This is a genomic window from Allokutzneria sp. NRRL B-24872 (assembly GCF_002155965.1).
GTDB lineage: Bacteria > Actinomycetota > Actinomycetes > Mycobacteriales > Pseudonocardiaceae > Allokutzneria.
On record NZ_MUMH01000018.1, the window covers coordinates 1 to 55823 of the forward strand.

At 70.1% G+C, this 55823-nt stretch carries 58 protein-coding genes, 1 tRNA gene and 1 pseudogene (1 of these 60 running past the window's edge); 33 read left to right on the forward strand and 27 right to left on the reverse strand.

Features of this window, described 5'->3' with window-relative positions:
* Nucleotides 1-66: 66 nt before the first annotated feature.
* Both CCN37_RS04825 and CCN37_RS41995 read left to right on the forward strand, forming a co-directional pair.
* A complete protein-coding gene (locus tag CCN37_RS04825; RefSeq protein WP_246842830.1) occupies nt 67-1155 on the forward strand; it encodes a VanZ family protein in 1089 nt (362 codons plus the stop codon).
* Nucleotides 1152-2531: a YbhB/YbcL family Raf kinase inhibitor-like protein gene (locus tag CCN37_RS41995; RefSeq protein WP_086819430.1), complete on the forward strand. Its 1380-nt coding sequence runs from the start codon at nt 1152-1154 to the stop codon at nt 2529-2531. The genes CCN37_RS04825 and CCN37_RS41995 overlap by 4 nt, the downstream gene beginning before the upstream one ends.
* 40 nt (nt 2532-2571) lie before the next feature.
* On the opposite strand, the gene CCN37_RS04835 is transcribed toward CCN37_RS41995, so the two are convergent.
* From CCN37_RS04835 to CCN37_RS04845, 3 genes are all read right to left on the reverse strand, one after another.
* On the reverse strand, nt 2572-2958 hold the full coding sequence (locus CCN37_RS04835) for a hypothetical protein (RefSeq protein ID WP_086819431.1): 387 nt from the start codon (nt 2956-2958) through the stop codon (nt 2572-2574).
* 109 nt (nt 2959-3067) lie between these two features.
* Entirely contained in the window at nt 3068-3463 is a 396-nt protein-coding gene (locus CCN37_RS04840; RefSeq protein ID WP_086819432.1) for a hypothetical protein, read from the reverse strand.
* A gap of 81 nt (nt 3464-3544) precedes the next feature.
* Nucleotides 3545-4390 (reverse strand): inositol monophosphatase, encoded by an 846-nt coding sequence (locus tag CCN37_RS04845; protein ID WP_086819433.1) that lies wholly within the window; start codon nt 4388-4390, stop codon nt 3545-3547.
* A 223-nt stretch (nt 4391-4613) separates the two neighbouring features.
* On the opposite strand from CCN37_RS04845, the gene CCN37_RS04850 reads away from it, so the two are divergent.
* Nucleotides 4614-5744 carry a glycosyltransferase family 1 protein gene (locus CCN37_RS04850; protein ID WP_210407872.1) on the forward strand — a complete coding sequence of 377 codons (1131 nt, stop codon included), beginning with the start codon at nt 4614-4616 and terminating at the stop codon, nt 5742-5744.
* Nucleotides 5745-6036: 292 nt separating this feature from the next.
* Here CCN37_RS04850 and CCN37_RS04855 read toward each other — a convergent pair whose 3' ends face one another.
* Nucleotides 6037-6414, reverse strand: coding sequence for a tetratricopeptide repeat protein (locus CCN37_RS04855; protein ID WP_086819435.1), 378 nt, complete (start codon nt 6412-6414; stop codon nt 6037-6039).
* An 85-nt stretch (nt 6415-6499) separates the two neighbouring features.
* Nucleotides 6500-7396, reverse strand: coding sequence for a DMT family transporter (locus CCN37_RS04860; protein ID WP_246842811.1), 897 nt, complete (start codon nt 7394-7396; stop codon nt 6500-6502).
* 97 nt (nt 7397-7493) lie between these two features.
* On the opposite strand from CCN37_RS04860, the gene CCN37_RS04865 reads away from it, so the two are divergent.
* The 4 genes from CCN37_RS04865 (at nt 7494) to CCN37_RS04880 (ending at nt 11034) form a co-directional block, all read left to right on the forward strand.
* Entirely contained in the window at nt 7494-8336 is an 843-nt protein-coding gene (locus CCN37_RS04865; RefSeq protein ID WP_086819437.1) for a LysR family transcriptional regulator, read from the forward strand.
* Between the two features lie 236 nt (nt 8337-8572).
* Nucleotides 8573-9865 (forward strand): phosphopyruvate hydratase, encoded by a 1293-nt coding sequence (gene eno / locus CCN37_RS04870; protein WP_086819438.1) that lies wholly within the window; start codon nt 8573-8575, stop codon nt 9863-9865.
* A gap of 6 nt (nt 9866-9871) precedes the next feature.
* Nucleotides 9872-10516: a septum formation initiator family protein gene (locus tag CCN37_RS41330; RefSeq protein WP_246842812.1), complete on the forward strand. Its 645-nt coding sequence runs from the start codon at nt 9872-9874 to the stop codon at nt 10514-10516.
* A complete protein-coding gene (locus CCN37_RS04880) occupies nt 10513-11034 on the forward strand; it encodes a DUF501 domain-containing protein (RefSeq protein WP_086819440.1) in 522 nt (173 codons plus the stop codon). The genes CCN37_RS41330 and CCN37_RS04880 overlap by 4 nt, the downstream gene beginning before the upstream one ends.
* Nucleotides 11035-11141: 107 nt before the next feature.
* Here the strand turns inward: CCN37_RS04880 and CCN37_RS04885 are convergent, their stop codons facing one another.
* Nucleotides 11142-12761 (reverse strand): acyl-CoA dehydrogenase family protein, encoded by a 1620-nt coding sequence (locus CCN37_RS04885; RefSeq protein WP_086819441.1) that lies wholly within the window; start codon nt 12759-12761, stop codon nt 11142-11144.
* A gap of 217 nt (nt 12762-12978) precedes the next feature.
* Between CCN37_RS04885 and CCN37_RS04890 the strand changes: the two genes are divergently transcribed.
* Together CCN37_RS04890 and CCN37_RS04895 are read left to right on the forward strand one after the other, a co-directional pair.
* Nucleotides 12979-14247 carry a lytic transglycosylase domain-containing protein gene (locus CCN37_RS04890; protein ID WP_086819442.1) on the forward strand — a complete coding sequence of 423 codons (1269 nt, stop codon included), beginning with the start codon at nt 12979-12981 and terminating at the stop codon, nt 14245-14247.
* A gap of 52 nt (nt 14248-14299) precedes the next feature.
* The gene (locus CCN37_RS04895; RefSeq protein WP_086819443.1) at nt 14300-15253 is read left to right on the forward strand and encodes a Ppx/GppA phosphatase family protein; all 954 of its coding nucleotides are present in this window, start codon (nt 14300-14302) and stop codon (nt 15251-15253) included.
* A gap of 54 nt (nt 15254-15307) precedes the next feature.
* Here CCN37_RS04895 and CCN37_RS04900 read toward each other — a convergent pair whose 3' ends face one another.
* Nucleotides 15308-16813, reverse strand: a complete 1506-nt coding sequence (locus CCN37_RS04900) for a S10 family peptidase (RefSeq protein WP_086819444.1) — start codon at nt 16811-16813, stop codon at nt 15308-15310.
* Nucleotides 16814-16899: 86 nt separating this feature from the next.
* Between CCN37_RS04900 and CCN37_RS04905 the strand changes: the two genes are divergently transcribed.
* The 7 genes from CCN37_RS04905 (at nt 16900) to CCN37_RS04935 (ending at nt 22807) form a co-directional block, all read left to right on the forward strand.
* A complete protein-coding gene (locus CCN37_RS04905; protein ID WP_210407873.1) occupies nt 16900-17631 on the forward strand; it encodes a uracil-DNA glycosylase in 732 nt (243 codons plus the stop codon).
* Nucleotides 17632-17733: 102 nt separating this feature from the next.
* Nucleotides 17734-18783 (forward strand): hypothetical protein, encoded by a 1050-nt coding sequence (locus CCN37_RS04910; RefSeq protein ID WP_086819446.1) that lies wholly within the window; start codon nt 17734-17736, stop codon nt 18781-18783.
* 232 nt (nt 18784-19015) lie between these two features.
* A complete protein-coding gene (locus tag CCN37_RS04915) occupies nt 19016-19282 on the forward strand; it encodes a hypothetical protein (RefSeq protein WP_086819447.1) in 267 nt (88 codons plus the stop codon).
* Between the two features lie 20 nt (nt 19283-19302).
* A complete protein-coding gene (locus CCN37_RS04920; protein ID WP_086819448.1) occupies nt 19303-19485 on the forward strand; it encodes a hypothetical protein in 183 nt (60 codons plus the stop codon).
* Between the two features lie 314 nt (nt 19486-19799).
* A complete protein-coding gene (locus tag CCN37_RS04925; protein WP_086819449.1) occupies nt 19800-21125 on the forward strand; it encodes an NAD(P)/FAD-dependent oxidoreductase in 1326 nt (441 codons plus the stop codon).
* A gap of 319 nt (nt 21126-21444) precedes the next feature.
* On the forward strand, nt 21445-22620 hold the full coding sequence (locus tag CCN37_RS04930; protein ID WP_246842814.1) for a RimK family alpha-L-glutamate ligase: 1176 nt from the start codon (nt 21445-21447) through the stop codon (nt 22618-22620).
* A gap of 110 nt (nt 22621-22730) precedes the next feature.
* Nucleotides 22731-22807: transfer RNA gene (locus CCN37_RS04935), tRNA-Leu, on the forward strand.
* Between the two features lie 252 nt (nt 22808-23059).
* Here CCN37_RS04935 and pqqB read toward each other — a convergent pair.
* From pqqB to pqqA, 5 genes are all read right to left on the reverse strand, one after another.
* Entirely contained in the window at nt 23060-23974 is a 915-nt protein-coding gene (gene pqqB / locus CCN37_RS04940) for a pyrroloquinoline quinone biosynthesis protein PqqB (RefSeq protein ID WP_086819450.1), read from the reverse strand.
* Nucleotides 23971-25059, reverse strand: coding sequence for a pyrroloquinoline quinone biosynthesis protein PqqE (pqqE, locus tag CCN37_RS04945; RefSeq protein ID WP_086819451.1), 1089 nt, complete (start codon nt 25057-25059; stop codon nt 23971-23973). The genes pqqB and pqqE overlap by 4 nt, the downstream gene beginning before the upstream one ends.
* The gene (pqqD, locus tag CCN37_RS04950) at nt 25059-25325 is read right to left on the reverse strand and encodes a pyrroloquinoline quinone biosynthesis peptide chaperone PqqD (RefSeq protein ID WP_371503599.1); all 267 of its coding nucleotides are present in this window, start codon (nt 25323-25325) and stop codon (nt 25059-25061) included. Before pqqD ends, pqqE begins: the two co-directional genes overlap by 1 nt.
* Nucleotides 25312-26004, reverse strand: a complete 693-nt coding sequence (gene pqqC, locus CCN37_RS04955; RefSeq protein WP_086819452.1) for a pyrroloquinoline-quinone synthase PqqC — start codon at nt 26002-26004, stop codon at nt 25312-25314. Before pqqC ends, pqqD begins: the two co-directional genes overlap by 14 nt.
* A gap of 91 nt (nt 26005-26095) precedes the next feature.
* Nucleotides 26096-26185 carry a pyrroloquinoline quinone precursor peptide PqqA gene (gene pqqA / locus CCN37_RS04960; RefSeq protein ID WP_086819453.1) on the reverse strand — a complete coding sequence of 30 codons (90 nt, stop codon included), beginning with the start codon at nt 26183-26185 and terminating at the stop codon, nt 26096-26098.
* A gap of 224 nt (nt 26186-26409) precedes the next feature.
* Between pqqA and CCN37_RS04965 the strand changes: the two genes are divergently transcribed.
* The gene (locus tag CCN37_RS04965; protein ID WP_086819454.1) at nt 26410-27387 is read left to right on the forward strand and encodes a sorbosone dehydrogenase family protein; all 978 of its coding nucleotides are present in this window, start codon (nt 26410-26412) and stop codon (nt 27385-27387) included.
* Nucleotides 27388-27439: 52 nt separating this feature from the next.
* Nucleotides 27440-27886, forward strand: coding sequence for a matrixin family metalloprotease (locus tag CCN37_RS04970; RefSeq protein WP_168200523.1), 447 nt, complete (start codon nt 27440-27442; stop codon nt 27884-27886).
* Between the two features lie 55 nt (nt 27887-27941).
* Here the strand turns inward: CCN37_RS04970 and CCN37_RS04975 are convergent, their stop codons facing one another.
* Both CCN37_RS04975 and CCN37_RS04980 read right to left on the reverse strand, forming a co-directional pair.
* Nucleotides 27942-28688, reverse strand: coding sequence for a class F sortase (locus CCN37_RS04975; RefSeq protein ID WP_086819456.1), 747 nt, complete (start codon nt 28686-28688; stop codon nt 27942-27944).
* Nucleotides 28688-30112 carry a hypothetical protein gene (locus CCN37_RS04980; protein WP_086819457.1) on the reverse strand — a complete coding sequence of 475 codons (1425 nt, stop codon included), beginning with the start codon at nt 30110-30112 and terminating at the stop codon, nt 28688-28690. Before CCN37_RS04980 ends, CCN37_RS04975 begins: the two co-directional genes overlap by 1 nt.
* A 389-nt stretch (nt 30113-30501) precedes the next feature.
* Between CCN37_RS04980 and CCN37_RS04985 the strand changes: the two genes are divergently transcribed.
* Nucleotides 30502-31284: a Bax inhibitor-1/YccA family protein gene (locus tag CCN37_RS04985; protein WP_086819458.1), complete on the forward strand. Its 783-nt coding sequence runs from the start codon at nt 30502-30504 to the stop codon at nt 31282-31284.
* Between the two features lie 72 nt (nt 31285-31356).
* Here the strand turns inward: CCN37_RS04985 and CCN37_RS04990 are convergent, their stop codons facing one another.
* The 3 genes from CCN37_RS04990 to CCN37_RS05000 form a co-directional block, all read right to left on the reverse strand.
* Entirely contained in the window at nt 31357-31689 is a 333-nt protein-coding gene (locus CCN37_RS04990) for a hypothetical protein (protein ID WP_086819459.1), read from the reverse strand.
* Between the two features lie 63 nt (nt 31690-31752).
* A complete protein-coding gene (locus CCN37_RS04995; protein WP_086819460.1) occupies nt 31753-32973 on the reverse strand; it encodes an acetyl-CoA C-acetyltransferase in 1221 nt (406 codons plus the stop codon).
* A gap of 51 nt (nt 32974-33024) precedes the next feature.
* On the reverse strand, nt 33025-33957 hold the full coding sequence (locus CCN37_RS05000; protein ID WP_086819461.1) for an SGNH/GDSL hydrolase family protein: 933 nt from the start codon (nt 33955-33957) through the stop codon (nt 33025-33027).
* A gap of 247 nt (nt 33958-34204) precedes the next feature.
* Between CCN37_RS05000 and CCN37_RS05005 the strand changes: the two genes are divergently transcribed.
* The 3 genes from CCN37_RS05005 to CCN37_RS05015 all read left to right on the forward strand — a co-directional run bounded on the left by CCN37_RS05005 (nt 34205) and on the right by CCN37_RS05015 (nt 38543).
* On the forward strand, nt 34205-35575 hold the full coding sequence (locus CCN37_RS05005) for a cystathionine beta-synthase (RefSeq protein ID WP_086819462.1): 1371 nt from the start codon (nt 34205-34207) through the stop codon (nt 35573-35575).
* A 111-nt stretch (nt 35576-35686) separates the two neighbouring features.
* Complete coding sequence (locus CCN37_RS39630; protein WP_168200524.1) at nt 35687-36895, forward strand: hypothetical protein; 1209 nt, start codon at nt 35687-35689, stop codon at nt 36893-36895.
* A gap of 508 nt (nt 36896-37403) precedes the next feature.
* Nucleotides 37404-38543 (forward strand): cystathionine gamma-synthase, encoded by a 1140-nt coding sequence (locus tag CCN37_RS05015; RefSeq protein WP_086819464.1) that lies wholly within the window; start codon nt 37404-37406, stop codon nt 38541-38543.
* Between the two features lie 63 nt (nt 38544-38606).
* On the opposite strand, the gene CCN37_RS05020 is transcribed toward CCN37_RS05015, so the two are convergent.
* Nucleotides 38607-38861, reverse strand: a complete 255-nt coding sequence (locus CCN37_RS05020) for a hypothetical protein (RefSeq protein ID WP_210407874.1) — start codon at nt 38859-38861, stop codon at nt 38607-38609.
* Between the two features lie 115 nt (nt 38862-38976).
* Here CCN37_RS05020 and ilvA point away from each other — a divergent pair, with 115 nt between their 5' ends.
* The 5 genes from ilvA to CCN37_RS05045 all read left to right on the forward strand — a co-directional run bounded on the left by ilvA (nt 38977) and on the right by CCN37_RS05045 (nt 44987).
* A complete protein-coding gene (ilvA, locus tag CCN37_RS05025) occupies nt 38977-40188 on the forward strand; it encodes a threonine ammonia-lyase (RefSeq protein ID WP_086819466.1) in 1212 nt (403 codons plus the stop codon).
* 111 nt (nt 40189-40299) lie between these two features.
* Nucleotides 40300-42378 carry an MMPL family transporter gene (locus tag CCN37_RS05030; protein ID WP_086819467.1) on the forward strand — a complete coding sequence of 693 codons (2079 nt, stop codon included), beginning with the start codon at nt 40300-40302 and terminating at the stop codon, nt 42376-42378.
* A complete protein-coding gene (locus CCN37_RS05035; RefSeq protein WP_086819468.1) occupies nt 42329-43447 on the forward strand; it encodes an MFS transporter in 1119 nt (372 codons plus the stop codon). Before CCN37_RS05030 ends, CCN37_RS05035 begins: the two co-directional genes overlap by 50 nt.
* Before the next feature lie 191 nt (nt 43448-43638).
* Nucleotides 43639-44079 (forward strand): hypothetical protein, encoded by a 441-nt coding sequence (locus tag CCN37_RS05040; RefSeq protein ID WP_246842815.1) that lies wholly within the window; start codon nt 43639-43641, stop codon nt 44077-44079.
* A complete protein-coding gene (locus CCN37_RS05045; protein WP_086819470.1) occupies nt 44076-44987 on the forward strand; it encodes a nucleotidyl transferase AbiEii/AbiGii toxin family protein in 912 nt (303 codons plus the stop codon). The genes CCN37_RS05040 and CCN37_RS05045 overlap by 4 nt, the downstream gene beginning before the upstream one ends.
* 50 nt (nt 44988-45037) lie before the next feature.
* On the opposite strand, the gene hppD is transcribed toward CCN37_RS05045, so the two are convergent.
* The gene (gene hppD / locus CCN37_RS05050; protein WP_086819471.1) at nt 45038-46237 is read right to left on the reverse strand and encodes a 4-hydroxyphenylpyruvate dioxygenase; all 1200 of its coding nucleotides are present in this window, start codon (nt 46235-46237) and stop codon (nt 45038-45040) included.
* A 166-nt stretch (nt 46238-46403) separates the two neighbouring features.
* On the opposite strand from hppD, the gene CCN37_RS05055 reads away from it, so the two are divergent.
* Nucleotides 46404-46880: an Lrp/AsnC family transcriptional regulator gene (locus tag CCN37_RS05055; protein WP_086819551.1), complete on the forward strand. Its 477-nt coding sequence runs from the start codon at nt 46404-46406 to the stop codon at nt 46878-46880.
* Nucleotides 46881-46890: 10 nt separating this feature from the next.
* Here the strand turns inward: CCN37_RS05055 and CCN37_RS05060 are convergent, their stop codons facing one another.
* The 4 genes from CCN37_RS05060 to CCN37_RS05075 form a co-directional block, all read right to left on the reverse strand.
* Nucleotides 46891-47211, reverse strand: a complete 321-nt coding sequence (locus CCN37_RS05060) for a type II toxin-antitoxin system PemK/MazF family toxin (protein WP_086819472.1) — start codon at nt 47209-47211, stop codon at nt 46891-46893.
* Entirely contained in the window at nt 47208-47492 is a 285-nt protein-coding gene (locus CCN37_RS05065) for a hypothetical protein (protein ID WP_086819473.1), read from the reverse strand. Before CCN37_RS05065 ends, CCN37_RS05060 begins: the two co-directional genes overlap by 4 nt.
* A 112-nt stretch (nt 47493-47604) precedes the next feature.
* Nucleotides 47605-48102 (reverse strand): transcription elongation factor GreA, encoded by a 498-nt coding sequence (greA, locus tag CCN37_RS05070; protein WP_086819474.1) that lies wholly within the window; start codon nt 48100-48102, stop codon nt 47605-47607.
* Between the two features lie 179 nt (nt 48103-48281).
* A complete protein-coding gene (locus CCN37_RS05075) occupies nt 48282-48665 on the reverse strand; it encodes a DUF4307 domain-containing protein (protein ID WP_086819552.1) in 384 nt (127 codons plus the stop codon).
* A 198-nt stretch (nt 48666-48863) separates the two neighbouring features.
* On the opposite strand from CCN37_RS05075, the gene mca reads away from it, so the two are divergent.
* Together mca and CCN37_RS05085 are read left to right on the forward strand one after the other, a co-directional pair.
* The gene (mca, locus tag CCN37_RS05080; protein WP_086819475.1) at nt 48864-49745 is read left to right on the forward strand and encodes a mycothiol conjugate amidase Mca; all 882 of its coding nucleotides are present in this window, start codon (nt 48864-48866) and stop codon (nt 49743-49745) included.
* Complete coding sequence (locus tag CCN37_RS05085; RefSeq protein WP_086819476.1) at nt 49742-50002, forward strand: hypothetical protein; 261 nt, start codon at nt 49742-49744, stop codon at nt 50000-50002. Before mca ends, CCN37_RS05085 begins: the two co-directional genes overlap by 4 nt.
* Before the next feature lie 23 nt (nt 50003-50025).
* On the opposite strand, the pseudogene CCN37_RS05090 reads toward CCN37_RS05085, so the two are convergent.
* Nucleotides 50026-50742, reverse strand: a pseudogene (locus CCN37_RS05090) (metallophosphoesterase); the annotation flags it as partial.
* Between the two features lie 114 nt (nt 50743-50856).
* Here CCN37_RS05090 and CCN37_RS05095 point away from each other — a divergent pair.
* A complete protein-coding gene (locus CCN37_RS05095; protein WP_086819478.1) occupies nt 50857-52863 on the forward strand; it encodes a thioredoxin domain-containing protein in 2007 nt (668 codons plus the stop codon).
* 112 nt (nt 52864-52975) lie between these two features.
* Nucleotides 52976-53575 carry a hypothetical protein gene (locus CCN37_RS05100; protein ID WP_086819479.1) on the forward strand — a complete coding sequence of 200 codons (600 nt, stop codon included), beginning with the start codon at nt 52976-52978 and terminating at the stop codon, nt 53573-53575.
* Here CCN37_RS05100 and CCN37_RS05105 read toward each other — a convergent pair.
* Nucleotides 53572-53904, reverse strand: coding sequence for a hypothetical protein (locus CCN37_RS05105; RefSeq protein WP_086819480.1), 333 nt, complete (start codon nt 53902-53904; stop codon nt 53572-53574). The two genes, CCN37_RS05100 and CCN37_RS05105, sit on opposite strands and share 4 nt — an antisense overlap.
* Between CCN37_RS05105 and CCN37_RS42275 the strand changes: the two genes are divergently transcribed.
* A complete protein-coding gene (locus CCN37_RS42275) occupies nt 53893-54477 on the forward strand; it encodes a protein kinase (protein WP_371503621.1) in 585 nt (194 codons plus the stop codon). The genes CCN37_RS05105 and CCN37_RS42275 overlap by 12 nt on opposite strands.
* Here CCN37_RS42275 and CCN37_RS05115 read toward each other — a convergent pair.
* Nucleotides 54474-55148 (reverse strand): hemolysin III family protein, encoded by a 675-nt coding sequence (locus CCN37_RS05115; protein WP_086819481.1) that lies wholly within the window; start codon nt 55146-55148, stop codon nt 54474-54476. The two genes, CCN37_RS42275 and CCN37_RS05115, sit on opposite strands and share 4 nt — an antisense overlap.
* A gap of 324 nt (nt 55149-55472) precedes the next feature.
* On the reverse strand, nt 55473-55823 hold the 3' portion of the coding sequence (locus CCN37_RS05120) for a CoA-binding protein (RefSeq protein ID WP_086819482.1). It continues 60 nt past the right edge of the window; 351 of the gene's 411 nt are visible here — the last part of the coding sequence; its start codon lies off the right edge, out of view; it ends in the stop codon at nt 55473-55475.

Genomic DNA, 55823 nt, shown 5'->3' on the forward strand with positions numbered 1-55823 from the left:
CAGGCGATGTAGGGCACGACCCTGTCGGCCGTCGTCGCGGTGCTCGGGGGATTCGGGTTGGCGGCCGTGCTGGTCGTGCCCTACATCGCCTGGAGCTACCACCGGCGGGGCGAACTGGGCCTCGGGCACGCGGTGCTCGGACTGGGCTTCCTGATCTACTCCTTCGCCCTCGTGACCTACACGCTGCTGCCGCTGCCCGAGATCGACACGACGTTCTGCGTGCGGCACGCGGCCGTCACCAGACCCGTGCTCGCACCGCTGCGCTTCCTCTCCGACATGGGCAAGTACGACACCGCGGGCGTCCGCGCGCTGCTGCGCAACCCCGCGCTGCGCCAGGTGCTGTTCAACGTGGCGCTGTTCGTCCCGCTCGGCATGTTCCTGCGGCACCTGTTCCGCTGCGGCCTGCCGCTGACGCTGCTCACCGGCGCGCTGATCTCGCTCACCGTGGAGAGCACCCAGCTGACCGGCGTGTGGTTCCTCTTCCAGTGCCCGTACCGCCTCTTCGACACCGGCGACCTGCTCTCCAACGCCCTCGGCGCGGCCATCGGCTTCCTACTGGCTCCCGTGCTCAACTTCGTTCCAGGACAACGGGTTCGCGTGCCCGTCGGGGTGCCCCGGCCCGTGACGCGGCGGCGGCGCCTGCTCGGCATCGCGCTCGACCTGCTCGCCGTCTGGGTCGCGGGCAACGGCCTGCTGTTCGGCGCGAAGCTCGCGAACTGGGCGCTGCACGGCGAAGTTCCGCGCGAGGGCGTGTGGAACCCTTTGCTCACCTCGGTTCTGGCCTACTGGCTGCCCGCCGCGCTGCTGTTGCTCGCGGTGCCGCTGCTGGGCAACGGCGGCACGATCGGCCAGCGCATCGTGCTGCTGCGCCCCGCCGACCGCCTCGGCCAGGTCCCCCGCTGGCCGCGCGCCGTGCTGCGGTTCCTGACCGGCTCCGGTGGGTACTACGTGCTCGTCGGGGCGGTTCCCGACGCGGCGGTGCTGTTGGTGTGCGCCAGTTTCGGCTTCCTCGTGCACACCACGGGCGGTCGCGGGCTGAGCGGCGTGCTCGCCGGGTTGACGGTGATCGACTCCCGGGTGGACCGCTACGGCACTAGGGTTGCCCCCAACCGCAAGTACCGCTTCGAACACCTTCCCGCGGAGGAACACCGATGAGCCTCGACCGTCCCGTCGCCCCCGATCCGTACGCGCTGCTGCCCGAGGTCGCGTCGTTCACGGTCACCTCGGAGGACATCGCGGACGGTCAGCCGCTGTCCTCGAAGCACGTCTTCAACGGCATGGGCGCGACCGGCGAGAACCTCTCCCCCGCTCTGTCCTGGTCAGGCTTTCCCGCCGAGACCAAGAGCTTCGTCATCACCTGCTTCGACCCCGACGCCCCCACGCCGTCCGGCTTCTGGCACTGGGTGGTCGTCGACGTCCCCGCCTCGGTGACCTCGCTCCCCACCGGCGCGGGCTCCGGCTCCCTGCCCTCCGGCGCTTTCCAGACGCCGACCGACTTCGGCACCCCCGGCTACGGCGGCGCCGCTCCGCCGCAGGGCGACCGCGCGCACCGCTACTACTTCGTCGTGCACGCCGTCGACGTCGAATCCCTCGGCGTGGACAAGGACGCCACCGCCGCGGTGGTCAGCTCGCAGGCGAACGCGGAGCTGCTGGCCAAGGTCCGCGCGGCCGACCTGTGCCTGGCGCTGGACACGGAGTCGATGAAGAAGTTCGGCGCCAAGCAGGCCCTCGCCATGGGCCCCGGCCTGAGCGGCTGCAAGGTCCTCTCCGGCAACGGGGGTGACAACGACCCCATCCACCGCTTCGAGGTCTCGGTGAACGTCTACACCGACTACGACCGCAAGGACGACGTGGAGTCGGAGGTCAACGGCCACAAGCTCTACCAGGCGAAGAAGCGGATCACCGAGTTCTCCTGCACAGCCAAGCTGCCCATCGGCGACAGCGGCTTCGCCTTCAGCATCAGCGGCTACAAGTCCAAGGGCGAGTGGCCCGACGCGTGCGAGGAGGCGAAGACCTACGCCGGGATCGTCGCGGCCAAGCTGCTCGCCCTGCCCGCCCGCACCACGCCGCCGACCGGCAAGTCGTTGGTGGGCAAGGACCCGTGCGCCTCGCAGGCGCAGATCGTCGCCACCATGCCCGGCTGGACGGTGGACTCCGTCGCCCGCTACACGCCCATCGGCTGCCAGGTGGGGCTGACCAAGGCCGGCGAGCAGTACAAGTACCGCTTCTCCGTGATCTACCAGTACATCGTCGAGCAGGCGATCGGTGAGAACACCACCGCGACGACCGTCGCCGGGCTCAGCGGCACCCGCTACAACCGGCCCGCATCGGACCTTCCGGAGACCTGTTCGGTGAGCCTGGTGTACCGGCCTTCCGAGCCCAAGGGCACCAACACCGCGCACCTGGTCACCGTCGAACTCGACGCCTCGCAGCTGAACCCGAGGTTCGGCCAGAAGCCGCCGCCGCAGACGCTGAAGCCCTGCGAGATCGTCGACAAGGCGGCCACCGCCGTCGTGCAGGGCCTGGGCTGACGGCAGCGCGGCGGGGGCGCGACGCCCCCGCCGCCACCGCTCAGAACTTGATCTCTCCGCAGGCCCGGCCGATCGACCGCGTGCCGCCGCCGTTCTGGTGCTCCCAACCCTGCACGCACACCACGGAGCGGTTGGGCAGGTCGTGGCCGACCCGCAGCGTGTAGCCGTCCGGATGGGCCCACGTCGTCGTGTAGGTGTTCATGTCGATGCCGCCGCCCCAGATGTGGAAGTGGCCGTAGATCTTGCTCCGCCAGGTCAGCGAGGCCCTGATCGAGTGCACCGACAAGCCGCTGCCGTTGATCGTGATGCACGTGATGTCGTTGCAGCCCGACATTCCCGCCTGGGCCGGAACGACGAGCGTCGACATGGCGGCCGTGACGGCGACCGCGCTGACCGCGGCGCGGCGGAGCACATTCTTGAAGAGCACCGGAATCCCTCTCTCACTGTCGTGCGACGACGGTGGGGACCGGGATTCGGCGAGAGCGTAAGTCGCGGCAGCGGGCCGCGCAGAACGAGCGACCCGCTGCCGCCCCGGTTCAGACCTTGATCGTCACGCAGGGGAGGCCGATCGACTTCAAGCCGCCCTTCTCCAGGTGCTCCCAACCCTCCGCGCAGTACTTGGTGCCGTTTGCCACGTTCTTGCTGAGGTCCAGCGTGTAATGGACATGGCGGTTCCAGCTGTAGATCTTTCTGGGGGTGTTCATGTCGATGCCGCCGCCCCAGATGTGGAAGTGGGCGTCGCGGTCGAAGCTGAACATTTCAAGGCTGACCCTGATGTAGTCGACGTACAGACCTTCACCCATGACCACGATGCATGTGATGTCGTTGCAGCCCGACTCCTTTGCCTGAGCCGGGACGACCAGCGTGGACATGGCCGCCGCGACGACGGCCGCACTGACCACGACGCGGCGGACCGCGTTCTTGAAGAACACCGAAATTTCCTCTCGTACCGGTGCGATGAGGGTGGGGACCCGGTGTGGGCGTGACCGTAGGGCGGCGGGCTAAACGATCACTCAACGCTGTGGCTGGGGATCGGCGCGCCACCAGGACAGCAGGTCAGCGGCGAATTCCGGGGCCGCGACGAGCACGCCGCCCTCCGGCAGCGCCCGTGGGTGTCCGTCGCGGTCCAGCACCACCGCTCCGGCCTCCGCCGCCAGCGCGAGCGCCCCGGCCACGTCCCACTCCTCGTAGGCGTGCAGCACCGCGCCGACCGCGTGGCCCAGCGCGACCTGCGCGATCGCCAACGCCGTCGAGCCGAGCACGCGCACGGCGACCCTGGCCCGCCCGGCGCGCTCGGTGAACTCGGCCATGCCCGGCCAGATCCCGCCCCTGCTCAGCTCGGTGCAGACCACGCCGCCCGCGAGGTCCGCGCGCGGGGCCAGGCGCACGGGTGTGCCGTTGGCTCGGGTGCCCCTTCCACGCGCTGCCGCGTAGATCTGCGCTCGATAGGGATCGGCGACCACGCCGACCACGGGGCCGAACCGGTCGATGAGCGCCAGGCTGAACGAGCACCACGGGATGCCCGCGACGTAGTTGATCGTTCCGTCCACCGGGTCCACCACCCAGCGGTACTCGGTGGAGGCCGCGACCGGCAGTTTGCCCGCGCCCGCCTCCTCGCCGATCACCGGAACGCCGGGGAACTCCGTCGCGAGCACGCGCCGGGTGTGCCGCTCCAGGGTGCGACCGGTGTCGGTGACCCAGTCGAACGGCGACTCGTCGGTCTCGGGGCGGACGTCGCGCCCGGCCGTGGCGGTGATCACGTCCGCGGCGTCGTTGGCCAGCCGCCCCGCCACCTCCAGAGCGCGGGAGAGCAGTGCCGGTTCGAGCGAGGGCACCGGCTGGGAGGACAAGGCCGTCATGCCGTCCGAGCGTGACCGGAGTCGGTGTCCGCAGCGCGAAACCGAGGTGACGTGGTGAGGATCACCAGGCCAAAAGTGCGGGTCAGACGTCTGTGCATACGTGGGTGTCCAGGCGTTGCCCGAGCGCGCCGGGGGTACCTCGAACCAGGACTTCGCCCGCCGTTCGCCGACCCTTCGTGCAAGCGGTGCGGGCCGGGCTGGAAGGGTGGGCACTGTGAGACCCGTGCGCGTAGCGATCGTGACCGAGAGCTTCCTCCCGCACGTCAACGGAGTCACCAACTCCGTGCTGCGGGTGCTGGAGCACCTTCGCCGCAACGGTCACGAGGCGATGGTGATCGCCGCGGGCAACGGCCCCGACGAGTACGCGGGCTTCCCGGTCGTGCGCCTGCCCGAGGTGCAGCTGCCAGTGCTCAAGGCCCAGCCCATCGGCGTGCCCAGCCGCAAGGTCGTCCGGGCGCTGCGCGAGTTCAACCCCGACGTGGTGCACCTGGCGTCGCCGTTCATCGTCGGCATGCGCGGCATGGTCGCCGCCCGCAAGCTCGGCCTGCCCACGATCGCGATCTACCAGACCGACGTCGCCGGCTTCGCCGGGACCTACGGCCTCGGCCTCGCCGAGCGCGCCGCGTGGCGCTGGACCCGCTGGCTGCACGGCATGGCCGACCGCACGCTCGCCCCGTCCAGCTGGGCCGTTGACGCGCTCGGCGAGCACGGCATCCCGCGCGTGCACCACTGGGCTCGCGGCGTCGACGTGAACCGCTTCCACCCGTCCCGCCGCGACGACGCCCTGCGCGCCCGGCTCGCCCCCAACGGCGAACTGCTCGTCGGCTACGTCGGCAGGCTCGCGCTGGAGAAGTGCGTCGACCGCCTCCAGGCCGCGCACGACATGCCCGGCGTGCAGCTGGTCGTCGTCGGCGACGGTCCCGAGCTCGACGCCATGCGCAAGTCCATGCCCCGCGCGGCCTTCCTCGGCATGCGCGAGGGCGAGGAGCTGGCCACCGCCTACGCCAGCCTCGACCTCTTCGTGCACACCGGCCCGTTCGAGACCTTCTGCCAGACCGTCCAGGAAGCGCTCGCCTCCGGCGTCCCCGTGCTCGCCCCCGACGCCGGTGGCCCCCGCGACCTCGTCCAGCCCGGGCGCACCGGCTACCTGCTGCCCGCCTGGGACGCCGCCGAGTTCGAGCAGGGCCTGCGCGAGGGCGTCACCGCGCTCGCCGACCCCGGCACCCGCGCCCGCTTCGCCGAGGCCGCGCGCCGCTCCGTCCTCGCCCGCACCTGGCCGGTTATCTGCGACCAGCTCCTCGACCACTACGTCGAGATCGCCAACATCCCCCAGTCCACCACCACCGCCGCCTGAACGACCCGTTCACCACGCTCAACGCACTGAACGACCCGTTTACCACGTTCACCGTGCTGAATGACTCGTTCACCACGTTCACCGTGCTGAATGACTCGTTCAGCACGTTCAACCACGCGAATGACTCGTTCAGCACGTTCAACGGACCAAACGCGGCATTGGCGACGCACCCACGTCGCGGCCAGGCCACCCACATCCCAGCCGCCCGCCAGCGTGCCTCCGCGCGTTGTGCCAACGACTTGTGAAACGGGAGCGCTCTCCCGCACAAGTTGTTGCCAAAACGCGAAAACGGCTAGTTGCTGTTCTCCACGGCTATGCGGGCGCGCACCTCGTTGAGGGCTTCCTGGTAGTCGGGGGAGGGGAGCATGGCCACGGCGATCCTGAGCTCGCGCACCGCGTCGTGCAGCCGGCCCTGGCGGTGCAGGGTCTTGCCGAGGCCGAAGCGCGCGTAGTGGTCGGTCGGGTCGAGCTCGACGACCTTGCGGAAGGCGGCCTCGGCCCGGTTGAGCTGCGCGGAGGCGAAGTAGGCGCGGGCGGCGAGGAGTTGGACGCTCGGGGTGTTGGGCTCGTCCTCCAGGACCGGCTCCAACGCGCGGATGGCGTCGAGGGGCTGCCGTCGCGCGAGTAGCGCCTCGGCCCTGCGGAACGCCTCGAATGTGCCGTCGCTCATGGTCCACCCCACGCTACGCCGGGGACGGCCAGTGATCGACCGCCGGATGGTGGGCAGCCGGCGCGCGCACCGGCACCCTCAGTGATCATCCCGGATGGACGGTCGCGACGCGATCTCTTCGCGGTACCGGACGGATGTCCGCTGTCCCCAGCGCGCACGCGGCCGCGCCGACGACCAAGCCGAAGACCGCGCCGAGCGACGGCACCTCGCCGAGCACCGGCCACGCGGCGATCGCGGTCATGGCGGGCACGACGCTGAACAGGGAGCTGGCTCGCCGGGCACCGCCGCGCCGGACCGCTTCGAAGTACACCGCCGTCCCGAACAGCGCGTTGATCAACACCAGCCAGAGGGCGATCAGCCCGGCGCCGGTCCAGTCCTGCACGGTCCCGCCCTCGAACAGCGCGAGCACGCCGACGATCGGAGCGGACACGGCCATCTGCACGGTGCTCGCGGCCCGCACGTCGACGCCGACGCAGAACCGCTGCTGGTAGATCCCGCCAACGGCGAAGCCGAAGAGCCCGATCAGCGTCAGCAGGCTTCCCGCGTCCAGGCCCACCTCCACCACCCGCTCGCCGAGCACCGCGATCACCGACAGCACGCCGAGCGCGAGCCCGACCAGCTGCCGCCGCCCAACGCGCTCGCCGAGCAGGCCCGTCACGAGAACCGCCGTCAGCACGGGGTTCAACGCCATCACGAGCGCGGTGACCGCCGCGGGCACTCCGGCCTGCAAACCGCCGTAGACACCGGCGAACTGCACGGCCTGCGTGAGCACTCCGGCGACGCAGACGTGCAGCAGGAGCCGCCCACGCGGCCAACGCGCGCGAGTCACGAGCGCGATCGCGCCCATCAGCACCGCGCCCAGCGTCAGGCGGACCGCGGTCAGCAGGTACGGCGGGACCACGCCGACGGCCAAGGCGCCCAACACGTAACCGGACGTCCAGACGAACACGACTCCGATCGCGACCGGAACGGGAATCCTCATGCGGCAAGCCTGAATCGGAGCCGCAACAGAACGGCCAATCGATTAGTAAACGCGATCGATCAGCGGGCGTGATGGATCGGGCGGTTAGCATCCGGGCATGGCCGTGCTCGACATCGTCCAGCTGCGCAGCCTCGTGGCGATCGCCGACCACGGAGGCTTCCACCGCGCGGCGACCGCGCTGCACCTCACGCAGTCCGCGGTCAGCCAGCACATCGCCCGGCTCGCCAAGATCGTCGGCGGGGACCTGCTCGAACGCGACGGCAGGCAGAGCCGCTTCACCGAGCGCGGGGACCAGCTCCTCGCCGAGGCCAGGGCGATCCTCTCCGCGCATGACCAAGCACTGCGCAGGCTCGGCCTCGACCACGACGCCGCACTGGTCATCGGCTCCAGCGAGCACGCCGCCGACCAACTCCTGCCCGAACTCGCCGTCGCGTTGCGCGATGCGTTCCCCCAACGCGAGATCCGTTTCCGGCTGGACCGCACGGCGCGCCTGGCCGAGGCGGTCGAGCGCGGCGACGTCGACCTCGCGCTGCTGCTCGGCGGACCGACGGGCGGGCGCAGCCGCGCGGCGGGCACGATGCGGCTCACCTGGTTCGCGGCGCCGAAGTTCGTGCCGACCGATCCGCTGCCGCTGGTGGTCTACGCCGAGCCCTGCGTGGTGCGCCGGACCGCGCTCGCCGTGCTCAACGACGAGCACGTCCCGTACCGGCTCGCGGTCGAGGCGCAGGACCTCTCCGGGGTGCTCGCGGCGGCCAGGGGTGGGCTCGGCGTCACACTGCTCCCCGTCACCGCGCGTCGTCCCGAGGGGCTGGCCGAGTACGAGGGATTGCCGGTGTTGCGGCCCGCTCCGCTGCGGGTCAGGGCGCGCAGGGGCGCTCCGGCGGGGCTCGCCGCGGTCGCCGCGGAGGTGGTCCGCGACGTGCTGGGGCGTGTTTCATAGGTCTCGTTCGATGAGAGCCTGCCCTGGCCGCAGGCCGAAGTCGGGACACAGTGAGGTCGTTCCTGACAAGACGCCGGGGAGTCCGCGTACCGGTGTTGTACGGGGGCTTTCCGGCGGCGCAGCCAGGGGCGGGCTCGCCCGGCTATCGCGAACACGGACTTGTGAAACGCGCCCGACCCGGCACGACTAGGCTCGGCGCCTGTTGGGTCCCACACGCTGGTAAAGAGGGAGCGCACGTGGCGGTCATCGAGCAGGTAGGCGCCCGCGAGATCCTGGATTCGCGCGGAAACCCCACCGTCGAGGTTGAAGTGCTGCTGGACGACGGAACCCTGGGGCGCGCCGCCGTCCCGTCCGGGGCGTCGACCGGTGAGCACGAGGCGGTCGAGCTCCGCGACGGCGACAAGGGCCGCTACCTCGGCAAGGGCGTCGAGAAGGCCGTCACCGCGGTCCTCGACGAAATCGGCCCCGCGCTCACCGGCATCGAGGCCATCGAGCAGCGCGTCGTCGACCAGAAGCTGGTCGACCTCGACGGCACCCCGGACAAGTCCCGCCTCGGCGCGAACGCCATCCTCGGCGCCTCGCTCGCGGTGGCCAAGGCGGCGGCGGAGAGCAGCGGTCTCGAGCTGTTCCGCTACGTCGGCGGCCCCAACGCGCACGTGCTCCCGGTGCCGATGATGAACATCATCAACGGTGGCGCGCACGCGGACAGCGGCGTCGACATCCAGGAGTTCATGATCGCCCCGATCGGCGCGGAGTCCTTCCGCGAGGCCGTTCGCTGGGGCGCGGAGGTCTACCACGCGCTGAAGTCGGTGCTCAAGGCCAAGGGCCTCAACACCGGGCTCGGCGACGAGGGCGGCTTCGCCCCCGACCTGCCCAGCAACCGCGACGCGCTGGACCTCATCGCCTCCGCCGTGGAGAAGGCGGGCTACCGCCTCGGCCGCGACATCGTGCTCGCGCTCGACGTGGCCGCGACCGAGTTCTACCGCGACGGCGCCTACCACTTCGAGGGCACCAAGCGCAGCGCCGAGCAGATGACCGGCTACTACGAGGAGCTGGTCAAGGCCTACCCGCTGGTCTCCATCGAGGACCCGCTGAGCGAGGACGACTGGGACGGCTGGGTGCGGATGACCAGCGAGCTGGGCGAGCGCGTCCAGATCGTCGGCGACGACCTGTTCGTCACCAACTCCGAGCGCCTTGAGGAGGGCATCTCCCGCCGCGCCGCCAACGCGCTGCTGGTGAAGGTCAACCAGATCGGCACGCTCTCGGAGACCCTGGACGCGGTCACCCTGGCGCAGACCTGCGGCTACCGCTGCATGATGAGCCACCGCTCCGGCGAGACCGAGGACACCACCATCGCCGACCTGGCCGTGGCGACCAGCGCCGGCCAGATCAAGACCGGTGCCCCGGCCCGCTCCGAGCGCGTCGCCAAGTACAACCAGCTGCTGCGCATCGAGGAAGCCCTCGGTGACGCGGCGCGCTACGCGGGCGATCTCGCCTTCCCGCGCTACTCCCCGGCCAACGGGGGCTGATGAGCCGTGGCTGGGCGCGATCAGGATCGGGAGCGCCGCCGTCGCCGGACCGAGGCCGCGGCGGCGCGCCGACCGGAGCGCGCCCAGCGCAGGCTGAGCGGCTGGACCGGTATCCGGGGTGACCGAGGGGACCGGGGAGAGCGCGGCGAGCGGGGCGGCGGTGAGCGCGCGGGCCGACCGCACGCGCGCGAGCAGCAGCCGGGCTCGCCCCACCGCGGCGGGGCCCCGCGCCGGACCCCGCAGCCGCCGCGCAGGCAGAGCATGGCGCCGAAGGCGGCGGGGGCCTTCCAGCTCTCCTCCACCCGCAGGGCCGCGATGCTGGCGCTGGTGGTGTGCGCGCTGGTGCTGTCCGTGGCGGTGCCGCTGCGGACCTACATCAGCCAGCGCTCGGAGATCAAGCAGGAGACCCTGCTCCAGCAGCAGAACGCCGACGAGGTGCGGCGGCTGGAGGAGCGCAAGGCCCAGCTGCTGGACCCCGCCCAGGTCGAGGCCGAGGCGCGGCGGCGGCTGAAGTACGTGAACCCGGGGGAGACCCCGTACGTGGTGGAGCTGCCGACCCCGGCGCCGCCGCAGGAACAGGACACCACCAAGCAGGCCGCCCCGAACAAGTCGTGGTTCGAGCGCCTGTGGGACTCGATCGCCGGAGGATGACCGCAGTGACGTCCGGAGCCGGGCACGAGCCCGCCAGCCAGGCAGACCGGGACGCGATCACCGCGCAGCTCGGCAGGACCCCGCGCGGCGTGCGCGCCGTCGCCTACCGCTGCCCGTGCGGCGACCCGGCGGTCGTGCAGACCAACCCGCGCCTGGAGGACGGGACGCCGTTCCCGACCATGTACTACCTGACCTGCGCGCGGCTGTCCTCGCGCCTGGGCACGCAAGAGGCGTCCGGCGTGATGCAGGAGATGACCGACCGCCTCGCCGAGGACCCCGCGCTCGCCGAGCAGTACCTCAAGGCGCACGAGTCCTACCTGGCCGAGCGCGACTCCATCGAGTCCCTCGGCACCAAGGTCAGTGCTGGCGGCATGCCCGACCGCGTGAAGTGCTTGCACGTCCACGTGGCGCACGCCCTCGCGACCGGACCCGGCGTCAACCCCTTCGGCGACGAGTCCATCGAAGCCGCTGGCGAGTGGTGGAAGCCCGGCCCCTGTGCCCAGCGCCACTCCTCCTGATGGCAAACCCCACACGCCCCACTCACGCGAACGCCTAGTTCAGTGCGTTGAACGCGCTGAACGACCCGTTCAGTGCGCTCAACGCACCAAACGACCCGTTCAGGGCTTTAGCCCACCGTCGGCATGATCCGTTCCACCAGCGCGGTGGTGTCGAGGCCGCGCGGGAGCGTGCCGAAGGTGCGCGTGGTTTCTGAGCCGAAGCGGGTCGCCAGGAACGCGTCCGAGACGTCGTTGGGGGCTTCCCGCACCAGCAGGGAGCCTTGGAGGCACAGGGCAGCCAGCTCGGCCAAGCGCCGCGCGCGGGCGGGCGTCGGGTCGGCCAGCTCCTTGCGGAGGTCGGCCACGCCCGCGTCCAGTCGCGCGTCGGCTCCGGCGGCGAGGTCGACCTCGGCCAGCAAAGTGTCCACTGTGGACGAATCCTTTGCCATGGCGCGCAAGGCGTCCAGCGCGGTGACGTTGCCCGAGCCCTCCCAGATCGAGTTCAGCGGTGCGTCCCGGTAGAGCCGCGGCAACCCGGAGTCCTCCACATAACCGTTGCCGCCCAAGCATTCCAGGGCTTCCGCGACCGCGACGGGGCAGCGCTTGCAGACGTAGTACTTCGACACCGGCAACGCCAAGCGCAGCAGTGACCGCTCTCCGGCGTCCACCGCGCGGGCGAGGCGCATCGCCAGTCGCGTCGCGGCTTCGGACTCCAACGCCAGGTCGGCGACCACGGCGGACATCAGCGGAGTGTCCGCCAGCCGCGAGCTGAACGCGGAGCGGTGCGCGACGTGGTGCGCGGCCTCGGTCAGCGCGGCGCGCACCGTCGACGCCGAGCCGATCACGCAGTCCAGCCTCGTCATCGACACCATCTCGATGATCGTGGGGACCCCTCGGCCCTCCTCGCCGACGCGCCAGCCGATCGCGCCCGCGTACTCGATCTCCGACGACGCGTTGGACTTGTTGCCGAGCTTGTCCTTCAAGCGCTGCAAGCGAATCGCGTTGCGCGAGCCGTCCGGGAGCACGCGCGGCAGCACGAAGCACGTCAGTCCGCTCGGAGCCTGCGCGAGCGTCAGGAACAGGTCGTTCATCGGCGCGGAGGTGAACCACTTGTGCCCGACCAGCTCGTAGCTGCCGTCAGCGAGCGGCTTCGCCGTCGTGGTGTTCGCGCGGACGTCGCTGCCGCCCTGCTTCTCCGTCATGGACATGCCCGCGAGCAGACCCGCCTTGGTCTCCGGCGCGCGCAGGCCGAAGTCGTAGGTGCGCGAGCGCAGTCCGGGCTCGAAGCGCTCGGCCAGTTCGGGGGAGTGGCGCAGCGCGGGGATCGACGCGTAGGTCATCGAGATGGGGCAGCCGTGGCCGGACTCCGCCTGGCTCCACAGGTAGAACGCGGCTGCCCGAGCGAGGTGCGCGTTCGGGCCGACTTCAGTGCCCCACGGGGCAGCGTGCAATCCCAGTTCCACCGCATGGCCCATCAGCCAGTGCCACGAAGGATGGAACTCCACCTCGTCGACGCGGTTGCCCCAGCGGTCGTGCGTGCGCAGAACGGGCGGGTTCTCGTTGGCCAGCCTGCCGTGCTCGCGAGCCTGCTCCGAGCCCGCCAGCCGACCGGTCCCGTGCAGCCGTCCCAGCAGCTCCGCGTCGGTGATCGTGCTGGTCAGCGCGGGGTCGCAGGCCAGGGCGTCGAAGTCGGCGAGTGCGGGCGGCTGGTTGCTGACCCGGTGTGTGACGAAGTCCCCGTGCGGCATGTACTCGACAGTAACCACCCCGTCGGCCGAGCAGAAGGGCACGCCCGGTGACCGCCTCGCGCCACCCCGTAAAGGAGTTGTTAAGTGAATTGATACATCGGTGGGAAATCGCTGACGAGATAACGAACAGTCCTCAACAACCGACCTACTTGTAGGTACGGTGAGCCGGCGGGTACGTGACGACGGTAGGGCGACAACTCTGAGGAGAGGGTGCTTGGTGGAAACCCCCAACGCGCCACTCGGCAGGACCGCGCTTCGCAAGGCTCGCCGGCGACGCGTGCTGAAGACCAAGGCCAGGCGCATGGCCGCCGCCGCGACCGCCACCGCCGCGCTCATCGTCCCGCCGGCGCTCGCCGGAGTCGTCGGACTCGGCACGCTCCCGGCCACGCCGAGCGACGACGCGAACTCCGCGTACGCCTTCGGCGACCTGCTCGCCAAGCTCCGCGGCTACCCGGGCGACCTCGGCGCGGGCGGTCACCTCGCGCAGAACGACTCGATCAGCCCGACGCTGCTCGACGCGCTCCGCGATCCCGGCCAGCTCAGCGACGACCCCTTCGCCGAGTTACCCGATGGCGGCACCCTCGGCATCCCCGGCACCGTGCTCGACGCGTACATGCGAGCCGACCGCACGCTCCAGGCCACGATGCCCGGCTGCGGGCTGCACTGGTCGGTGCTCGCGGGCATCGGCCGCATCGAGTCCAGGCACGCGAACTCCGCGGTGGACCTGCGCGGCAACACGGTCGGCCGCATCCTCGGCCCCGTGCTCAACGGCGGTCCCGGCATGGCGGCGATCAGCGACACCGACGGCGGCAGGCTCGACGGGGACACCGTGTGGGACCGCGCGGTCGGCCCGATGCAGTTCATCCCGAGCACGTGGGCGCTCTACGCCGCGGACGGCGACAGCGACGGGGTTTCCAGTCCCCACAACGTTTACGACGCCGCGCTGGCCAGTGGCAAGTACCTCTGCTCCGGCGGGTTGAACCTGCTCGACCCGTCGCAGCTCGTGCAGGCGGTGTTCCGCTACAACCACTCCAACGTCTACGTGCAGAAGGTCCTGCTGTGGGCCGCCGCGTACGCGACCGGCGTGAACCCCTTGCCCACCACGCCGATTCCGCCGGACGTGCTGGCGCAGGGCGCTCCGCCGCCCGTCCCGCAGCCGCCGCCCCCGCTGCCGGACCCCAACCAGCCGCCGCCGGGCCCGGGCCCGAGCAACCAGCAGCCGACGACGACCACCACCACGACGACGACAACGACCACGAACCCGTGGACGACAACGTCGGCTCGGCCGATCACCACGTCTCCGAAGCCGACCACCACGACGCCGTCCTGCCCGAGCACGACGACGTCGACGAGCACGACGACCAGCACCACGACGCCGAAGCCGACCACCTCGACCTCGACGCCGAGCACCAACCCGTGCGTCTCCCCGGCCCCGCCGACCTCCAAGGCGCAGCCCGGGCCCGCGATGACCACGGCACCGCGCTGAGCCGCTGACGCTACGGTTGGGCTGGAAGTCCGCCCACCGTAGGAGGTTCGGCATGCCACGGGTCGCAGCGATCGACTGTGGGACCAACTCGATCCGGTTGCTCGTCGCCGATGTGACCGTGCGCGAGGACGGCAGCCGCTGGCTGCGCGACGTGCACCGGGAGATGCGGATCGTCCGGCTCGGCCAGGGCGTCGACGCGACCGGTCAGCTCGCGCCCGAGGCGATCGAGCGCACGCGCGCCGCGCTCGCCGACTACACCGCCGTGCTGCGCCGCAAGGGCGCCGAGCGCGTTCGGATGACCGCGACCTCGGCGACCAGGGACGCGGGCAACCGGGAGGACTTCTTCAGCATGGTCCGCGCCACGCTCGGCGCGGAGGCCGAGGTGATCAGCGGCGACGAGGAAGCCCGGCTGTCCTTCACCGGCGCGGTCGGCGACCTCGAACCCGAGGACGGCCCGTTCGTCGTGACCGACATCGGCGGCGGCTCCACCGAGGTCGTCGTCGGCACCTGGGACGGCGTGCGCGCCGAGATCACCGCCGCCCGCTCCGTCGACGTCGGCTGCGTCCGGATCACCGAGCGCTGCCTGCACGAGGACCCGCCCACCGCCGAGCAGCGCGCCGAGGCCGAGCGCGTCGTCCACGAGATCCTGGCCGACGCCTTCGAAGCCGTTGACGTGCGCGGAGCTCGCACCTGGGTCGGTGTCGCCGGCACCATCACCACCATCGCCGCCGTGGCGCAGGACCTGCCGGAGTACGACTCCGAGCGCGTGCACCTGCACCGCATGCCGCTGGACACCGTGCACGAGGTGTCCGACCGCCTGCTCACCATGCCCCACGACGAGCGCGCCGCACTCGGCCCCATGCACCCCGGCCGGGTCGACGTGATCAACGGCGGGGCGCTCGTGCTCCGCTCCCTCGCCGACGAGTTCGTCAAGCGCGCGGGCATCACCGAGCTGGTCGCCAGCGAGCACGACATCCTCGACGGCATCGCCCTTTCGCTGGCCTGAGACGGAGAAGCCGTTCGCGGGCAACGAAACCCGCGAACGGCTCCCCACAAGGCGCTAGCGGTTCGAAGCGGCCTTCACGAAGGTGGCCAGGTCCGCGGACTGCTGGATGCGCGAGGGCTCGTGCACGTACATCATGTGCCCGGCCTCGTAGTACTTCACCTCGATGTTGTCGCGCAGCTCATCGGGAATCTGCAGCTGCGCCAACACCTGCTCGGCCGCGAAGTACGGCGTCGCGCCGTCGTGGTAGCCCGACGCCACGTGCACCTTGAGGAAGGGGTTGGCGCGCATGGCTTCGGCGAGCTTCCCGGAAACGGTGACGTGCCGGTTCTCGAACTCCTTGTAGGACCACGGGTGCACGGCCCGCGAGAGGACTTCGTAGGGCAGGTCGTTGGAGTAGCCGAGTTCCGTGCGCACGTAGTGGTTCAGCGCGGCGGAGTACGGGCCGGTGATCGCGGTCATCGACGGGTCGGAGCCGTAGGACTCGACACCGCCGTCGCGCTCCCAGCCGGTGAAGCGGCCGTCGAGCCTGCCGACCACGAGCCCGCGCGAGCGCAGCAGCTCCGTGTAGAAGCGGACGTGCTCGATGCGCAGGTTCACGCGGTCCACGTAGTCGGTGGACAGACCGGTCAGCGAAGCCACCTTCTGGACGGCCTCCGCACGCTCCTCGGCGGTCAGCCTGGAGCCGCGCGCCAGCGCCCACAGGAAGTCGCCCGCGGCGTACTCCTCGGCCTCGGCGAGGACGTCCGCGAGGGGCCGGTCGCCGTGCAGGCCGTGGTAGTGCGCGATCGCGGCGTAGGTCGGCAGGAACAGCGCGTGCGGCTGGTCGTTGCCGGGGGTGAACCGGATCGTGCCCATGTCCAGCACGGACGAGATCAGCATGAGCCCGTTGAGGTACATGCCGAAGCGCGTCTGCAGGTACTCCGCCAGACCCGCCGCGCGCAGGGTGCCGTAGGACTCGCCGGCGAGGAACTTCGGCGACATCCAGCGGCCGTTGCGCGAGGTCCACAGGCGGATCACCTCGGCGACGGTCTCCAGGTCACCGGTGTAGCCGTGGTGCTCGCCCGGCTTCTCCCCGGCCGCCGCGCGCGAGTAGCCCGTGGACACCGGGTCGATGAACACGAGATCGCTGTGCGCCAGCAGGGTTTCGGCGTTGTCCGCGAGGCCGTAGGGCGGCGGGGTCAGTTCGCCCGCGTCACCGCTGAGCACGCGCTTGGGGCCGAGCACGCCCATGTGCAGCCAGACGCTCGACGAGCCCGGGCCGCCGTTGAACGCGAACGTCACCGGCCGGTCGGCCGCGCCGCCGTCCACGGTGTAGGAGGTGAAGAAGACCTCGGCCTTGGGCTTGTGCCCGTCGAAGGTGCCGTCGGTGTGCACCTCCTTGCGGAGCACGACGCGCCCCGCGGTCGCGGTGTAGTTCAGCTTGCGGCGCTTGATGGTCAGGGCGTGCCGTGTGGTCACCAGGTCGTCGACCGGCTCGTCCTGCCGAGACGGTGCGGCTGTCTCGGCGTCGAGCTCCTTGTCGCTGGTGCCCTTCGGCTCCTTGGCGTCTTTCGCTGGCATGACGCGACCTTAACTCGCCCGTCGCCGATTATTAGTTGAACTCAGCAACTGCTTTGCCCATCCGTTACCTCGGGCATCCTGTGCGCGTGGACCCCGTTCGCCAGGATCTGGAAGCGCTCGACGCCGCCGTCACCTCCTGCCGCGCCTGCCCCCGCCTGGTCGCCTGGCGCGAGGAGGTCGCCGTCGTCAAGCGCGCCGCCTTCCGCGACCACGAGTACTGGGGGCGGCCCGTCCCCGGCTTCGGGCCCGCCGACGCCGCGTTGGGGATCGTCGGCCTCGCGCCCGCCGCCCACGGCGCCAACCGCACCGGTCGCATGTTCACCGGCGACCGCTCCGGCGACGTCCTCTTCGCCGCCCTGCACGCCGTCGGGCTCGCCACCCAGGCCGAGGCCGTCCACCCCGCAACGGGGCTCCGCGACGACCGCCTCCGCCTCATCGGCACGCGCATGGCCGCTCCCGTGCGCTGCGCGCCGCCGGAGAACAAGCCGACGCCGACCGAGCGCGACACCTGCCGCCAGTGGCTCAGCGCCGAACTCGGCCTGCTCCGGCCCACCCTGCGCGCCATCGTCGTGCTCGGCGGCTTCGGCTGGCAGGCGCTGCTGCCGGTGCTGGCGTACTCGTCGTGGACCGTGCCCGCGCCCCGCCCCAAGTTCGGCCACGGCGCCCGCGTCGAGCTCCCCGCCACCGACGACGGCCCGCCGCTGACCCTGTTCGGCTGCTACCACGTCAGCCAGCGCAACACCATGTCCGGCCGCCTGACCCCCGCGATGGTCGAAGCCGTCCTCACCGCCGCCAAGCACACCGCGGGCCTGCCTTGAGACACCGGCTGGCGCGAAAGCGTTCCGCAAATTAAGCTGTTCCGCGTGACGCGGAACGGTCCACTTTGCGGAACGCCCTCTTCGGAGAGGGTGCGAGAGCTGATGGCCGCTCTTGGCCACACGCTGCCGTCCGCCTGGTCCCTCACGGTCGAACGGGAGCGCCGCAGCGCCGGGCTCGAGGTGGACGCTCTCCTGCGCCTGAGTTCGCCGGACGGCTCGACGGCGGTGATCGTCGCCGAGGTCAGCCGCAAGCTGGAACCCCGAGCGGTGCCGCACATCCACACGCTGGCGCAGCGCTGGCGCTCCGTTTTCGCCGCGGACGCGGCCATGATCATCGCGCCGTTCGCGTCCCCGCTGGCGCGGGAGCGACTCGCCGAAGCCGACCTCGGCTGGTTCGACCAGACGGGAAACCTCCGGCTGCGGCTCGACCGGCCGAGCGTGTTCATCGATCGGCAGGGGGCCGACCGGGCCCCGTTCACCGATGCCGCCGACCGCCGCTTGAAGTCCCTGCGCGGTCCCGGTGCCGCCCGCGTAGTGCGCGGGCTCCTGGACGGCCGAGGTCCGGTCGGGGTGCGGGCACTGGCCGCGGGAGTCGGTGTCGGTGCTGGCACGAGCGCGCGCGTCCTGGAGTTGCTGGACCGCGAAGGGCTCATCGGTCGCAGCGAGGCCGGTGAGGTCACGCGCGTGCGCAAGAGATCCCTGGTGCGCCGGTGGAGCCAGGACTACGGCCTGATGACCTCCAACGAGGTCGTGCGCATGATCGATCCGAGGGGAGTCGAACACGCGCTGAGTGCGCTCCGGAAGCTCTCGGACGACGACCACGTGGTGACCGGCTCGGCGGCAGCGCGCGCGTACCTGCCGCAGGAGACCCTGTCCGTCGTGCCGCTGACAGCACTGACGGTCTACACCCCTGAACCAGGGGCGCTGGAACGCGATCTCGGTCTCCGGCCAACGGAACGAGGGGCGAACGTCCTGCTCGTGCGGCCCTTCGACGCGGTGCTCTTAGAAGGTGCCCGAACCCGCGATCGGCTGCTGTGCGCACCGGCCTTCCAGGCCGTGGTCGACCTGCTGACGGGGCCAGGGCGGTCGAGTGAAGAAGCGGAGCAGCTGATGGCGGTTCTGGCCGCCGACGATCCCGGATGGACTGCGTGACCCACCCCGAAACACCCCGCGAGTACGTCGAAGCTCGCGCTGTTCTGCTGGACGCGCTCGGTGCCTTGTCCGCGCATCTCGACGCGGTCGTTCTCGTCGGGGCACAGGCCGTCTACTTCCACACAGGCGCTGGTGACCTCGCTGTCGCGCCGACAACGACCGACGCGGACGTGGCACTCGCCCCCGACCTGCTGTGCGACGAGCCGCTGCTCGCCGATGCCCTCGCCTTCCCGTGCACGGCAACAAGGTCGCTCGGCGAACGGTCGGCTTGGAGCCCGCGCTCATCGACAACGCGTGGCACGAGATCGCCGCACTGGACCCGAGCGATTCCCGGCGAGCGCGGCTTCGGGTGGCCGGTCCCGCCGCGCTCCTGGTGGCGAAGATCGTCAAGATTGAGGAGCGCCGCGCGACGCCGCATCGGCTCAAACCCAAGGACGGGCTCGACGTGTTGCGCCTGCTCCAGGTGATCGACATGGGCGCGAGGTCGCCGGCCAGCTGATGATGCTCGCGTCGCACTAGGTGGCCGGTGCGGTCACGGCGACCGCCTTGAAGGCGCTGGCGGAACACGGCCGGGACGCTGGAGGGCCGATCGCCTCAGCTGCCGCGGCGGCGGTCGCCGGGCTCGACGACGAGGAGCGAACCGCTCTCTCCACAGCATTCCTCATCGACGAGTTGCTCAGGGCTGCATCGAAGCACGTCTGAACAGCCCGTTCCGCAATCGCCCTGTTCCAAGTAACGCGGAACGGCCCGATTCGCGGAACACCTGGGCATGCGCCGCACCGCCAACGCCGCGTTTGGCGCGTTGAACGCACTGAACGGGTCGTTCAGGGCCAACGGGGCCGGTGACTGGGGGTGGTGGGGTGATCACGGCTGGCGAATGGGCGCGGTCGAGGTGTCGAGTGGCCGGTGTGCGCCTGGCCACGTTCACCGTGCGACCTGCGGTTTCCCCGTCGTTGAGTGCCAGGACACGTGCGTTTTGCCCGGCGTTGCGCAGGTGCGGGTGCGACCATTTGTGTATGGCTGCTGTGAGGTCTCAACCCACTCGCATTCTGGTCGTCGGCGGCGGTTACGTCGGCATGTACACCGCGCTGCGGCTGCAGTCCAAGCTGAAAGCCGGTGAAGCCTCGGTCACCGTCGTCGACCCCCAGCCGCACATGACCTACCAGCCCTTCCTCCCGGAGGCGGCGGCTGGTTCCATCGAGCCCCGGCACGTCGTGGTCCCGCTGCGCAAGGCGCTCAAGCGCTGCCACGTGCTGACCGGCCGGGTCACCAAGATCAGCCACGCGGACAAGGTCGCCACGGTCGAGCTGCCGGACGGCCACGTCGAGGAGCTGGGCTACGACGTGCTCGTCTCCGCCCTCGGCTCGGTCGCCAGGACGCTGCCGATCCCGGGCCTCGCCGAGCGGGGCATCGGCTTCAAGACGGTCGGCGAGGCGATCCTGCTGCGCAACCACGTCCTCTCGCGCATGGACCTCGCGGCGACCACGGTCGACCCCGAGCTGCGCCGCAAGCTGCTGACCTTCGTGGTGATCGGCGGCGGCTACGCGGGCATCGAGGCGCTCGCCGAGCTGGAGGACATGTCGCGCTACGCGACCCGCTACTACGAGAACATCAAGCCCGAGGACATGCGCTGGGTGCTGGTCGAGGCGACCGGCCGGGTGATGCCCGAGGTGAGCCCGAGGATGGGCGTCTACACGGTGGAGCGCCTCGCCGAGCGCGGCATCCAGGTCTACCTCGATACCCGGGTGAAGAGCATGGTCGACGGGCACGTGGTGCTCGACGACGGCACCGAGTTCGACTCGGAGACGATCATCTGGACGGCCGGGGTGAAGGCCAACCCGGTGCTGGAGAACACCGACCTGCCGAGGGATTCGCGCGGCCGGGTGCGCTGCACCTCCACTACCCAGATCGAGGGACTGCGCGACGCGTGGTCGGCCGGTGACTGCTCGGCCGTCCCGGACCTCGCCAAGGTCGAGCAGGACCCGCAGGCGATGTGCAGCCCGTCGGCCCAGCACGCGGTCCGCCAGGCCCGGCAGATGGCCGACAACATCATCGCGGTGCTGCGCGGGAAGCAGCCGAAGCCCTACCGCCACAAGCACGTGGGCTCGGTCGCCAGCCTCGGTCTCTACCGGGGCGTCGCGGAGCTGTTCGGGGTGCGGGTCAAGGGATTCCCGGCCTGGTTCATCCACCGGACCTACCACATGAGCCGCATGCCGACCTTCAACCGCAAGTTCCGAATCGTTATGGACTGGACCCTGGCGCTGGTGTTCCGGCGCGAGGTCGTCTCGCTCGGGCAGATCAACGATCCGAAGGCGGATTTCGTTCGCGCAGCTAGGAGCTGACTAGAGTGCTCGGTACGGCCCGGTAGCGATCTTGTAAGGCACCCGGCGTCACGGTGGTCCGAACGGCTCGCGTCGACAGCTCGGACAGCGGACGGTAATTTAAGGTTGCCTTGACATTGCGTTAGGTTGAAACCGAGACTACGCGAGGTGCATCACCTGAACGTGTGAGGCATCACACCGGAGAAGAGGTGACCGCTATGTCGATCAAGGAGTTGGCCGCCCTGGTCCGCCAGGGCAGGGCCGACGACAGCGCGCTCGCCGACTACGCCTCGGAGTACGCCAAGGCGCGGAAGGTCTTCCGCAAGAAGGACGACTAGAGATGTCGAGTGTCGGGTGGGAGCAGGAGGGCGCCCTGTTCCCACCCCACCAGCCGGCCACGGAGCCGGCTGCCTCCGCGACCACGCCTCCAGCGGCTCCCGCTCCGACCACGACCTCACCTCGGCCCGCTCCGCTGCTGCTGCAGGGCCAGGACTACTACTACCGGTCCCCGAACACCTGCCTGGACTTCCAGGAGCGCGTGCACGAGATGGGCCTCGTCGACGACGACGGGGACCCGGTGCCGTGCGTGCTGGTGCTCGCCAGGGCCGCCGACATGGAGATGAACGAGCTCTCCCTGGCGCTGGCCGAGCGCGGCATCCGGATGGCCCGCGTGGACGCCGACCGCTGCCTCAACCTCGCGCTGACCGTCTACACCGACGCCCCGCTGATCGAGCTCGACCAGCGGCTGCTGCGGCCGATGCTGGTGTGGCGCAGGCACTTCGACCTCACCGCCGTCCCGGTGGACCCGCGCACGATCAACGGCTCGTACTCGGTGGACCAGTGGCGCTCGGTGGCCAACTGGCTCTCCGGCCGGACCGATTGGGAGCACGTCAACCCGACGCGGGCGACCTGCCACCTGGACCGGCTCACCCAGCTCACCGACGCGCGGGCGTTCGGCTTACGCGTGCCCAGGACGGCCGTGACCACCCAGCCGGGGCGCAGCAGGCCCGGCGGCGGCCAGTGCATCGTCAAGACCGCGGGGCACCACCTGCTGGAGCCGAGGCCCGGCGCGCTGCACGGGCTCTTCCCGCGCCCGCTGGACACCAGCAGGGCCGGGGACGTCCCCGAGCCCGCCCCGGTGATCGTGCAGCAGTACGTGAACTCCGAGGGCGAACTGCGGGTCTTCGTGGTGGGCGAGAAGCTCATCGCCTACCGCGTCGACAAGCTCGACCCGGCGCAGCTGTGGGTCGACCCGGACGCGGTGACGGTCACCAGGGCGGAGATCCCGGACGCGCTCGCACAGCGGCTGCGCGCGCTGGCGCGGCACTGGCGGGTCCAAGTCGCGGCCTTCGACCTGCTGGTGACCGGCTCGGAGCACGTGTTCCTGGAGGTCAACGTCAGCTGCGACTGGCGCTGGTTCGAGCACCGGGCGGGCAGCTCCGAGGTGTCCGAGGCAGTGCACGAGTGGGTCGCGACCAGGTTCGCCGAACTGGGTGCCGCCCGGGGCACGCGCTGAGCGGTCATCCGCCGGATGGCCGGTCCGCCGCGTTACAGAAATTGGGCCTCATGGGCGACTTGTCACGTACGGCTCCCGCAAAGCGGGGTTGATTGTTTAGGCTGCCCGCTGCCCCCGTAGCCCAATCGGTAGAGGCAGGCCCCTTAAAAGGGTCAGAGTGTCGGTTCGAATCCGATCGGGGGCACCATCGCGACGCCGGTCCGAATGCTCGGACCAAGATCGTCCAGAACCCTAGCAGAATCCTTTCGTCGCTGGTCAGCGGCCCACTTTGCGATCACTGCACGTAGCACCGGCCGCGCGTTGATGATCTTGCTGGGGCGCACTCGTCCGGGTGTGCCGAGCACGGATCGTGAACCGGGCTCGGGTGATCACCGGGTTCGGCCGGGGGTGAACGGTGCCGAGAGAGCGACCGGGTGATCTCGATCACGACTCCGGCGGGTCACAGTTCGAAGGCGGTGCCGTCCGGCGGAGCCTCGACGCCCGCCGCCGCCAGCTCCGCGTGCTCCGGGGAACCGTTGTCCAGCACCGGGTTGGTGTTGTTCAGGTGCGTGTAGAGCCGCCGCGTCCCCGGATGGGCGCGCAGGGCTTCCAAGCTGCCCTCAGGGCCGCTGATCGGGATGTGCCCCATGGACTTCTGCTCCCCACCGCCGACCGCGCTCCCCGTCGCGCCGGGCATCTCCTGCGCGGAGTGGAAGGTGCCGTCCAGGATGACGCAGTCCACGCCGGACACCAGCTCGTCGAATCCTTCCGGCCACGAAGCCAGGCAGGGCGCGTACAGCAGCGCTCCGCCGGTCTCCGGGTCGCTGATGCGGTACGCGCACACCCAGGGGCCCTCAGCGGTCGACTCGGCCGCGTAGCGCGGGCGTTTGCCGCTCACCGGGATCGCGGTCACCAGCAGCCGGGCGCCGCCGGGCTCGACGACCTCGAACTCCGCGCCGGGCTCGGCGATCTCCCAGTCCCACTGGCGATAGCGCGCCACCACTCCACGCACGCCGAAGTCGTGTTCGAGCGCGTGCGCGACGGCGGGGGGAGCCCAGACGCGCAGGCCGCCGCCCTCGCGCAGCATCAGCAGGCCGAGTGTGTGGTCCAGTTCCGCGTCGGTGAGCAGGACTCCGCTCAGCGGGGTGTCACGCGGACCGGGACCGGGCGTGAACTCGGGAGTGGACACGATCTGCGCGCGGATGTCGGGGGAGGCGTTGACCAGGAACCACCCGCGCCCGGTCGGGCTCACCGCGATGCAGTCCTGGGTGCGCGCCGGGACGTCGCCCGCGCGGCACGCGGCGCACATCCGGCACGCGCAGTTCCACTGCGGGAAACCGCCGCCCGCTGCCGTTCCGAGCAGGACCACCTTCATCGGACTCTCCCGGGCGCGCGCATCGTGAGTTCGACGTCGACCGTCGGCTGCTCGGCGAGGATCTCGTCGACCAGGCCGCGGTTCGGTGACAGGGAGCAGACCGGGTCGGTCGCGGTGGCGTCCCCGGTCAGCAGGAACGCCTGGCACCGGCAGCCGCCGAAGTCGGTGTCCTTGCGCGGACAGCCCCGGCACGGCTCGCTCATCCAGTCGGTGCCGCGAAAAGCGTTGAAAGAACTGGAGGAGTACCAGATCTCCGCGAGCGGAGTGTCCACAATGGACGACAGTTCGAGCGTGGTGATCGCGGTGGCGGCGGGACAGGGGAGCACGGTGCCGTCCGGCGCGACGGTGAGCTGTCTCGCGCCCCAGCCGTGCATGCAGGGCTTCGGGTGCGCGTCGGCGTAATCGGCCACCACGTACACGATCTGCATCTTGCCCGCGAGCCGTTCGGTCGCCTCGCGCACGATCGGCTCCGCCGCGTCGAGCTGGTCCCGCGTCGGCATCAGCGCCGTGCGGTTGCGCAGAGCCCAGCCGTAGTACTGGGTGTTGGCGAGTTCGAGCCGTTCCGCGCCGAGTCGTTCCGCGGTCGCGATCAGCTCAGCGATCTCGCCGTGGTTTCTCCTGTGCAGCACGGTGTTCACCGTCAGCGGCACCCCGACCTCGGCCACCGCCTCCGCTGCGACGAGCTTGTGCTTGAACACCCGTGCGCCCGCGATGGCGTTGTTGTTGGCCTCCGAAGCGCCCTGGAGGGAGAGCTGCACGTGGTCGAGGCCGCGCTCGACGAGATCAGCCAGGCGCGGAGTGGTCAGGCCGACGCCGGAGGTCACCAGGTTCACGTAGCAGCCGAGGCTCCTGGCGTGGCTGACGATCTCGGGGAGGTCGGTGCGCGCCAACGGTTCTCCACCGGAGAGGTGGACCTGGAGCACGCCGAGATCGCGCGCCTGGTCGAGCACTGAGCACCACTGCTCGGTGCTCAGTTCCTGTTGGCGCGCAATGAGTTCGAGTGGGTTGGAGCAGTACGGGCAGTGCAGGGGACAACGATGCGTCAGCTCGGCGAGCAGGCCAAGAGGAGCGGCTGCTTCCGGCACTAGGCCACCTCCACGACGTGCCGTTCCACGAAGCGCGCCAACACCTTCTGCACGTCCTCGATCCGAACGCCCTTGTAGGTGTCGGAGAGCGCGGTGACGATCTCGGAGACCGTGCGCTCGCCGTCGCAGAGTTCGAGCACGGCCACCGCCGTCGCGTTGGGCATCAGCACGCCCTCCGGGAACAGCAGGACGTGCGCCTGCCGGACGCGGTCGAAGCTCAACCGCACCCCGCGCCGGTGCCTCGGTCGCTGGTCAGGCCCGATCACGTTGCACCCCAGCGAGTTCGAGGGCGTCGAGGATGCTCCACAGCACGTCGCACTTGAACGACAGCGCCCGCACCGCGAGGTCCTGCTGCTCACGAGTCACGCAGTGCTTCACGACGAGGTCCAGCGTCTGCTTGCCCTCACCGGAAACCGCCTCGATGCGCGTGGTGAAGTACGCCAGGTCCGCGCGGTCGATCCAGTCGTAGTTCGCCAGCATGTCGGTCACTCGGCGCCGCATCAAGTGCCCGGAGAACATCTCGGTGAGCCCGGACGCGACGGCCTCCACCCACGGCTTGCGCCGGGCGAAGTCCACGTAGGCGTCCACGGCGAAGCGCACCCCGGGCAGCACGTGCCGCTGGTCGAGCACCTCGTCCCGGGTCAGCCCGACGGCCTCGCACAGCCGCAGCCACTTCTCCGCTCCACCCTCGCCGTCGGCGGCTCCGTCGTGGTAGACGATGCGGTCCACCCACAGTCGCCTGACCTCGGCCAAGGGGCAGTTGGAAACGATCGCCGCGTCTTTCTGCGGGAGCACGCACTGGTAGTACCAGCGGTTCGCCGCCCACATCCGCAACTCGGACCGGCTCAGTTCACCCGAATGCAGTCTGTGGTGAAAAGGGTGTGATCCCCAGTAGCGTGGAGCCAGTCCGCGTAATGCGGTTACGAATTCTTCTTCCGACAGCATTTCCGTGCTCACCGAACTCCCAACAGCAGAAAAAACCGTGCGTCGCGACCAGACCGCCGCCAGTTCAGGTCGCAACGCACGGCGCTCGTCGTCACCGGGCCGCGTAGGCGGTGACCTCCATCGGAGTGTCGTACTCGACGAAGTCGGGCATGACCCACTCAAGGTGTTCGGTGTTCTCCACGGACCACTCCCGTCGTTCATCTTGCCGTGGTGGACGTCACAACCGTAGGGGTGTTCGCCGGGAAGCGCCAGACCCTGGAGGTACGTTTCGGAAACTACCTTTACCTCTTGACGCTCCTCGTCGGATAGCGCTTCCCTGGTTTCTCCGGATTCGCATTGAAGTTTATGTACATGAATCCGTCCCTGCGCAATCCGCGCGGCTGGTGAGGCTAGCGAGGAGAGAAGATGAACCAGAAGAGTGGCGTGGTCGTCGGTGTGGTGGCGGCCCTCGCGCTCGGCGCGGCGGGCCACGCGTCCGCGGCCGAGCCGAAGGCGATCAGCCAGATCGTCGGTGGGCTGAGCCAGGCGTGGGGGCTGGACTTCCTCCCCGACGGCAGCGCGCTGTTCACCGAGCGCAACAACGCCAGGATTCGCAAGCTGGACAAGGCGGGCAAGCTCAGCGAGGTCCAGAAGATCCCCGGCGTGGCGACCTCCAACGAGGGCGGGCTGCTCGGCATCGCGGTGTCGCCCGACTACGCCACCGACCAGACCGTCTACGTCTACTACACCACCGCCAGCGACAACCGCGTCGCCAAGCTCAAGCTCGGGCAGACCCCGCAGCCGGTCCTGACCGGCATTCCCAGGGGCGCGCAGAACCACCAGGGCGGCAGGCTGGAGTTCGGCCCGGACGGCCACCTCTACGTGGGCACCGGAGACGCGCAGAACGGCTCCAACTCGCAGAACGACAACTCGCTCGCGGGCAAGGTGCTGCGGATGACCAAGGACGGCAAGCCCGCCCCCGGCAACCCGAAGCCGAACTCCGTGGTCTACGCCAAAGGTTTCCGCAACGTGCAGGGCCTGGCGTGGGCCGGGAACCAGCTCTACATCAGCGATATCGGGGCCAGCAAGCTCGACGAGCTGAACAAGGTCGACGCCGGCAAGAACTACGGCTGGCCGACCTGTGAGGGCGCGTGCTCCACTGCGGGTATGACCAACCCGGTGAAGAGCTGGGCCACTTCGGCGGCGACGCCGAGCGGGCTGGAGTACTTCAAGGGCAGCCTGTACATGGCCTCGCTCAAGGGCGGCACGTACAAGCTGACCACCGCCGGTGCGGGCTCGAAGCTCTATACGAGCCTCGGCCGGACGCGCGCGGTCGAGGCGGCGCCGGACGGCTCGCTGTACGTGATCACGCCGACGGCGATCCACCGCGCAGACGGCAACTGACGCCGCATGATCGGGCCGGAGTCCACTGTGGACCCGGCCCGTCGTGCGGCCCTTGACGAGGCAGCGCCGACCTCCTTGGCCGCTGCGCGACCAGGACTACGACGACGATCAGCTTCTGTGGCAGCGCAAGAACGGTGAAGAGGTCGTCATCCACTTCGCGACCAAGGGATTGACCACCGCGTTCCTCAACGACGTCAAGAAGGGGGTCGAGTCGTGGGACCGCAGTCCCTGCGTGCAGCCGCGGCTCACCGAGACCTGCGCGCCGCAGACGAACTGCGTCACCATCGGTCTCAAGAAGACCAGCAGTGAGGGCGACGACGGCAATTTCGACGCGATCGAGAAGGCCACGCTGAACGTCGTCAAGCACGAGATGGGGCACGCCATCGGCTTGCGGCACTGCAAGACCAAGGGCGTCCTCATGCACGGTGACACCAACAAGGTCACTGAGCCCGACCGCATCGACTACGACAACCTGCTGGTCCTCTACGGACGGCAGTGAACGAACGGGCCGGAGCCCACTGTGGACACTGTGGACTCCGGCCCGCGTTCGTTCTTCACACCTGCGGTGTCGCCACCACGATGCGGTTCTCGTTGTAGCCCAGATCGCCGCCGACCCACCGGCCCCCGCAGGTCACCAGCACCAGCCGGTGCGGTCCCTGCTGCGAGAACAGCCGGTCGGCCGACTCGGGCAGCTCGTTCTTGTGCAGCGTGATGATCTCGCTGATCTTGTAGCGGAACACCTTGCCGCCCGCCGCGCTCATGTCCGAGACCGTCACGTCCTGGCCCTGCTCGGCCTTCCACAGCTCGTTGAAGGGACCGACGGAGCCGCGGAAGTTCACGTGTCCCGCGAGCAGGGTCGCCCCTGCTGGAGCGCCGAGACCCGCGCCCCACCACGTCGCCTCGCGGACGCCCTCGGGCACCGGGAGGGTCGCGTCGGGGCCGACTTCCTTGCGCACCAACGTCGCCGTGCCGCCACCGGGCAACCGCACGGTGCCCGGCTTCTGCCCGGACGGCGGTTCGGGCGCGACCGGAGCGGGCGGTGCCGGAGCGCTGATCACGCCGCCGGGCAGGCCCCAGCGGCGCACGCTGGTGCTGGAATCGCTCAGGTCCGTGCCCGGCAGCAGCTGGACCGGCGGCCGCTCGGCCGAGTCGACGGCCTCACCGACGACGGAGGTCCGCAGGTCCAGCCCGGCCACGCCCATCGCGGCCGCGACCGCGGCGACGACGAACAGGCCGATGCCGGTCTTGGTGCGACCACCAAGACCGGCCCGGCTCGGGTAGAGCGACTGTTCCTTCGCCATCACCGGCGGGCGCCCCTGCCGCGCCGCACCGTCAGCACCAGCGCTGCCGCCGTGGCGCCGAGGACGCCGATACCGGCGAGCGCCGCGGTGTTCACGCTGGTCGTGGTGGTGCCGCTGACCAGCGCCAGTTCGCCGAGATCACCGGCGGGGATGGTCTTCGGCACGGTGATCTTCGGCGTGTTCGGCTTGTTGGTCAGTGTGAGCGCGAGCGTCGCGCCCGGCGTCAGCTTCCCGCACACGGTCGGCGGCGCCGAGGGGTCGAAGCCCTCCTCGTAGCCGGGCGCGGGGGCCACCTCGATGAGGCACGCCTCCTGCGGCGTCTTCAGGTCGGCGATGCTCACCAGACCATCCTGCCCGGTCTGCAGCACCGCCGGCTTGCCGTCCGCGCCGACGAGCTTGGAACCGTCCTGCTTCTCCAGCGCCGAGGTCTTGTCGGCCGCGGTCACCCGCAGCGCCACCCCGGCGACGCCCTTCGCGGTGGCCGCGTCGACCTTGCTCAGCTTGACGATGCCCGGAGCGGTGCGGGCCTTCGCCTCGGCCTCGGCCTTCGCGGTGCTCTGGCCGCCGGTGGTGATGATCTGCTGCGCCTTCGGGTTGGACGGGATCAGCAGCACCGGGTCGGCGTTGGGGTTCTCCACCGAGCCGGCCAGCTTCGGCGCCTCGCCGGTCGGGGTCAGCGCGATGCTCAGCGGCTTGCCGTCCTTCGGCGTCCGGGCGGCTTCCCCGCCGCCCAGCGTGCCGTCGGTGGCCGTGAGCTTCACCGGAACGTCACCGACCGGCTTGCCCGTCGCCGAGACCACGCTCAGCTGCCACTTGCCCGCCTTGCCGATGATCTGGTCGTCCTTCGGCGCGGTCAGCTCGACCTTCCACGGCCCGAAGTGCGCGTCGGCGTCCTCGCGCAGCGCGCCGACCGAGGTCTTGGCCTCGTCGGTGAGCCGGTCGAAGTGGAACTTCTCGTCGTAGCCCACCGTGTCGAAGGTGTTGCTCGGGTCGAGCCGGCCCGCGTCGGTGGTGCCCGAGGTCCACACGTGCAGCACGTGCGCCAGCGCGGCGGCCTCGTGCACGGAGGTGGTGTCCTGGTAGCGGAGCAGCAGGTAGGAGATCTTCGCCGGGACGTCCTTGCCCAGCGGCTCACCCCACTTGTTGGTCAGCGGCCCGTTCGCCTGGGTGTACTCGACGCCGTCGTCGGGCACGTTGAGCCCGAAGCGCACGCACCACACCTGCTTGCCGCGCCAGTCGTAGGAGCCCAGCCAGTCCTTGGGCTCGGGGTTGTTCTTGTAGGGCTGGGCGTCGGTGTGCTGTCCCAGCTTCTCTCCGGAGGCGACCGCGACGGCCGGCAGTGCCAGCGATGCGGTGATGGTGAGCAGAGCGCCCGCGGTCACACCCGCGAGCAGCCTGCGGTGGCCCAGCCGTTGGCCAGACATATGGCTCCTCGGTTGATCTTGACGCCGATCACGTGTGCGGCATCCGCGACGATGGTTTCCGCACCCCGGACAGGTCACAAGCCACCGTCGGGGCGACAACCCGAGGAGGACAACGTGCGCGTTGCGTTGGTGAATTAGCACATTCGGGTCAATCCGCTGGTACACCCAGTCGTATCAAGATCCACGAATGGCCGCTGGAGATCGTCACGTACCGCCGGTATGTGGCGTGGTCGACATCGAAGAACAAAGATCGGCCTCGATTCGCCGGACCCTGGGGTCGGTGTCGGCGGCGAAGAGTAAAGTTCGGCTTTAACCGTCCCGGGAACCCCAGCGCGTCGACCGACGTTGTACTCGGCGGACGGTGTGAAACACGTTCCTGGAGGACTGAGGTGCGCACTTCTAGCAACCCGGCGTTCCGCAACCTGCCGAGCAGTGGCGGCTACGCCTCGTTCCAGCACGGCGGTCAGGCCGCCGGCTACGACCCCTACCCGTCGGCGCCTCCCACCGCCGAACGACCGATCACCGCCGACGACGTGGTCATGAAGACCGCCGCGTCGCTGGCCGTCGTGATCGTCGCCGGTGTCCTCACCGCGATGAGCGGCGGGGCGATGTACGCGCTCGCGCTGCCCGCCGCGCTCGTCGGCATCGGCATCGCGATCTTCATGTGCTTCCGGCCGAAGCCGAGCGCCGCGCTGACGCTGATCTACTCGGCGGCCCAGGGCATCGTCCTCGGGGCACTCACCGGGCTGTTCGAGAGCATCCCGCAGATGAAGGGCATCGGCGTCCAGGCGCTCATCGGCACGGCCGCGGTGTTCCTCGGCATGCTGATCGTCTACAAGACCGGCGCCATCCGGGTCACCCCGCGCCTGACCAAGATGATCGTCGCCGGTGTCATCGGCGCCGCCGTGCTGATGCTGGCCAACATGCTCGTGGGCTTCTTCGTCCCCGGCGGACTCGGCATCCGCAACGGCTGGCTGGGCATCGGCATCGGCCTGCTGTTCATCGTGATCGCGGCGTTCACGCTGCTGCTGGAGTTCGACCAGGCCGACGAGATGGTCCGCGCCGGCTACCCGGCCAAGTGGGCCTGGTTCACCGCCTTCGGGCTGGTGGCCTCGCTCGTGTGGCTCTACGTCGAGATCCTGCGCCTGCTGTACCTGCTCCGCCAGGAGTGATCCACCCGCACGACATGCGAACGGCCCCGGTCACCTCGACCGGGGCCGTTCCGCGTTCTCGGGTCGAACGGCTCAGGTGCACTCGCGGAACGTGCGGCCCTTGATCGTGATCTTGCCGCCGTGGCCGCAGATGCCCAGGCTGTGCTTGCCGCCACCGCCGGTGATCGGGATGCAGACGTAGCCGACGTTGCCGGGCCCGCCGCCCGCGTCCTGGTAGGACCGCGCGACGGCCTCGCACTCGCCGCACGATGCGTACTCGCCCTCGAACGTGCTGTTCGGGCCTTCGCCGCAGACCTGCGGCGCCCGCTCCGCCGCGCTCGCGGGCGCAGCGGCGACCAGGGGGAGCAGGACGCAACAGAGCGCTGCGGCGAGGCCGAACCGTCCCGTGTGCTTCTTCAAGATCATTATCGGAGTGTCGTGCCAAGCCCTGCCGGGCGCCACCGCTACAGGCGAGCCTGAAACGCGAGGTCAGCTCAGGCGTTCCAGCACCATGGCCATGCCCTGGCCGCCGCCGACGCACATGGTCTCCAGGCCGAACTGCTTGTCGTGGAAGCGCAGCGAGTTGATCAGCGTGGTGGTGATCCTGGCCCCGGTCATGCCGAAGGGGTGGCCGACCGCGATCGCCCCGCCGTTGACGTTGAGCCGGCCCAGATCGACGCCGAGCTCCTGGTAGGACGGGATGACCTGGGCGGCGAACGCCTCGTTGATCTCGACGAGGTCGATGTCGCCGATCGACATCCCGGCCAGCGCGAGCGCCCGCTTCGACGCCTCGACCGGGCCGAGGCCCATGATCTCCGGCGAGAGCCCGGAGACGCCGGTGGAGACGACCCTGGCCAGCGGGGTGAGGCCGAGCTGCTTCGCCTTGGTGTCACTCATGATCACCAGCGCCGCCGCGCCGTCGTTGAGCGGGCAGCAGTTGCCCGCCGTGATCCGGCCGTCGGGGCGGAACACGGGCTTGAGCGTGGCGGTCTTCTCGTAGGTGACACCGGCGCGCGGGCCGTCGTCGGCGCTCACCACGGTGCCGTCGGGCTTGGTGATCGGCGTGATCTCGCGCGCCCAGAAGCCGTTCGCGATCGCCTGCTCGGCCAGGTTCTGCGAGCGGACGCCGAAGTGGTCCATCTCCTCGCGGCTGATTCCCTTGAGCAGAGCCAGGTTCTCCGCCGTCTGACCCATCGCGACGTAGACGTCCGGCGCAGCGCCGTCCTCGCGCGGGTCGTGCCATTCGCCCGCGCCCTGCTCCGCGACGCGCTGCGAGCGGGCCTCGGCGTCGGCGAAGAGCGGGTTGTGGGTGTCGGGCCACGAGTCGGAGCTGCCCTTGGCGAAGCGCGAGACGGTCTCCACGCCCGCGCTGATGAACACATCGCCCTCGCCCGCCTTGATCGCGTGCAGTGCCATCCGCGTGGTCTGGAGGCTGGACGCGCAGTAGCGGGTCACCGTGCAGCCGGGCAGGTGGTCGTGGCCGAGCAGCACCGAGACCACGCGCCCCAGGTTGAAGCCCTGCTCGCCACCGGGAAGGCCGCAGCCCAGCATCAGGTCGTCGATCTCGCGCGGGTCGAGCTGCGGGACCTGGCCGAGCGCAGCGGTGACCACCTGGGCCGCGAGGTCGTCCGGGCGGACGTCGACGAGCGAGCCCTTGCCCGCGCGGCCGATGGGGGAGCGGGCTGCTGCGACGATCACGGCTTCTGGCATCGCGGGACTCCTTCGTCCGAGGGGCTGGCCCGACACTACTCGTCGGTAACCCTAGTTGTGGCGGTGGAACCTCTTGGCCCGCGCGGCCTCGATGCGGGCGGCGATCCGCCTGCTCGGGCGCATCGCCTCCGCGGCGGCCGAGCGCGTCGGCGGCTCGGCGATCGGCCCGCCCTGCCACACGCCGATGGCACTGCACAGCGCGGGCAGCAGCACCTCCACGGAGATCAGGTAGCCCGCCGCCGAGGGGTGGAAGCGGTCAGCGCTGAACAGCTCGGCGGGGCGGGTCAGGAACTCCGGCGACAGCAGGTCGGCGAGCGGGACCGGCATCCCGCCCGCGCGCTCGATCGCGCGGTGCTGCGTCTTGGCCAGCAGCAGGCTCCACGAGCGCACCAGCGAGCGCAGCGGCTGCGGGATCGGCCGCACCGCTCCCAGATCGGGACAGGTGCCCGCGACCACGGCGGCCCCGGCCGCGCGCAGCCTGCCGACGTTGCTCTCCAGCAGCGCCGCCGAGGTCGTGATCGGGATCTGCGTGGTGACGTCGTTGCCGCCGATGATCACCAGCGCCAGGTCGGGCGGCTGCCGCAGCGCCAGGTCCACCTGGCCTTCGAGGTCCCTGCTGGTCGAGCCGCTCACCGCGTACGTGGTCAGCTGGACCGGCAGCTCCGACTCCTCCGCGAGCGCCTTGGCCAGCAGCACCGCGGGCAGCTCGGCCGCCGTCTCCACACCGAGCCCGGCCGCGATCGAGTCGCCGATCATCGCGAAGAGCACCGGCGGCTCACCGACGGCGGGGTCCTCCGGCGCGAGCGGTCCCTCACCGGTCGGCAGGTACACGCCGTCGGCCCGGGGCGGTGGCGCCTCGGGCAGGCCGATGATCAGCCGCGCTCGCCGCGACTGCTCGTTCAACAGGCTGTACACGGCGCCGGAGAGCCCACCGAGGGCTCCAGCGGCCGCCGCCGCGATTCGCAGTGCGCGCAGACCTGCCACCGCGAGGACCTCCTTCCGCCACCCGCCGCCCGACCACCGCTGGACGAGTATCGGGCGGCTCCCCCAGAAGACGCAGAACTCACCGCCGATTGTTCCGCATCGGGTGCGTTCTCCTCACCTGTCGGCCACGACCGCCCATACCGGACTTCGCGCTGGTGGCGGCGGGGACTACCCTCGGCACGCCACAGGCCGCTGCGGTGGGCACCACCCCCGTGCGGTCGCGCAGACAGCTGAGAGGGAAGCACCGGTGGAGTACGCCGAACACATTGTCGACCTCGTGGGCAACACCCCGCTGGTCAAGCTGAACTCCCTGGCCGAGGGGCTGGCACCAACCGTGCTGGCCAAGGTCGAGTACTTCAACCCCGGCGGCAGCGTGAAGGACCGCATCGCGCTGCGCATGGTCGAGGCGGCGGAGCGCTCCGGTGAGCTGCTGCCCGGCGGCACCATCGTCGAGCCCACCTCCGGCAACACCGGTGTCGGCCTCGCGCTCGTCGCCCAGCGCAAGGGCTACAAGTGCGTCTTCGTCTGCCCGGACAAGGTCAGCGAGGACAAGCGCAACGTCCTGAAGGCCTACGGCGCCGAGGTCGTGGTCTGCCCGACCGCCGTCGCGCCGGAGCACCCGGACTCCTACTACAACGTCTCCGACCGCCTGGTCAGCGAGATCCCCGGCGCCTGGAAGCCCAACCAGTACGCCAACCCGCAGAACCCCGAGAGCCACTACCACTCCACCGGCCCGGAGCTGTGGAAGCAGACGCAGGGGCGGATCACCCACTTCGTCGCGGGCATCGGCACCGGCGGCACCATCTCCGGGACCGGCCGCTACCTCAAGGAGATCTCCGGCGGGCAGGTCCAGATCATCGGCGCCGACCCGGAGGGCTCGGTCTACTCCGGCGGCTCCGGGCGCCCGTACCTGGTCGAGGGCGTCGGCGAGGACTTCTGGCCGACCACCTACGACCGCGAGATCTGCGACGAGATCGTGGCGATCTCCGACGGCGACTCCTTCGACGTGACCCGCCGCCTCGCCCGCGAGGAGGGCCTGCTCGTCGGCGGTTCCTGCGGGATGGCCGCCGCGGCGGCGCTGCGGGTGGCCGCCAAGCTCGGCCCGGACGCCGTGGTCGTCGTGCTGCTGCCGGACGGCGGGCGCGGCTACCTGTCCAAGGTCTTCAACGACTCGTGGATGTCCTCCTACGGCTTCCTCCCGCCGGACCAGAACAGCCACACCGTCGGGGATGTGTTGCGCCGCAAGGACGGCACGCTTCCCGAGCTCGTGCACGCCCACCCCAACGAGACCGTCGCCGACGCCATCGCGGTGCTGAGGGAGTTCGGTGTCTCCCAGATGCCCGTGGTGAACGCCGAACCGCCCATCATGGCGGCCGAGGTCTCCGGAGCGCTCAACGAGCGCGATCTGCTCGACGCGCTGTTCACCGGGAACGCCCAGCTGACCGACCGCGTCGAACAGCACATGTCCCCGCCGCTGCCGACCATCGGCGCCGGTGAGGCCATCAGCACCGCGATGAAGGCGCTGTCCGATGCGGACGGCGCGATGGTGCTGGAGGATGGCAAACCGGCAGGCGTGGTGACCCGGCAGGACGTGCTGGGTTTCCTTGCAGGCCGTTGACCTTGAAGATCGACACAACGACCACGGCCACTGCGCCTCTGGTCCGTTCGGAGCATCCGCTAGCGTTGCCGCACACGGACTTACCGGCCAGGCCAAGGGGGTAGGAACCCGATGACCGCTCCTCAGCCGCCCAACAACCAGAACCAGGGCGGCCAGCAGGCACCAGGCGAGAACAACGAGGACAAGGGAGGGGCCGTGGCGGAACAGCCGACACCGTCCTCGGCGGGAGATCTCCCGACGACAACGCATGGCGCCGGCCAGGAGGGCGCGCAGGGGATCAGCTCCGCGCTCGGCGGTTCCGGCGACTCGGCCGACGCGACCCAGGTCGTCGCGCCGTCCACCCCGCAGGCGGCCCCGGGGGCCGCTGACGCAACTCAGGTCGTCGGAGGTGGTGCCCCCGTGCAGCAGCCACAGCAGCCACAGCAGCCCTACGGCCAGCAGCAGCCGCAGTGGGGTGCCCAGCAGCCGCAGCAGCAGTGGGGCCAGCAGCCCCCGCAGCAGCCCGGTACCCCCTCCGGTGGCTTCCAGCAGCCCGCGTGGGGCGCCCAGCAGCAGCCCGGCGCGCAGCCGCAGGGCCAGTGGGGCCAGCAGCAGCCGCAGGGCCAGTGGGGCCAGCCCCAGCAGCAGTGGGGTCAGCAGCAGGGCGGCGGCGCTCCGCCGATGCTGCTGATCGCGATGTGGGCCAGCATCGGTATCGGTGGTCTGTTCACGATCCTCGGCATCGTCGGGCTGATCAACAGCATCGAGGCGTTCTCGTACCTGAGCAAGGCGCAGAGCTCGCTCAGTGAGCTGTCGCGCCAGTTCGGCGGGCGCATTCCCACCCCGTCGGCCGGTCCCGGCTCCGGCACGCTCGTCTTCGCGCTGATCCTCGGGATCGTGATCCTGGTCGGCTCCGCCGCCACGGCCGCCTGCGGCTGGTTCGCCGGGCAGCAGGGCAAGGAATGGGCCCGGCTCGGCGCTGGCGTGAGCGCGGGTGCCGTCGCGCTCTCCGGCCTGATCACCATGATCGCCGTCGGCGCCGGTGCGACGTCGATCTTCGCGATGCTGCTCTTCGCCGGTCTCGCCGTGCTGTGGTTCCTGCCGATGACCGTGGCCGAGGTTCGCGCCAAGGCCGGGATGCAGCCCGCGCAGGCGGGTGGCTGGGGCCAGCAGCAGGGCCAGTGGGGCCAGCAGCAGCCCCAGCAGGGCCAGTGGGGCCAGCAGGCCCAGCCGCAGCAGGGGCAGTGGGGCCAGCAGGCTCCGCAGCAGCCCCAGCAGCAGTGGGGTCAGCAGCAGCCCGGCCAGCCGGGTCAGCAGCAGGGGTGGCCGGGCCAGCAGTAGGCCCAGCCGCTCGAACTGAGTCGTTCCACCGCGCCAGCCCCCGGCACACCGCCGGGGGCTGGCGCCGTTTCCGCGGCCCCAGCAGTGGGGCCCGCCGCCGCGGCGACCGAGTTCGTCGGGGCTGACGTTCGCGAGGGTCAGCAGCCTCATTCTGTCCGGTCTGAACATCGGGTGTCACTCGCGCTGCGTTCGCGAGCTGCGTGTGCAGTGACGCAGAGCGGGCGCGTGTCGGTGCCGGGATCTCGTCTGTCGCGATCGTTCTGTCACCGGGCATGCTCTTCGCCGCCGTGGTCGCAGTGGTCTGGTTCCTCTCGGACACGCGCGCCGCGGTTCGCTCGCGCATCCGGCAGGCGGGCCCGCCGCGGCAACAGTTCCAGCAGCAGTGGGGGCCGCCTCGAGGATGATCTGGTCAGTAGGTCCGATCAGGTCAGTGCCGTTCGTCTCGACGGGTGGACCGTGTGGCGCACATCGGCTTCGACGGGGTCAGCGGAGTGCGTAGTCTCATCTCATGAGTGACGGCTTCGCGACCAGGGCTATCCACGCCGGACAGGAACCCGACCCGAACACGGGGTCGGTCATCGTGCCCATCCACGCCACCTCGACCTACGCCCAGGACGGCGTCGGCGGGCTGCGCCAGGGCTACGAGTACTCCCGGACCGGCAACCCGACGCGGACGGCGCTGGAGACCTGCCTCGCCGCGTTGGAGAGCGGCAAGCACGGCAGGGCGTTCGCCTCCGGCATGTCGGCCTCCGACGTGGCGCTGCGCTCGCTCTGCCGTCCCGGGGACCACCTCGTCATCCCGAACGACGCCTACGGCGGCACGTTCCGGCTGATCGACAAGGTGCTCTCGCAGTGGGGCATCGAGCACACGCCCGTCCCACTGTCCGATGTGGACGCGGTGCGCGCGGCGATCCGGCCCAACACCAAGGTCGTCTGGGTCGAGACGCCGACCAACCCGCTGCTGAACATCGCCGACATCGCCGCGCTCGCCCAGGTGGCGCACGGCGCTGACGCGAAACTGGTGGTGGACAACACCTTCGCGTCCCCGTACCTGCAGAACCCGTTGGAGCTGGGCGCCGACGTGGTGCTGCACTCCACGACCAAGTACGTCGGCGGCCACTCCGACGTGGTCGGCGGCGCGCTGGTGACCAACAGCGACGAGCTGGCCGAGCAGTTCGCGTTCCTGCAGAACGGCGGCGGCGCGGTGCCCGGCCCGTTCGACGCGTGGCTGACGCTGCGCGGGGTGAAGACCCTGGCGCTGCGCATGGAGAAGCACAGTGACAACGCCGAGCGCGTCGTCGACATGCTGACCAGGCACGCGAAGGTGACGAAGGTCTTCTACCCCGGCCTGCCGGAGCACCCGGGGCACGAGGTCGCGGCGAAGCAGATGCGGCGCTTCGGCGGCATGATCTCCTTCACCGTCGCCGGCGGTGAGCAGGAGGCGATGGACATCTGCTCGCGCACCAGGCTGTTCACGCTCGCGGAGTCCCTCGGCGGCGTCGAGTCGCTGATCGAGCACCCGGGCCGGATGACGCACGCGAGCACCGCGGGCTCCCTGCTCCAGGTCCCCGCCGACCTGGTCCGCGTCTCCGTCGGCATCGAGGACGGCGACGACCTGGTCGAGGACCTGCGCGCCGCGCTGGGCTGATCTGAGCTGACAACGACGAAGGGCGCCCACCGCGATCGGTGGGCGCCCTTCGTCGTGCGTGCGTCAGGGGCGGATCTTGCCGGGCGTGTGCTTGCCCTCGGCCTGCTCGGAGCCCGCGTTCTTCGGCTGCTGCGGACCCACCGGCAGATCGCCGTGTTCCACGCAGCCGCCGACGAGTTCCAGCACCGAACCGCGCTGGACGATCTCCCCCTGATCGGCGCAGCCCGTCTGCACGACGGTGTACACCGCGGTGAACGTCAGCGCTCCCGCCGCGGCCAGCGCCGCGATCAGGGAGAGCGCCCCACCGCTGCGCGTCATGTGGGCCATCTGCTCGCTCCAGGGTCTTCTCGGCCACGATCGGGCCTGCGGATCAGGGTACCCGCCCCGCCGAGCCGTGTCCCGGAGTGCCGAAGGCCTGGCAGGATCTCCCGGCATGGAGCTGGTCAGTCTCGACCGCATCCACGCGGCGCGGAAGTTGCTGGCGGGCGTGGTTCGGCACACCCCGCTTGAGCTCTCCGGCGTGCTGGAGCGGCTGCACGGAACGCCGGTGTACCTCAAGTGCGAGAACCTCCAGCGCACCGGCTCGTTCAAGCTCAGGGGCGCCTACGTGCGCATTCACGGGCTCTCCGAGGAGCAGCGCGCGAAGGGGGTGGTCGCGGCCAGCGCGGGCAACCACGCGCAGGGCGTCGCGCTCGCGGCGTCGCTGCTCGGCTGCCAGGCGACCGTCTACATGCCGACCGGGGCGCCGCTGCCCAAGCTCGCCGCGACGCGCTCGTACGGCGCCGAGGTGCACCTGCACGGCGCGACCGTGGACGAGGCGCTGCACGAGGCGAAGCTGTTCGCGGAGAAGACCGGCGCCGAGTTCATCCACCCCTTCGACCACACCGACGTGATCGCCGGGCAGGGCACCATCGGGCTGGAGATCCTGGAGCAGCTGCCCGAGGTCCGGACGATCCTCGTCGGCTGCGGCGGCGGTGGCCTCGTCGGCGGGGTGGCCGCGGCGGTGAAGGCGATCAAGCCGGACTGCCGGGTGATCGGCGTGCAGGCGGAGCAGGCGGCGACCTGGCCGCCGTCGCTGGCCCACGGCTCCCCGCTGAAGCTGCCGGAGATGCACACCATCGCCGACGGCATCGCGGTCGGCATCCCCGGCGAGGTGACCTTCGCGCACGTGTCCGAGCTGGTCGACGACATCCTCACGGTCAGCGAGGAGTCCCTGTCGCGGGCGCTGCTGATGTGCCTGGAGCGCCAGAAGCTCGTCGTCGAGCCTGCCGGTGCGGCGGCGATGGCGGCCGTGCTCGACCACCCGGGGCGCTTCCCCGGCCCGGTCGCCGTGGTCCTCTCCGGCGGCAACGTCGACCCGTTGCTGCTGCTGCACGTCATCCAGCACGGCCTGAACGCGGCGGGCCGGTACCTGTCGCTGCGCGTGCGCGTGCCCGACAAGCCCGGCTCGCTCGGCGCGCTGCTGACCAGGATCGGCGCGCTCGGCGCCAACGTGCTCGACGTCGAGCACACGCGCGTCTCCGGGGCGCTGGCCCTCGGCGAGGTCGTCGTGGCGCTGAACCTGGAGACCCGCGGCGCCGAGCACTGCCAGCAGGTCGTGACCACGCTCCGCCAGGTCGGCTACACCGTCTCCCGCCAACTCTGACCACCGTCGTTCAAGCCCAAACGGGACTTTCGTGATCGGGCGTGGGGCGCGCCCATGGGCTTGAGCTGCGGTGATTGACATACATGCGCGTGTGTATGTTAACTGTCGGGCATGTCGAAGAGCCGTGCGCGCCTGATCGTGCTGCTGGCCGCCCTCGGGGTCGGCCTCGCCGCGTGGATCGGCGCGGACGTGGCCGGGCACCTCGCCAACGGCGGGTACGTGGCGACCTCCGAGGAGTCCGAGCGCGCGGAGCGGGTGCTGCGCGAGACCTTCGGCGTGCAGCGGCCGAACATGCTGCTGCACGTCACGGCGGCGGTCGACGAGCCCGCGGTCGGCCAAGCGGGGATCGAGTTGACCCGCCACCTCAAAGCCCTGCCCGGCGTGGTCTCGGCCCAGTCGTACTGGGACACGGGCGATCCTCGGCTCAGGGCGGCGAACGGCGGCTCGGCGATCGTGGCGCTGCGCCTCGGCGGCGACGAGAACGCGGCGCAGCGCACCGCGCGGCAGATCGTGCGGGACTTCACCGGGCGCCACGGCCCGCTGGCGATCGCGGCGACCGGGGAGGCTCCGGGCAACGCGGAAGCGCTCGACCAGGGCGACACGGACCTGGTGACCGCCGAGCTGATCGCGGCCCCGGTGATCCTCCTGGTGCTGCTGTTGGTGTTCAGGACTCCGCTGGCCGCGTCGCTGCCGTTCGCGGTCGGAGTGGTCTCCGTGGTGTCGACGATGGCGGTGCTGCGCGTCGTCGCCGAGTTCACCGAGGTCTCCACCTTCGCGCTGAACATCACCACGCTGCTCGGCTTCGGCCTGGCGATCGACTACAGCCTCTTCGTCCTCGTCCGCCACCGGGAGGACGGCGACGTGCGCTCGGCCGCGCGGACGGTGCTGTTCTCGGCGCTCACCGTGGCCATCTCGGTGAGCGCGTTGCTGATCTTCCCGCTGTACTTCCTCAGCTCGCTGGCGATCGCGGCGATCCCGGTCGTCATGATCGCCGGGCTGACCTCGGTCACGGTTCTCCCGGCGCTCATCGTCCTCTGTGGACGGTGGTTGGAGCACGGCGACCTCTCGCGGTTCCTGCCGCGCTCGGCGAAGGGGCCGGTCTGGGGCAGGCTCGCCGAGCTGATCATGCGTCGGCCCCTGCGGTGGGCGGTGCCCGTCGTGCTCGGCCTGCTGGTGCTGGCGACTCCCTTCGGGCACGCGAAGTTCGGCCTCACCGACGAGCGCATCCTGCCTCCGGACAGCCCGGTCCGGACCACTGCTGCCGCCATTGAGCGCGAGTTCGGCCAAGGCTCCTTCGACCCGCTGACCGCCGTGCTCGTCGGGGGTGCTGACCCGGCTCCGTACGCAGCGCTCGGCAGCGAGCATGAAGTGTCCAAAGTGGACATCGAATCGCGCGGCGGCGTGCACCGCGTCTCGATCGCCTTGTCCGTGCCCCCGTACTCCGCTGGGGGAGAACGTCTGGCGCGCAAGCTTTCCGAGATCCGCCCCGCCACGGGCGAAGTGCTCCGCACCGGCCCTTCAGTTGCCTTCGCGCACACGAAAGACGTGATCGCCGAGCGCGTGCCCTACGCGCTGGCGCTGATCTGCGCAGCGATGTTCGTGCTGCTGTTCCTGTTCACCGGCGGCCTGCTCGTAGCGGTGAAAGCGTTGGTGTTCGGCGCGTTGAGCCTCACTGCGAGCTTCGGCGCGATGGTCTTCGTCTTCCAGGACGGCCACCTCGCCTGGCTCGTTGGCGACTTCACGGCGACGGGCTACCTGGACGTGACCGTGCCGGTGCTGATGTTCTGCGTCGCCTTCGGGCTGTCCATGGACTACGAGGTCTTCCTCCTCGCCCGGATTCGCGAGGAGTACGCGGCGACCGGCGACAACGAGCGCGCCGTCGTGGCCGGACTCGCGAGGACCGGCTCGGTGATCAGTTCGGCCGCGCTGCTCATCGGAGTGGTGCTGCTCGCGTTGGTGACCTCGGAGATGTCCGTGCTCAAGCTCTTGGGGCTCGGTCTGTTCCTCGCGGTCTTCGTCGACGCGGTTCTCGTGCGGGGCGTGCTCGTCCCCGCCTTCATGAAGATCGCGGGCCGCGCCAACTGGTGGGCCCCACCCGTGCTCCGCCGGGTGCATTCCCGGCTCGGAATCAAGGAACCCAGTGAAGAAGTCCTCAGCGACCGCCGTCGCGTCGGTCGCGATCGCCACTGACATGTTCGCCTACGGCGTCGCCATCCCCGTCCTGCCCCGCATCGCCGGGACCTCACCCACCCAGATCGGCGTGCTGTTCGCGGTCTACGCGGCCACCATGCTGATCGCGACACCCCTCGTCGGCAGGGCCGTCGACCGGATCGGCACCAGAAAGCCCATGCTGGTCGGGCTTTTCGGGCTCGCCGCCGCCACGCTGCTGTTCGCCTTCGCGCAGACCTTCACCGGGATGCTCCTCGCTCGTGCCCTGCAAGGCGTCGCCGCCGCGGTCTCGTGGACGGCGGGCCTCGCGCTCATCGCCGCGACGCACGAGCCCGAAGAGCGCGGCAAGGTCATGGGAATCGCCTTGTCCTGCATGAGCGTCGGCGTCCTCCTGGGCCCGATCGTCGGCGGTCTGCTCGCCGACTCCTTCGGCACCAGCGCGCCGTTCCTCTGTGCCGCGGCCCTGGCCTTCATCGACGGAGTGCTGCGGATTTTCCTTGTGCAGGAGGAAAAATCGGTTCTAGAGGCTTCGTCGAAGGTCTGGCGCCACTCCGCGACGCCCGCTCTGTTCGGTGTCACCGCGCTCGGCGCCGGGCTGATCGCCTTCCTCGAAGCCGTTCTCCCGCTGCGCGTCGTGCAGGGTTTCGGAGCATCGCCGACCACGATCGGCCTGCTGTTCGGCATCGCCACGCTGGTGTGCGCGTTCGCCGCGCCCGTCGCCGGGAGCTTGGCCGACCGTCTGCCACGCGCCGCGCTCGCCCTCGGTGGCGCCGCCATCGCCGCCGCCGGGCTGATCGTCGTCGCGGTCGCGGGATCGTTGTGGTTGACCGGAGTTGGGCTCACCGTGGTCGCCGTCGGCGGTCAGTTCGTCCTCGCGCCCACGCTGACACTGATCGCCGAGCTGGCCGACGCGCAGTCGCCGCCCGCGTACGGCGCGGCCTACGCGTTGTACAGCGTCGCGTACACCAGCGGCCTGATGATCGCGCCCCTGCTCGCGGGCGTCGGCGCCGACCTCATCGGCTTCACCGGCGTCCTGCTGGCCACCGCGGGGCTCGCTGTCCTGATCGCGCTCGCACTGCGGCGTGGATAGAAGTGTCGCCAGGTTTGACAAGGGTGGCTACACTTCTATCCATGTCCGTGGCTGCGTCCGACCTGCCCAACACCTTCACGACCCAGGAGGCTCGTGATGGTGGACTGCACCCGAGAGACATTTACGACTTACGAGACCGCGGTCAGATCATCGAGCTTTCCCGTGGTGTTTTCCGCCGGAACGATGCGCCTGTGCCGACCATGCCGGACCTGCTCGCGCTCGCCCACCGTGCACCAGGCGCGATCGTGTGTTGCGTTTCCGCGCTGGCGGTCCACGACCTGACCGACGAGATCCCTGTGGCCGTGCAGTTCGCTGTTCCCCGGCACGCCCGGCCACCAGTCATCAGCCAGCCGCCGGTGGAGGTCTTCCGGTTCGCGGGGGCGACGTTCGAACTCGGGCTGACGATGGTCGAGGCGGCGCCGGGGGAGGACGTGCGGGTCTACGGGCCGGAACGCACCGTCGTCGACATGATGAGGTTGCGTTCCCGGCTAGGCGAGTCACTCGCCTACACCGCGCTTCGTCGCTACACCTCCCGTGCTGGGGCCAGACCCGGCGAACTGCTGCGCATCGCCCGGGCGCTGCACGTGTTGGGCCCTGTGCGCTCCGCTCTGGACGTGGTGATCGCTGAGTGAACCGTCCGACCAAGAAGACGCCCGGTGGGCGTGCCTACCTCGATCTCCAGAACAGGGCCCGCCGGGAAGGGCGGGCCACCCAGGAACTGTTCACCCTCTACGTGCTCGAACGCTGGCTCGCTCGGCTCGCGGTATCGCCGCGCGCCGGGACGTTCGTGCTCAAGGGAGGAGTGCTTCTCGCGGTTCTCGGAGCACGTCGGCCGACCGCCGACATTGACCTGCTCGCGCGGAACATGGTCAATGACCAAGTAGTGGTGCTCGAACGAGTGCGCGAGATCGCCCGCGTCGTGCCCGACGAGGATGACGGGGTCGAATTCCTGACCGAAACCCTTGTCTCCCAGGCCATCCGAGAGGACAACCTCTACGCGGGTGTGCGCCTCACGATGTCCTGCTCGCTCGGAGGCGCAGTGGTGAAGCTCAAGCTTGACATCAACTTCGGCGACCCCGTGACACCCGGCGCACGAGAACTAACGCTGCCGGCCCAACGCCCGGGAGAGCCGGGCATCCCCGTCCTCGGATACCCCATCGAGACGGTGATCGCAGAAAAGGTGAGCACTGCGATCGCCCTCGGGGAGGCGAACACCCGAGTGCGGGACTACGCGGACCTCTACACGCTCATGACGAAACATTCGCTGAGCTACGCGTCGGTTCGGGCGGCCTTCGACGCGACGACATCCCATCGCGGCGTCGAACCGCGACCGCTCAGCGATGTCGTCGGTTCCCTGGCGGAACTGCGCGCTTCGGCTTACCGCGCCTTCCGGAAGCGTCTTGGGGCGGACGGTGCTCATCTGCCTGAGGACTTCCGCGAGGTTGTCGACGCCGCACTCGGTTTCGTCGATCCGCTCGTGGAGAGACAGCCGGAAGGCAGTACGTGGTCGCCAACGACCGGCTGGGAACAGCCGACGTGACGCGGGCCAGCGCCATGCAGTGAGTGGTGCGGGCCCGCGTCCAGCCAGCGTCAGAGGTTCCCGCGACGCTCCTGCTCGCGCTCGATGGCCTCGAACAGGGCCTTGAAGTTGCCCTTGCCGAAGCCGAGCGAGCCGTGGCGCTCGATCATCTCGTAGAACACCGTCGGCCGGTCACCGGTCGGCTTGGTGAAGATCTGCAGCAGGTAACCGTCCTCGTCCCGGTCCACCAGGATCTTGCGGCTCTTCAGCTCCTCGATCGGCACGCGGACCTCGCCGATGCGGGCGCGCAGCTCCGGGTCGTCGTAGTAGGAGTCCGGGGTGTCCAGGAACTCCACGCCCGCCGCGCGCATGGCGTCCACAGTGGACAGGATGTCGTTGGTGGCGAGCGCGATGTGCTGGCACCCGGCGCCGCCGTAGAACTCCAGGTACTCGTCGATCTGCGACTTGCGCTGCGCCACCGCGGGCTCGTTCAGCGGGAACTTGACCCGGTGGTTGCCGTTCGCCACGACCTTGCTCATCAGGGCGGAGTAGTCGGTGGCGATGTCGTCGCCGATGAACTCGGCCATGTTCACGAAGCCCATGACGCGGTTGTAGAACTCGACCCAGTAGTCCATCTTGCCGAGCTCGACGTTGCCGACGCAGTGGTCGACCGCCTGGAACAGCCGCTTCGGCGCGCCCTCCGGCTTGCGGTAGGCGCCCGCCCTGGCCACGTAGCCGGGCAGGTACGGGCCGGTGTAGCGGGAGCGGTCGATCAGTGTGTGCCGGGTCTCGCCGTAGGCGGCGATGGCCGCCATGCGCACGGTGCCGTGCTCGTCGGAGACGTCGTACGGCTCGTCGAGGACCGTCGCGCCCTGGGACCGCGCGTGCTCCACGCAGCGGTCGACGTCGCCGACCTCCAGCGCGAGGTCCACCACGCCGTCGCCGTGCGCGCGGTGGTGGTCCAGCAGCGGGCTGTCCGGAGCGACCCCGCCGTTGATGACGAAGCGCGCCGAGCCGGATTTCAGCACGTAGGACTTGTGGCCGCGGTTGCCGGTCTCGGGGCCCGAGTACGCGATCTGCTCCATGCCGAACGCGGTCTGGTAGAAGAGCGCGGTCTGGGTGGCGTTGCCCACCACGAAGACCACCGCGTCCATCGACTTGACCGGGAACGGGTCGCTGGAGGAGTCGTAGTCCACCAGGCCGACCAACTGGCGCAGCTGGTCGAAGCTCACGTCGTCCATGGGCTTGCCCTGGTCGAGAGTCTCGGTCATGGCCCCTCCTCGGCTCGGCGGTCAGTTCGGTGATCCGAGGATGCGTGCGCAGGACACTGTGAGCAACAGTCAGTCAATTCGCTGTGCAGATTGCCCAGTATGATCAAGGAAACGGCCGCCAGATCGAGCAGCCTGCCCTGGAGGAGTCGTCATGACTGAGCCGATCGTGGAGGACCCGCTCGACGCGTTGGACGCGCGGCTGCTGCTCCTGCTGACCGACGAGCCCCGGCTGGGCGTGCTGGAGTGCTCGCGGCGGCTCGGGGTGGCGCGGGGGACCGTGCAGGCGCGGCTGGACCGGTTGGTGCGCCGCGGCGTGCTCGGCGGCTTCCCGCCCGCGCTGGACCTGGCCGCGATGGGCTACGGGCTGACGGCCTTCGCCATCCTGGAGATCGCCCAGGGCCGCAGGCAGGAGGTGGCCGAGCGGCTCACCGCCATCGACGAGGTCTGCGAGGTGCACGCCACCACCGGCCAGGGCGATCTGCTGGTGCGCATGGTGGCGCGCGACAACGACGACCTCCAGCGGGTCATCGACGAGGTCGTCGGGGCGAACGGGGTGCAGCGCACCTCCACCGCCATAGCGCTGTCCACGCCGATCGCGCCGCGCGTGCGACCGCTGCTGGAACGCCTGCTCGCCGGCTCCTGACACGCTCGTCTCAGGGAAGGGCGAGCGCGACCTTCAGTGCGGCGTTGACCTTCATCAGGGTCTGCGGGCTGACGGCTCCGGTCTGTTCGCCCAGTTCTTCGTGGGAGAGCTGCTGGAGGTCGTCCACGTTGATCACGCCGACCATCGGATCGGACGCCGAGAGCGGGACGAACGTCGGCAACCCGACGTTCTTGGCGGTCGTGGTGATGCGAACGGCCAGCAAACTGGGGATCGCCCTGTTACGCAGATTGTTGGAGACCACCAGCCAGGGTTTCTTGCCGAAGCCGATGTCGGACCAGTAGATCTGCCCGCGGAGTACGGGGGCGCTCACTGTCCACCTCGTCGCCGCGCGCGAGCCTCGGAGACGTCGCTGACCTCATCCCAGACCTCGGCGAGTTCGGCGTAGCCGCGTTCGAGCGCCTGCTCCTGGAGTCGCACCGCGCCGAGGTGCATCAAGGCTCGCAGAACGGCCGCCTCCGAGGCGTCCTCGGTGAGGGTGATACCCAGTGGAGCGACTGCCTTGGCGAGTAACTCGAAGTTGGAGGAGTCGCGTGCGACCTCGATCGTCTCCGCGTCCTGTTCGCTGAGGGAGATCGACATGCGCTTCGTCATGCACCAAGATTAGCACCACAATGTGGTGCACGTGGCGGCACTGCATCGTGAGTCGGCCCCTGACACGCAAAAGACCCGGCCGCGGCTGCGACCGGGTCTCGCGTCAGCGCGTTCAGCCCGTGTAGGGCTTCACGGAGGTCAGGGTGACCGCGGCCTTGTTGCCGTTGGGCAGCTCGTACTCGCGGGTCTCGCCCTTCTTGGCGCCGAGCAGCGCCTTGCCCAGCGGCGAGTTCGGCGAGTAGGTCTCCAGCCCGCCGTGCGAGCCCTCCTCGCGGGCGCCCAGCAGGAAGGTCTCGGTCTCGTCGTCGCCCTCGTAGCGCACGGTCAGCACCATGCCGGGCTGCACGACCCCGGAGTCGCTCGGCGCCTCGCCCACCTTGGCGCTGCGCAGCAGCTCCTGGAGCTGGCGGATGCGCGCCTCCAGCTGGCCCTGCTCCTCGCGGGCGGCGTGGTAGCCACCGTTCTCCTTGAGGTCGCCCTCCTCCCGGCGGGCGTTGATCTCCGCGGCGATCACCGGGCGCCTGGCGATGTGCTCGTCAAGCTCCTGCTTGAGCCTGTCGTGCGCGTCTTGGGTCAGCCAAGTCACCGGGGTCTCGGTCACGGTTACCACTCCTCGTCTCCTCCCGGGCCCCACGGATGTGCGGCCGGCAGCATTCCCGCCCTAAGGCTTGTGGGCGAGAACGGAAAAACACGGCCTCGCGAAAGAGGCCGTGCCATCGCCAGAGGGTAGCACGGAAGGGCCCTCCGACGCCCGTGTTTTCCGGGTCGCGGGGTGCTCGTTATCCCAGTTCACCCACTTGGCCGTGGGGTGGGTGCCAGATACTCCGGAACCTGGTATGTGCACCCGAATACCTCACCGGTAACGGGTCGTTTCGAAGTGCGGATAACCGTTGTTCGCACAGAAAGATCTCGTGCCGGCGGCACGTAGACCTCTTTCCGGCCGACCTCGTCCCCGTCGCCGGAGCGGGCCCGCACGACGCACACGGCGGCCCGGTCCGGCTCGTCGCGGACCACCTGAAAGTCGATCTTGACGTTGGCGTCGTCGACGACCGTGAAGGCGGTCCGCTCGGTGCTGATCGGCTGGGTGCCGAGGTTCAGGAAGCCGATCACCGTCGCGGCCACGCCCAGTGACAGGAAGAACGCGAGCAGTGAGATCCGGGTCCTGCGCGACATCCGGCGGTCCCGGTCGCCGCCGTAGCGCCCCTGCGGAAGTGCCTGATCACTCACCTCGGACCGGCCTCCCCGCGCCAAGATTGTCAGTCCCGTTAGGAACAATGGACCCGTTCGTCGGAGTTGAGTATCCCCGGAGGGTGCCCACGTTCCCGTGTGGCCCCCGCCGACGACTGTGAGCAGGAGGGACCACAGCTACCTATGGCCGAGAAGCTGCGTCTGATGACGGTGCACGCGCACCCGGACGACGAATCGAGCAAGGGCGCGGCCACCACGGCGCGCTACGTCGCCGAGGGGCACGAGGTGATGGTGGTCACCTGCACCGGCGGCGAGCGGGGCAGCATCCTCAACCCCGCGATGGAGAGCCCCGAGGTCGAGGCCAACATGGGCGAGGTGCGCAGGGGCGAGATGGCCCGCGCCGCCGAGATCCTGGGCGTCCAGCACCGCTGGCTGGGCTTCATCGACTCGGGCTTCCCGGAGGGCGACCCGCTGCCCCCGCTGCCGGAGGACTGCTTCGCGCTGGTCCCGCTGGAGGTCTCCACCGAGGAGCTGGTCCGCGTGGTGCGCGAGTTCCGGCCGCACGTGGTGATCACCTACGACGAGAACGGCGGCTACCCGCACCCGGACCACATCCGCTGCCACGAGGTCTCCGTCGCCGCCTTCGACGCGGCGGGCGACCCGGACCGCTTCCCGGACGCCGGAGCGCCCTGGCAGCCGCTGAAGCTGTACTACTCGCACGGCTTCTCGCGGGCGAAGATGACCAAGTTCCACGAGGCCCTGCTCGCCGAGAACGGCGAGTCGCCGTACGGGGAGTGGCTGGAGCGCTGGGGCTCCGACGCCCCGGACGTGATGGAGCGGGTGACCACGCAGGTCGAATGCGGCGCGTACTTCCAGCAGCGCGACGACGCGCTGATCGCCCACGCCACCCAGATCGACCCGACCAGCCGCTGGTTCGCCATGCCGCGCGAGCTGGAGCGGGAGCTGTGGTCGACCGAGGAGTACGAGCTGGCGCGCTCGCTGGTGGACACCACGCTGCCCGAGGACGACCTGTTCTCCGGGGTGCATGAGAAGGTCAGTGCGTGACTGGTTACGACAACACCGTGGCGCTGGTCGCTCAGGCGCCACCCCAGCCGGACGACCCGGGCGGCCGGGGCGAGGACTTCGGCAAGGCGGCCCCGGTCGGTCTGCTGCTGCTGATCCTGTTCTTCGTCGCCGTGGCCTTCCTGGCCAGGTCGATGAACAAGCACCTGCGCAAGCTCCCCGCCAGCTTCGACAAGCCCGATGCCGCTGAGCCCGTCAAGGCCGAGGCCGTCGCGGGCGAGGACAAGCAGGCTCAGTAGAGCGCGCCGTACACCGCGTGCCGGTACCAGACCCGGCGCGCGGTGATGTCGACGATCTCCTGCTCGGGGTAGCGGAACGCGGTGAGCTTGCCGCCGAAGACGCAGCCGGTGTCCAGGCACATCGCGTTGTTGACCCACTTCGCCTCGGTGACCGGGGTGTGGCCGTAGAGCACCATGGCCGCACCCCGGTACTGCTCCGCCCACGGCAGGCGCACCGGCAGCCCGTTGGCGTCGGTCTCGCCGGTGGTGTCCCCGTAGAGCGCGAACGACTTGGCACGGCCGGACTCCACGCCGTGCAGCCGCTCCGGCAGTCCCGCGTGGGCGATCACCAGCCGATCGTCGTCGAGCACCAGGTGCACGGGCAGGTCGAGCAGGAAGTCCAGCGCGCGCTCGCGAAAACCCTCGGAGTGCTTGGCCAGCTGTTCCAGGGACTCGGCGAGCCCGTGCCGTGCCGTGACCTTGTCGCCGCGCAGCGCCCGGGCCAGCTTCAGGTCGTGGTTGCCGCACACCACCAGTGCGTTCCCGGCGTCGACCATGCCCATCGTCAGGCGCAGCACGCCCGGGGTGTCCGGGCCGCGGTCCACCAGGTCGCCGACGAACACCGCCTTGCGGCCCGCGGGGTGCGAGGCGTCGACGGGGCGGCCCTTCGCGTCGTGGACCACCTCGTAGCCCAGCGCCTCCAACAGCGCGAGCAGCTCCTCCTGGCAGCCGTGCACGTCGCCGATCACGTCGAAGGGGCCGCGCTCTTCGGGGCGGACGATCCTGGAGGACTGGGTCATGGTCGCTACTGTGCCAAAACGGGTATCCAGACAGTTCCGGCCCAACAGTTCCGGCCCAGCAGCGAAGGGACGCCGATGCCGAACCGGCTCGCCGAATCCACCAGTCCGTACCTGTTGCAGCACGCCGACAACCCCGTGGACTGGTGGCCCTGGGGCGAGGAGGCCTTCGCCGAAGCGCGCCGCCGCGACGTGCCGGTGCTGCTGTCCGTGGGGTACGCGGCGTGCCACTGGTGCCACGTGATGGCGCACGAGTCCTTCGAGGACGAGGCCACCGCCGAGCTGATGAACGCGAACTTCGTCAACGTGAAGGTCGACCGCGAGGAGCGCCCCGACGTCGACGCGGTCTACATGGAGGCAACGCAGGCCATGACCGGCCACGGCGGCTGGCCCATGACGTGCTTCCTCACCCCGGGCGGCGAGCCCTTCCACTGCGGCACCTACTACCCGCCCGCGCCGCGCCAAGGCATGCCGTCGTTCGCGCAGCTGCTCACCGCGGTCGGCGAGGCGTGGCGCGAGCGCGGTGACGAGGTCCGCGAGGCCGCAACGCGCATCGTCGCCCAGCTCACCGAACAGGCCTCGCCGCTTCCTGTGTCCACTGTGGACGAAACGGTGCTCTCCGGAGCGGTGTCGCGGTTGATGACGGACTTCGACGCGAGCAACGGTGGTTTCGTTGGTGCGCCGAAGTTCCCGCCGTCGATGGTGCTGGAGTTCCTGCTGCGCCACCACGAGCGCACGGGCTCGGTCGAGGCGCTGACCATGGCCGAGGACAGCTTCGAAGCGATGGCCCGCGGCGGCATGTACGACCAGCTCGCCGGTGGTTTCGCGCGCTACAGCGTTGACGCTTCGTGGGTGGTGCCGCACTTCGAGAAGATGTTGTACGACAACGCTTTGCTGCTTCGCGGGTATGCGCACCTGGCCCGTCGCACGGGTTCCTCGCTCGCGCGCAGGGTCGCTACGGAGACGGCCGAGTTCCTGATCGGCGAGATGCTGACACCGGAGGGCGGTTTCGCGGCCTCGCTTGACGCGGACACCGACGGCGTCGAAGGGCTCACCTACGCCTGGACTCCCGCCCAGCTGACCGAAGTCCTTGGCGAGGAAGACGGTTCCTGGGCGGCTCAACTGTTGGAGGTCACCGATGAGGGGACCTTCGAGGACGGCATGTCCACGCTCCAGCTGCGCGAGAATCCCGATGACGACGAGCGGTGGGAGCGCGTGCGCGCCCAGCTGCTCGGTGCTCGCGCCGGGCGCCCGCAACCGGGTCGCGATGACAAGGTGGTGACGGCGTGGAACGGCATGGCGATCGCCGCACTGGCCGACGCGGGCGCCGCGCTTGACCGTCCACAGTGGATCGAAGCGGCCGTGTCCACCGCGGATCTGTTGCTGAGCAAGCATTACGTGGATGGTCGGCTGCTGCGGAGTTCGCGCGACGGAGTCGCTGGCCGTGCGGCGGGGGTCCTGGAGGACTACGGCTGCCTCGCGGAGGGCCTGCTCGCGCTGTACCAAGCGACGACCACGCCCAAGTGGCTGCACATCGCGACGCACCTGCTCGACACGGCGCTTGAGCACTTCGCTGATCCGGCGAACATCGGCGTCTTCTACGACACGGCCGACGACGCGGAGAAGCTGGTCCGCCGACCCTCCGATGTCTCCGACAACGCGAGCCCGTGCGGCAGTTCCTCGCTCGCCAGTGCGCTGCTGGCGGCTTCCGCGCTGGCCGGAGCCGATCGTGCGGCGCGGTACCGGGACGCTGCGGAGCACTCGATCGCTCGCGCCGGTTTGTTGGCCGCCCGCGCGCCGCGCTTCGCCGGGTGGTGGCTCGCGGTGGCGGAGGCGCGGGAGCGCGGACCGCTCCAGGTCGCGATCGTCGGTGACGCGGGCGACGAGCGACGGCAGGAGCTGGCGCGGGCGGCGCTGAGCGCGTTGCCGGGCGGCGCGTTGCTGCTCGTGGGGGAGCCGGACGGCGGTCCGCTGTTGGCGAACAGGCCGCTGGTGGACGGCGCTCCTGCGGCTTACGTGTGCCGTGGCTACGTCTGCGACAGGCCCGTGAACAGCGTTGATGAGGTGACGAGCGCCTTGGCGTAGCGATCTTCCGAACGCCCCCGGGGCCGCCCGGGGGCGTTTTTCATGCTCGGGAACAGGTGCATCCGGTGTTACGTTTGTAGAGGTGTAATCATGTAATCAAAGGAGATCAGAGATGCACGGACGATTTGTGCTCACGGCGCGGGACCGGCGCGGATGGGGCGGTGGCGGCGGACGCGGACGAGGTGGCTGGCAGCAGTCCGACCTGCCCTCGGCCGAGGACGCGGCGGGCTGGTTCGCCGGGCGGTTGCCCGACGGCTGGTTCACCGGCGCACCCGTGGTGACTGTGGACCGCGAGGAGATCGTGGTGGTCGGCGAACTGCCCGGTCTGGACGGCGAGCAGCCCGACGAGGCGGGGCGCGCGGCGGCGGAGGCCGGTCGGATCGCGCGCTTCCGCGAGCAGACCAGGGAAGAGCGGATCGAGATCGCGCGCCAGGCCGAGCACCGCTACGGGCGCAAGGTCGCGTGGGGCGCGCGGCTGGGTGGCACCGAGGAGCTGTTCACCACGCTGTCCGTGCCGGTGATGACGCGGCTGCGTCAGCCGGAGCGCCTGGTGCTGGACACCTTGGTCGACGCCGGGGTCGCGCGGTCGCGCTCCGAGGCGCTGGCCTGGGCGGTCCGGTTGGTCGGCGAGCACGCGGAGAGCTGGCTCGGCGAGCTGCGCGAGGCCATGTCGAAGGTGGACGAGCTGCGTGCCAAGGGCCCCACGAGCTAGCTGTAGCCGGGCAAACCCTTGACGCGGCTGACTTTCCCGTTGTCGTCCATCCACCCCGCGCGCGTGCCGAGGAAGGCCAGGTCGGCGGCGGCGCGGTCGGTGGCGGCCAGCAGTCGCGCGCCCTCGGCCTCGGTGAGCGGGGCGAACCAGCTGGTCAGGTCGTCGTCCCCGGTGGCCCAGTTCGTGTACTCGCGGAACATGTAGAACCAGTGGGAGCCGCATGCGGTGCACCGCATGACGGCCTCCAGATCGTGCGTCGACTCCTCGAAGGCGCGCAGCCGCTCCGTCGCGGGGCTCTTGCAGCAGTCGAGGTGCTTGTGGAGCTTCACGCCACGGGACCCTATGTCAGTACCAACCGGCCGCGTGTCGGATCAGTTGATCGCCGGCCGGTTCCGGCTCCCGGTGCGGATCGGTACGGGCGGCAAGGGTGTCGTCTCCCTCGCCGCGACCCTGCACCACCCGCACGTGGTCACGCTGTTCGACGTGGTCCAGGACGGCGACGACCACTGGCTCGTGCTGGGGCACGTGCCCTCGCGGAGCTCGCTGAGGAAGGACCGATGTCGCCGCAGCGCGCGGTGCACACGCATGGAGTCGTGCACGGGGACGTCAAGCCGGGCAACGTGTTCGTCACAGACGACGGCACCGCGAAGCTGGCCGACTTCGGCATCTCGCACGTGATCGGCGGGGCCGTGACGCTGACCGACTCCGGCCTGGTCAGCGGTACCCCCGCCCACGTCGCGCCCGAGGTCGCGCGGCACGACAAGCCGATTCCGCCTCAGACGTCTTCTCGCTCGGCGCGACGTTGTTCACGGCGGTCGAGGGCGCTTCGCCCTATGGGACGAGCGACGATGCGCGAGCACTGCTGCGCCTCCGCGGCGACCGCGAAGCTGCCGCCTGCTTAGGGGTACATGACGAACCAGATCGCCACGTAGTGGCAGATCGCCGCGAGCACGGTGGCCGCGTGGAAGAACTCGTGGTGCCCGAAGGTCTTCGGCCACGGGTTCGGCCACGAGGTCGCGTAGAGCACGCCGCCGATCGTGTAGAAACCGCCGCCGACGAGCAGCAGCACCAGCGCGGTGACGCCGCCGGTGGCCAGGATGTCCGGCAGCACGAAGACCGCCACCCAGCCCAGCGCGATGTAGATCGGCGTGCCCAGCCAGCGCGGCGCGGTCGGCCACGCGAGCTTCAGCGCGACACCGGCGGCGGCGCCGCCCCACACCACCGCGAGCACCGTGTTCCCGGTCTGCGGCGGCATCGCCAGCAGCGAGAACGGCGTGTACGTGCCCGCGATGAACACGAAGATCATCGAGTGGTCCAGCCGCTTCATCCACACCCGCGCCTGGCTGGTCAGCCAGTCCCGCCGGTGGTACAGCGCGCTGATCCCGAACAGGCCGAGCACGGTCACCGCGTAGACGGAGGTGCCGAGCGCGGCCTTCGCGCCGACCGTCGACGCGGCGAGCGCGATCAACGTGGCACCGGTGGCGAAGGAGGTCCAGAAGGACCAGAAGTGGATCCAGCCCCGCATCCGCGGCTTCTCGAAGGCCGGTTCCACCGTGGTGGCAAGGGATTCCATGGTCACGCTCCCAAGGTTACGGCACCGTAGGTTACGCGCAAGTAACCCGGGTCGATCTCACAGTGTTCCCGCACACTCCCGCCCACCACCTGAATGACTCGTTCATGTGGTTGAACGGACTGAACGAGTCATTCAGGTGGTTCAACATGCTGAATGAGTCATTCAGGTGGTTGGGCGTCCTGAATGAGTCATTCAGCCACTTCAACGCACCGAACGGGTCATTGGGTGGTTGAGCGCACCAAACGACCCGTTGAGGTCCTTGAACGCACTGAACGGGTCGTTCAGTGCGTTGAGCGCACCGAACGGGGCGTTGGCGGATGAGGGTCACAGGCGGGCGTGCTCGACCTTGAGGCAGCGGTCGGAGATCACCGCGAGCCCGGCCGCGCGCGCCTTGGCCTCCGCGGACGGGTGCGTGATGCCGAGCTGGAGCCACACGGCCTTGGCGCCGACCCGGATCGCGGAGTCGACGACGGGCGGCACGTCCTCGGGGCGGCGGAACACGTCGACGACGTCGATCGGCTCAGCGATGTCCTCGAGGGCGGCGTGCACGGGGTTGCCGAAGAGCTCGCCGGACAGCTTCGGGTTGACGGCGATCACGCGGAAGCCGGCGCGCTGGAGGTAGCTCGCGACGCCGTGGCTGGCGCGCTCGGGGCGGTCGCTCGCGCCGACAACGGC

What these genes read in the sequence shown, in the direction of transcription:
- CCN37_RS05075 (WP_086819552.1), bottom strand. Translation starts at nt 48,665, where the DNA reads ATGTCGCGCAGGACCCGGATCTCACTGCTCGCGTTCTTCCTGTCACTG.
- CCN37_RS04880 (WP_086819440.1), top strand. Translation starts at nt 10,513, where the DNA reads ATGACCGCAGTGACGTCCGGAGCCGGGCACGAGCCCGCCAGCCAGGCA.
- CCN37_RS04865 (WP_086819437.1), top strand. Translation starts at nt 7,494, where the DNA reads ATGGCCGTGCTCGACATCGTCCAGCTGCGCAGCCTCGTGGCGATCGCC.
- CCN37_RS04855 (WP_086819435.1), bottom strand. Translation starts at nt 6,414, where the DNA reads ATGAGCGACGGCACATTCGAGGCGTTCCGCAGGGCCGAGGCGCTACTC.
- CCN37_RS05030 (WP_086819467.1), top strand. Translation starts at nt 40,300, where the DNA reads ATGTCGAAGAGCCGTGCGCGCCTGATCGTGCTGCTGGCCGCCCTCGGG.
- CCN37_RS41995 (WP_086819430.1), top strand. Translation starts at nt 1,152, where the DNA reads ATGAGCCTCGACCGTCCCGTCGCCCCCGATCCGTACGCGCTGCTGCCC.
- CCN37_RS04845 (WP_086819433.1), bottom strand. Translation starts at nt 4,390, where the DNA reads ATGACGGCCTTGTCCTCCCAGCCGGTGCCCTCGCTCGAACCGGCACTG.
- CCN37_RS05095 (WP_086819478.1), top strand. Translation starts at nt 50,857, where the DNA reads ATGCCGAACCGGCTCGCCGAATCCACCAGTCCGTACCTGTTGCAGCAC.
- CCN37_RS39630 (WP_168200524.1), top strand. Translation starts at nt 35,687, where the DNA reads ATGACCGCTCCTCAGCCGCCCAACAACCAGAACCAGGGCGGCCAGCAG.
- pqqC (WP_086819452.1), bottom strand. Translation starts at nt 26,004, where the DNA reads ATGCTGTCGGAAGAAGAATTCGTAACCGCATTACGCGGACTGGCTCCA.
- CCN37_RS04965 (WP_086819454.1), top strand. Translation starts at nt 26,410, where the DNA reads ATGAACCAGAAGAGTGGCGTGGTCGTCGGTGTGGTGGCGGCCCTCGCG.
- CCN37_RS05100 (WP_086819479.1), top strand. Translation starts at nt 52,976, where the DNA reads ATGCACGGACGATTTGTGCTCACGGCGCGGGACCGGCGCGGATGGGGC.
- mca (WP_086819475.1), top strand. Translation starts at nt 48,864, where the DNA reads ATGGCCGAGAAGCTGCGTCTGATGACGGTGCACGCGCACCCGGACGAC.
- CCN37_RS04925 (WP_086819449.1), top strand. Translation starts at nt 19,800, where the DNA reads ATGGCTGCTGTGAGGTCTCAACCCACTCGCATTCTGGTCGTCGGCGGC.
- CCN37_RS05020 (WP_210407874.1), bottom strand. Translation starts at nt 38,861, where the DNA reads ATGACGCGCAGCGGTGGGGCGCTCTCCCTGATCGCGGCGCTGGCCGCG.
- CCN37_RS04930 (WP_246842814.1), top strand. Translation starts at nt 21,445, where the DNA reads ATGTCGAGTGTCGGGTGGGAGCAGGAGGGCGCCCTGTTCCCACCCCAC.
- CCN37_RS04885 (WP_086819441.1), bottom strand. Translation starts at nt 12,761, where the DNA reads ATGCCGCACGGGGACTTCGTCACACACCGGGTCAGCAACCAGCCGCCC.
- CCN37_RS04900 (WP_086819444.1), bottom strand. Translation starts at nt 16,813, where the DNA reads ATGCCAGCGAAAGACGCCAAGGAGCCGAAGGGCACCAGCGACAAGGAG.
- CCN37_RS04975 (WP_086819456.1), bottom strand. Translation starts at nt 28,688, where the DNA reads ATGGCGAAGGAACAGTCGCTCTACCCGAGCCGGGCCGGTCTTGGTGGT.
- CCN37_RS04895 (WP_086819443.1), top strand. Translation starts at nt 14,300, where the DNA reads ATGCCACGGGTCGCAGCGATCGACTGTGGGACCAACTCGATCCGGTTG.
- ilvA (WP_086819466.1), top strand. Translation starts at nt 38,977, where the DNA reads ATGGAGCTGGTCAGTCTCGACCGCATCCACGCGGCGCGGAAGTTGCTG.
- CCN37_RS04995 (WP_086819460.1), bottom strand. Translation starts at nt 32,973, where the DNA reads ATGCCAGAAGCCGTGATCGTCGCAGCAGCCCGCTCCCCCATCGGCCGC.
- CCN37_RS04980 (WP_086819457.1), bottom strand. Translation starts at nt 30,112, where the DNA reads ATGTCTGGCCAACGGCTGGGCCACCGCAGGCTGCTCGCGGGTGTGACC.
- hppD (WP_086819471.1), bottom strand. Translation starts at nt 46,237, where the DNA reads ATGACCGAGACTCTCGACCAGGGCAAGCCCATGGACGACGTGAGCTTC.
- CCN37_RS05065 (WP_086819473.1), bottom strand. Translation starts at nt 47,492, where the DNA reads ATGACGAAGCGCATGTCGATCTCCCTCAGCGAACAGGACGCGGAGACG.
- CCN37_RS05015 (WP_086819464.1), top strand. Translation starts at nt 37,404, where the DNA reads ATGAGTGACGGCTTCGCGACCAGGGCTATCCACGCCGGACAGGAACCC.
- CCN37_RS05115 (WP_086819481.1), bottom strand. Translation starts at nt 55,148, where the DNA reads ATGGAATCCCTTGCCACCACGGTGGAACCGGCCTTCGAGAAGCCGCGG.
- pqqB (WP_086819450.1), bottom strand. Translation starts at nt 23,974, where the DNA reads ATGAAGGTGGTCCTGCTCGGAACGGCAGCGGGCGGCGGTTTCCCGCAG.
- CCN37_RS04910 (WP_086819446.1), top strand. Translation starts at nt 17,734, where the DNA reads ATGGCCGCTCTTGGCCACACGCTGCCGTCCGCCTGGTCCCTCACGGTC.
- CCN37_RS04990 (WP_086819459.1), bottom strand. Translation starts at nt 31,689, where the DNA reads ATGATCTTGAAGAAGCACACGGGACGGTTCGGCCTCGCCGCAGCGCTC.
- CCN37_RS04860 (WP_246842811.1), bottom strand. Translation starts at nt 7,396, where the DNA reads ATGAGGATTCCCGTTCCGGTCGCGATCGGAGTCGTGTTCGTCTGGACG.